Consider the following 40,949-nt stretch of genomic DNA (forward strand, 5'->3'; position numbering starts at 1 on the left):
GTCCTTGCCGCGGGTGCCGTCCTTGCCGGCCAGCAGGTCGCTGACATAGGACTGCATGGCCGGTTCCCAGTGGCGCTGGTTGGACATGTTGATGGCGTATTCGGCGGTGTCCTCGGGCACGCGCATGTTGGCCTGGGTCAGCAGGAAGCTGCCTTCCTCGCGCTCCAGGGTGAAGGCGTGGGTGCCGTGGCCGAGCGTGAGCACCAGCATCGTGCTGGGGCCGTAGATGCAGTAGCCGGCGGCGACCTGCTGGGTGCCCGGCTGCAGGAAGTGCTCGTCGCCCGGCTTTTCGGTGCCCTTGGGGGCGCGCAGCACCGAGAAGATGGTGCCCACCGAGACGTTGACGTCGATGTTGGAGCTGCCGTCCAGCGGATCGAACAGCAGCAGGAAATCGCCGCTGGGGTACTGGTCGGGCACCGGCTGGCTGTGATCCATTTCTTCCGACGCGCACGCAGCCAGGTGGCCGCCCCAGGCGTTGGCTTCGAGCAGGATGTCGTTGCTGAGCACGTCGAGCTTCTTCTGCGCCTCGCCCTGCACGTTGCCGGTGCCGGCATCGCCGAGTACGCCGCCCAGGGCGCCCTTGCTCACGGCGATGGAAATGCGCTTGCAGGCGCGCGAGACGATGGTGATCAGCTGGCGCAATTCCGGGTCGATACGGCCGGCGTGTTGCTCTTCGATCAGGAAGCGGGTCAGCGAGGGACGCGACATGGGAGCGGGCAGCCTGTGTAGGAAGTGGTCCGCCATTGTCGCCATTGCGCCGTTAGATTTCGATCACTGCATGCGCGTTTTGCAGCAAACCTGGTCGAACGTGCGCGAATGTGTTGGCAAAGACAGGGCTGACGGCAGGTGCCGCTTGCCCCTGACGCAGCTATGCACACCGGCAAGGGTGGCGAAGGGCCACAAAAAAACCGGGAGGCTGGCGCGCTCCCGGTCTGCAGGCGTCGGCCGCGCTGGCCGATCGCGATGCGCTCGCTTACATGCGGCTGACAGTGGCCACGGCCTGCGCCACGTAGTCCAGGTTGCGCTGGCTCAGCGCGGCCACGCAGATACGGCCGGTGCCGACGGCGTAGATCGCGAACTCGTCGCGCAGGCGGTCCACCTGGGTTCTGGTCAGGCCCGAGTACGAGAACATGCCGGCCTGGCGCTGGATGAAGTCGAACTCCGGTGCGCCCAATGTGGCCAGCTTGGCCACCAGGCCCGCGCGCAGGGCGTGGATGCGCTCGCGCATCTCGGTCAGTTCCTGCTCCCACAGGTCGCGTAGTTCCGGGCTGGTCAGCACGCCGGCCACCAATGCTGCGCCATGCGTGGACGGGCTGGAGTAGATCGTGCGGATGATGCGCTTGACCTGCGACTGCACCGCCTTGGCTTCGGCCGCAGTGGCCGAGACCACCGACAGCGCGCCCACGCGCTCGCCATACAGCGAGAACGACTTGGAGTACGAGCTGGCGACCACGTAGCTGTCGATGCCTTCGGCAGCGAGCAGACGCACCGCGTACGCATCGGCCTCGATGCCCTTGTCGAAGCCCTGGTAGGCGATGTCGACGAACGGAAACAGGTTGCGTTCCTTCAACAGCCCGGCGACCTGCTTCCACTGTTCCCTGCTCAGGTCCGCACCGGTCGGGTTGTGGCAGCAGGCGTGCAGCAACACCACCGTGCCCGGCTCCAGCCTGGCCAGATCGGCGAGCATGCCGTCGAAGTTCAGCCCATGGCTGGCGGCATCGAAATAGGTGTAGTCAACGACCTCGAAGCCGGCCGCGCCGAACACTGCGCGATGGTTTTCCCAACTCGGGTTGCTGATGGCGATGGTGGAGGTGGGCAGCAGCTTCTTGAGCAGGTCCGCGCCCACGCGCAAGGCGCCGCTGCCGCCGACGGTCTGCGAGGTCGCCACGCGGCCGGAGGCCACCAGCGCCGACTCGGCGCCGAACAGCAGCTCCTGGGTGGCCTTGCCATAGGCGGCCAGGCCGTCGATGGGCAGGTAGCCGCGCGGTTTGGCGTCCAGCGCGAGCTGCTGCTCGATCTTGTGCACGGCGCGCAACAGCGGGATGCGCCCGTTTTCGTCGTAATAGATGCCCACGCCCAGGTTGACCTTGTTGGGGCGGCTGTCGGCGTTGTAGGCCTCGGTCAGGCCCAGGATGGGGTCGCCTGGAACCTGTTCCACGTTTGCAAAGAAGGACACGGCATGACTCGCTGAAGGACGAAAGAGTGAGGGACTTCCGGGTGCTCGGCCGCGGCTGGGCCAAACCACTTCATCGTAGCAGCCCATGGCCGGCGTAGCATGCTTCGTTCCGTACGCAACGATGCGGCCACAGTACGGATGAGGGACACTACACCGATGCCCAGACTGACCTTGTTGGCCGCCGCCTGCGGCCTGTTCGCCACGAGCGCCGCGCCGCCCGTCCTGGCCGCCGATCCGGCGCCGCCTGCCTCCGCACCGATCCAGCGCTTGCCCACTGTGCAGGTGGACGCCGCACGCGTGCGCGGGGTGGACGACTTCGACCTGCCGGCCTCGTTCACCGTGGTGGCGGCCGATGCCGACAACCGCCGCGGCGCGCAGGTGTCCGAGTTGCTGGACGGCATTCCCGGCCTGGTGGCGCGCGATCGCCAGAACTACGCGCAGGACACCCAGCTGTCGATCCGCGGCTTCGGTGCGCGTTCCGCCTTCGGCGTGCGCGGCGTGCGCCTGCTGGTCGACGGCATCCCGGCCAGCATGCCCGATGGCCAGGGCCAGCTCTCGCATTTCAATGTACTGGGCGCCGAGCGGGTGGAAGTGCTGCGCGGGCCATTCTCGGCGCTGTACGGCAACTCCTCCGGCGGCGTGCTGCAGCTGTGGAGCGCCGACGGCAAGCCGGGCGACCCGTGGCGGCTGCGCGCCACCTATGGCAGCAACGCCACCGTCAACACGGGCGCGCAACTGCTCGGCCAGCAGGGCGCGGTGCACTACAACCTGGCCGCCAATCATTTCGAAACCGACGGTTTCCGCGCCCATAGCCGCGCAAAGCGCGACTCGGTCAACGCCAAGCTCGGCTTCGATCTAGCCGAGGGCCGCCGGCTGGACCTGGTGCTCAATTATCTGGACGCACCCGACGCACAGGACCCGCTCGGCCTGACCCGCGCCCAGTTCAATGCCGACCCGGCGCAGGCCACGGCGGTGGCCACCCAGTTCAATACCCGCAAATCGGTGCGCCAGTCGCAGGCCGGCGCCATCTTCACCCAGCAGTTCGAGGGCCAGACGCTGCGGCTGATGGCCTATGGCGGGCAGCGTAGCGTGGAGCAGTTCCTGGCGATCCCGGTGGCGGTGCAGCGCAACCCGCTGCATTCGGGCGGGGTGATCGATCTGGACAGCAATTACGAAGGCGCCGATGCGCGTTGGGCCTGGCAAGGCGAGGCGCTGGGCCGGCCGTTGCAGCTGACCGTCGGCGCAAACGTCGATCGCCAGCGCCAGCACCGTACCGGTTATGAAAACTTTGTCGGCGACACGCTGGGCGTCAAGGGCGCGCTGCGCCGTGACCAGCGCGATCAGGTCGAGAACGTGGACCAGTTCGCGCAGGCTTGGTGGCAGTGGAGCGCGCGCTGGTCGGCCCTGCTGGGCGTGCGGCATAGCCAGGTGCGCTTCGACTCGGACGACCGCTACATTGTCGGGCGCAATCCCGACGACAGCGGCCAGCGCGATTATTCGGCAACCACGCCGGTGGCCGGCATCGTGTTCCGTGCCGCCGAGGACCTGCGTTTCTACGCCTCGGTCGGGCGCGGTTTCGAAACGCCCACCTTCAACGAGCTGGGGTATCGCAGCGATGGCGGCGCCGGCCTGGCGCTGGATCTGGGCGCGGCGACCAGCCGCAATTATGAGATCGGCAGCAAGTGGCGCGCGCAGAGCGGCGCAGCGGTGGAGGTGGCGCTGTTCCGCGCCGACACCGACGACGAACTGGCCGTGGCCAGCAACACCAATGGCCGCAGCACCTATCGCAACATCGGCGCCACCCGCCGCCAGGGCGCGGAGCTGAGCTGGAATCAGCCGGTGGGCACCACCCAGCAGCTGCAGCTGGCCTACACCTTCGTCGATGCCAGCGTGCGTGATGGCTACCTCACCTGCGCCAGCAGCGGCTGCGCCACGCCCACCGCGCCGGTGGCCAGCGGCGCGCGCCTGCCGGGCGTGCCGCGTCAGCAGCTGTTCGCGCGCTGGCAGTGGCAGCCGCTGCAATGGCAGTTCGCCGCCGAAACGGTGGCCTCCGACGCCACCGTGGCCAACGACCTGGCCAGCGAGCGCGCGCCCGGCTATGCGCTGGTCAATCTGGAAGCCTCCCGGCGCTGGACCACCACGCTGGGTGGGCTGCGCACCTTCGCCCGCATCGACAATGCGCTGGACCTGCACTACATCGGCTCGGTGATCGTCAACGACGGCAACGGGCGCTATTACGAACCGGGTCCGGACCGGACCTACACGGTCGGCCTGCAATGGGATTTCGGCGGCTGAGCTACCCGCAGGCGGTGCGCGTTCAACAACACGCACCGCCCGTAGGAGCGCACCCGGACGCGACAAAGCCATCCCGCCAACGCACGGTCTGCCATCGACCCACCACCCCAGGCCCCCCACATGATCGTCATCGATCACGCCCCCGCAGACTGGTTTCTGCTGCGCGCGGACAACCGCTACTGGCTGGACATCAACTGCTCGATCTCGGCCACCGGCCTCTCGCTCCTGCTGGCGTTGAATGCAACCGAGCAGGCCGATGTGCTGGCAGACGGGCATGCCGCCTGCGCACGGCTGGCCGCGCAGGTGCAATGGCGGCCGCACGCCTTTGCCGCGCGTGATGTCAGTGCCAGTCATGGTGCGCAGGTCACCGCAGCGGTGCAGGCCTGGCGCGCGGCAGGCACCAGCAACGCTCGCGCATGAGCCCATCGCGCCGGGCAAACCGCTCGCGCTGTTCGCCGTGCGTCGCTGCAATGCGCCGCGTTGATGCAGCGGTGACTGCCGGCGATGCGATGCACTAAGCTTGCCAGCGCATTCCCCGCACAAGGATGTTTCCGTTGAACACGCGCTACGCCCCGATCGATTTCAGCGACAAGCTCGCCCTGCTGTCTCAGCACTGGTCCCCACGTGTCGTCGCGGAAATGAACGACTACCAGTTCAAACTGGTCAAGCTGCAAGGTGCATTCGTGTGGCACCAGCATGCGGACACGGACGAGGTGTTCATCGTGCTGGACGGCAACATGACCATCGAATTTCGCGACGGCGTGGTGGCGCTGTCGGCCGGGCAGATGCACGTGGTGCCCAAGGGTGTCGAGCACCGCCCGGCGGCGGAGCGCGAATGCAGCGTGCTGCTGGTCGAGCCGCGCGGTGTGGTCAATACCGGCGATGCGGGCGGCGCATATACCGCAGACAACGACGTCTGGATCTGATCGCCGCGCTGTGCGCGCGGGTGCTGGCGTCATCGGATTGCATGCCCGCAGCCACTTCTGACATGGCACGTTATTGCAATCGCTGAGCTGCGTAAGGCGCACTTGGCCGGGCACAGCGTCGCTGCAACGCCTGATCTCAGCCGGTCGTGCGGTGCGTGCTACGCTCGATTTTCCGCACACGATGCATGGAGCATGGAATGGCATTCCTGGGAGTGGTGTGGGTTGCGGTGCTCGCCGCGACCAGTCTGTTGAGCGGCACCATCGCCAGTGCCGCTGCATCTTCGGAAGCAGGCACGCTACGAGTCACGCGGACCTATCCTGCCAATAGCCCGGCCGTGGCGCAGGTGCATCGCTGGTTGCTGGCGCAGCCGTCCAGGCAACAGTCACCGGCAAGCGCCGCCGAGCTAGGCCAGCTGCGCACCAGTTACCTCACGCACGCACCAGGTGCCGGCGGGCGTGCAGACCTGACCAGTGCCGAGGTGGCGTTTCCGGAGCATGGTCAGCCTGGGGATGCGGTCGCCATCGACGCATGTGGCGCGGGGATGCGCCATCACTGGACGTATCGATGGACGGCGGCATCGGCCACGGCAGGCTGGCAGTTGCAGTCCTATCATCTGAGAAACGTGCAGGACTGCACTGCTGCCATGGCCGATCCCGAGGTCTTCTAGCCGACTGCACCGCGCGGCTAGGGTGCGTGCGTACGGCGTGCAAGTCGCCCGCCGCGATCCACGGCGGCACTGCGGTCGCGGCCTGCAGCGATCGCGATGGCGGGCGAAAGTCCAGGCACTTTGAGTGGAATGGCGGAGTAACGTTCTGTACCCGCACAATCCCGACTTGATGCGCAGCGTGAGATGGCGTTGGTCAGCGGGGGTAATGCGCCGAGCTGGCTCGCGTCGTCGTTTCCCGTTGCCCACACGCCACCGTTTGCGTCCAGGAATACGCATGACGCACGCCGGCACTGATGGCGGCCGCGAGGGGTTCTTGGCGTTGGGCAAGCGTATCCGCGCTCTGCTGGGCCGCGTCGGCGGGCGATGCGTTTGCGCGCCCAGTGTCAGGCCCGTTGCGGGCCGAGCCGGCGATACAGGGTGCTGCGGCTGATGCCGAGCCGGCGTGCCGCCTGCGCGACGTTGCCGCCGCTGGCGTCCAGCGCCTGCCGCATCGCCGCCTGCGCCAGCTGCTCCAGGCTATCGGCAGGTGCTGGTGCTGGTGCTGGTGCGGCAGCGGCTACCGCCGACACTGCGGTCCGGGTGGCAAGGTAGCCCGGCAGCGCGTCGCGGTCTATTTGCTCGCCGGGTTCGCTCAGCGCCACCAGCGTGCGCAGGCAGGCCGAGAGCTGGCGCAGGTTGCCCGGCCAGTCGTAGTCGGCCAGCGCCCGCAGCGCGTCGCCGGTGAGCCGGCGGCCCTGGCCCAGGCGCTGCCACAGCTCCTGCACCAGCCGCGGGCGGTCGGCGTGCGTGCGCAGCGCCGGCATCGCCACCGCGTGGTGGGCGATGCGGTAGTACAGGTCGGCGCGGAAGCGGCCATCGGCGATCGCCGCTTCCAGGTCCTGGTGGGTGGCGCAGATCAGCGCGAAGTCCAGCCGCACCGGCTTGCCGCCGCCCAGCGGCGACAGCTCGCGCTCCTGCAGCACGCGCAGCAGGCGCGGCTGCAGCGCCAGCGGCATGTCGCCGATCTCGTCGAGGAACAGCACCCCGCCCTCGGCCTGGCGCAGCAGGCCCGGGCTGCCGTGCTTGCGCGCCCCGGTGAAGGCACCGTCCTCGTAGCCGAACAGCTCGGCCTCGATCAGGCCCTCGGGTAGCGCGGCGCAGTTCACCGCCACGAACGGGCGGCCGGCGCGCGCGCAGCGGCGGTGCAGCTCGCGCGCGAACACTTCCTTGCCGGTGCCGGTCTCGCCCTGCACCAGCACCGGGAGCTCGGCATCCAGCACCCGGCGGGCGCGCCCGAGCAGGCGCTCGCTCTCGGCCTCGAACAGCGGCGCGTCGCGGTCGCCGTCCTGGCGGGCGGCCGAGACCGTGATCGGCGGCTGCGTGGCGCGCCGGCGCGGCCGCGCGTCGCCATGCGCGTCCACGCGGCCGTAGAGGGCGCGGCCCTGGCGGTCGAACAGGGCGCCGTCATGGCGCAGCCGGGTCAGCGGTTCCTCGAACAGCGCGTCGTAGCGCGCGCGCCCCAGCTCGTGGCGCTCCAGCCCGAACAGCTGCAGGCCGGCGCGGTTGGCCGCCACCAGGCGCCCGCCGCGGAACGCCAGCAGGCCCTCGCGCGCGGTGCCGAGCAGGGCCGGGTCGTGGTGGACCCGCAGCAGTTCGCAATCGGCGATGCCGTCGTCGAAGTAGCGGTGCTCGATGCTGGTCACCGCGCGCCGCGCCAGTCCCAGCGCGTGCATGTGCTGCATGCGTGCGTCGCCGGAGATGTCGAGCACGCCCACCAGCTGCCCGTAGGGGTCGAAGATCGGCGCCGCGGCACAGCTGAGGATGCCGTGCGGGGCGAGGTAGTGCTCGCCGCCGCGCACCTCGATCGAGCGGCTCTCCACGATCGCGGTGCCGATGGCATTGGTGCCGACCACGCTCTCGCTCCAGCAGGCGCCGGGCATCAACGCCACCCGCCCGGCGCGGTCGAGGAAGCCGGTGCTGCCCTCGGCGTCGAGGATCCAGCCGGCCTCGTCAGTGAGCAGCACGATGCTGCCGGTGGCCGCGGCGTCGGCCGACAGCCCTTCCAGCTCGGCGCGCGCGCATCGCCACAGGGTCTCGTGGCGTGCGCGCATCTCGCGCAGGCGTGCGGCACTGACCGGTTCGATCGCCGGCGCCGCCTCGGCGGCCAGGCCCTGGCGCTGGCAGCGCCGCCACGACTGCAGGATCGCGTCCGGTACCTGCCCGGCCGGCATCGCGCCGCGCTCGAAGAACGAGCGCCGCGCGCGGCCCAACTGCTGCTCCGTCAACATCGTCATTGCCCACCTCGTGTCGCAATCTGCGACAGTCCAGAAGATCACTGTCCCGATAAACACCACGTTTGCGGACAGAGCGCAATCGCCGCGCGTGACGCACCGCAGCGAAGACCGCGCCCATCGGTCGCACCCGCGCCGCGCTCAGGCGTGACGCAGTGCAGCAGGCCAAACCTGGCATCCCTTTTGCGTGACATCACGGGCGCCCCGTAACGGGCCTTCCTCCCATGTACCGCAGGAGACACCGATGAATGCCGTCACGTCCGCCAAGCCGCTGAACACCGATCCGCAGTCCATCTTCAAGCCACGCTACGGCAACTTCATCGGTGGGCGCTGGGTCGAGCCCAGGAGCGGGCAGTACTTCGACAACACCACGCCGATCAGCGGCAAGGTGTTCACCTCGGTGGCGCGCTCCAACGCCGAGGACATCGAGGCCGCGCTGGATGCCGCGCACGCGGCCAAGGACGCCTGGGGCAAGACCTCCACCACCGACCGCGCCAACGTGCTGCTGAAGATCGCCGACCGCATCGAGCAGAACCTGGAGCTGCTGGCCTATGCCGAGACCTGGGACAACGGCAAGCCGGTGCGCGAGACCCTCAACGCCGACGTGCCGCTGTGCGCCGACCACTTCCGCTACTTCGCCGGCGCGGTGCGCGCGCAGGAAGGCGGCATCTCCGAGATCGACAGCGACACCATCGCCTACCACTTTCACGAGCCGCTGGGCGTGGTCGGCCAGATCATCCCGTGGAACTTCCCGCTGCTGATGGCGTGCTGGAAGCTGGCCCCGGCGCTGGCGGCCGGCAACTGCGTGGTGATGAAGCCGGCCGAGCAGACCCCGGCCTCGATCCTGGTGCTGATGGAGGTGATCGGCGACCTGCTGCCGGACGGCGTGCTCAACGTGGTCAACGGCTTCGGCCTGGAGGCGGGCAAGCCGCTGGCCTCCAACCCGCGCATCGCCAAGATCGCCTTCACCGGCGAGACCACCACCGGCCGGCTGATCATGCAGTACGCCAGCCAGAACCTGATCCCGGTGACGCTGGAGCTGGGCGGCAAGTCGCCGAACATCTTCTTCGCCGACGTGATGGCCGAGGACGACGACTTCCTCGACAAGGCCGTCGAGGGCTTCGTGCTGTTCGCCTTCAACCAGGGCGAGGTGTGCACCTGCCCGTCGCGCGCGCTGATCCAGGAATCGATCTACGAGCGCTTCATGGAGAAGGCGCTCAAGCGGGTGGCGGCGATCAAGCAGGGCAACCCGCTCGACCCCAACACCATGGTCGGCGCGCAGGCCTCCGGCGAGCAGCTGGAGAAGATCCTGTCCTACTTCGACATCGGCCGCCAGGAAGGCGCCGAGGTGCTGATCGGCGGCGAGCGCAACACCCTCGACGGCGACCTGGCCGGCGGCTTCTACGTCAAGCCCACGGTGTTCAAGGGCCACAACAAGATGCGCGTGTTCCAGGAGGAGATCTTCGGGCCGGTGGTGTCGGTGACCACGTTCAAGGACGAGGCCGAGGCGCTGGCGATCGCCAACGACACGCTGTACGGGCTCGGTGCCGGCGTGTGGAGCCGCGACGCGTCGCGGCTGTACCGCATGGGCCGCGCGATCCAGGCCGGGCGGGTGTGGACCAACTGCTACCACAGCTACCCGGCGCACGCGGCGTTCGGCGGCTACAAGCAGTCCGGCATCGGCCGCGAGAACCACAAGATGATGCTCGACCACTACCAGCAGACCAAGAACCTGCTGGTCAGCTACTCGCCCAAGGCGCTGGGCTTCTTCTGAGCCACGGCCCGCCGCGGCGACGGCCTTGATCACGATCAAGGCCGCCCTCGCGCCACGGGACTACGGTTCGATACAACAACTGCAACCGCAACAGGAGCGCAATGTGGACAAGACGATGAAGGCCGCGGTAGTCCGCGAGTTCGGCAAGCCGCTGGTGATCGAGGAAGTGCAGGTGCCGCGCCCGGCCGCCGGCGACATCCTGGTCAAGATCGAAGCCTGTGGCGTCTGCCACACCGACCTGCACGCCGCCGAGGGCGACTGGCCGGTCAAGCCGAACCCGCCTTTCATTCCCGGGCACGAGGGCGTGGGCCATGTGGTGGCGGTCGGCGAGGGCGTCAAGCACATCAAGGAAGGCGACCGCGTCGGCATCCCGTGGCTGTACTCGGCCTGCGGCCACTGCGAGCACTGCCTGGGCGGCTGGGAAACGCTGTGCGAGGCGCAGCAGAACAGCGGCTACTCGGTCAACGGCGGCTTCGCGCAGTACGCGCTGGCCAATGCCGACTATGTCGGCCACCTGCCCAAGGGCATCGGCTTCGTCGAGGTCGCGCCGATCCTGTGCGCCGGCGTCACCGTCTACAAGGGCCTGAAGGTCACCGACACGCGTCCCGGCGAGTGGGTGGTGATCTCCGGCATCGGCGGGCTTGGCCACATGGCGGTGCAGTACGCCAAGGCGATGGGGCTGAACGTGGCCGCGGTGGACGTGGACGACGGCAAGCTGGCCCTGGCCCAGCGCCTCGGCGCCACGGTCACGGTCAACGCGCTCACCACCGACCCGGTGGCCTACCTCAAGAAGGAGATCGGCGGCGCCCACGGCGCCCTGGTCACCGCGGTCTCGCCCAAGGCGTTCGAGCAGGCGCTGGGCATGGTCCGCCGCGGCGGCACGGTGGCGCTCAACGGCCTGCCGCCGGGCGAGTTCCCGCTCGACATCTTCGGCATGGTGCTCAACGGCATCACCGTGCGCGGCTCGATCGTCGGCACGCGCCTGGACCTGCAGGAGTCGCTGGAGTTCGCCGAGCAGGGCAAGGTCGCCGCCACGGTGGCCACCGACACGCTGGAGAACATCAACGACGTGTTCGCGCGCATGCATGCCGGCAAGATCGAAGGCCGCGTCGTGCTCGACCTGGCGGCCTGAGCCCGCAGCGCCCGCCCGTGACCGCGCCCTCGCCCGCTCCTTCGCTGCCGCTGCAGGTAATGGCCACGCTGGCGGCGTTGCAGTTGATCGACACACTGCGCGCACGCCACGGCGATGTGCTGTTCCACCAGTCCGGCGGCTGCTGCGATGGCTCCTCGCCGATGTGTTTTCCGGTGGGCGACTTCATCGTCGGCGACCGCGACGTGCTGCTGGGCGAGATCGGCGGTGCGCCGTTCTACATCAGCCCCTCGCAGTTCGAATACTGGAAGCACACCCAGCTGATCATCGATGTGGTGCCGGGCCGCGGTGGCATGTTCTCGCTGGAAAACGGCGAGGGCGTGCGCTTTCTGGTGCGCTCGCGCCTGTTTGCCGATGAGGAATTTGCCCGCCTGCAGCAGGCGGGTCGGGCGTAACCCAGACCCGCCTGGCTGTGCTGCCGGGCGGGGAATCAGCCGGCTGGTTTCAGCGGTCTGCCACGGTCGACGGCGCGGTGCCCGGCGTCTTGGCCGGAGTGTCGCCATCGGCAGGAATCAGCTTCTCTGGCGCATCGCCGGCACCGCGGTCTTCGTAGTGTTCGGCATCGCGCTTGCCGTGCTGTTCGCCCGGCTGGGTGGGTTGGTCGCGCAGTGGGTCACGGGACATGCGGTGCTCCTGGTCATCGGGATGGATGCGCAGTTCACCGCGCGCCGGGTGAAGGGGGCGCAGCGGCAGCCGCAGACGCACGGCTCACGCATGGATCACGGCGGCCGCGCTACAGCTATGGGCTATTCGAACAGCACCCGGAGTCACACACCCGATGGCACGACCAATCTGGACCGGAACCCTCTCGTTCGGCTTGCTCAATGTGCCGGTGTCGTTGATGTCGGGCGAGCGCAAGGTGGATCTGCATTTCCGCATGCTCGACTCGCGCGACAAGAAGCCGATCCGCTTCGAGCGCGTCAACGCCGACACCGGCGACGAGGTGCCGTGGAAGGAGATCGTCAAGGCGTTCGAGTACGACAAGGGCAGCTATGTCATCGTCGAGGAGCAGGACATCCGCTCGGCCTCGCCGGAAAGCCACGAAACGGTGGAGGTGGAGACCTTTGTCGACGCCGCCGACATCGACCCGCGTTATTTCGAAAAGCCCTACATCCTAGTGCCGGGCAAGAAGGCCGAAAAAGGCTATGTGCTGCTGCGTGAGACGCTGCGCGACACCGGCAAGGTGGGCATTGCCAAGGTGGTCATCCGCACGCGCGAATATCTGGCCGCGGTGATGCCGCAGGGCGATGCGTTGATCCTGCTGCTGCTGCGCTACCAGCAGGAGGTGGTGGACCCGCAGGATTTCAAGCTGCCGTCCGGTGCGGTGGGCGAGTACCGCATCACGCCCAAGGAACAGGAGATGGCAAAGCAGCTGATCGAGTCGATGTCCGGCACCTGGCAGCCGGAGGATTATCACGACGAATTCCGCGGCAAGCTCGAGCAGATCCTGCGCAAGCGCATCCAGGCCAAGGGCGGCACCACCACCGTGGATGTCGAGCCGCCGCAGCACGAAGACGCCACCACCAACGTGGTCGACTTCATGTCGCTGCTGCAGAAGAGCCTGCAGGCCAATACGCGCACGCCGGCCAAGAAGAGCAGCGCACCGACGGCTGGGTCGGCCAAAAAGACCGCCGCCAAGAAAGTGGCCAAGAAGGCCACCAAGAAAACCGCAGCCAAGACCACCAAGACCACCGCCAGCAAGGCGGCGCCGCGCCGCAAGGCCGGATAGGCGTAGCCCATGTCGTTGCACGACTACAACGCCAAGCGCCGCTTCGACCAGACCCCGGAACCGGCCGGCGACGCGCCTGCGCGTGCCAGCAAGCAGCCGGTCTTCGTCGTGCAATTGCATCACGCCAGCTCGCGCCATTACGACTTCCGTCTGGAGGTCGACGGCGTGCTCAAGAGTTGGGCGGTGCCAAAGGGCCCTTCGTTGCGCGTGGGCGAAAAGCGCCTGGCGGTGCAGGTGGAGGATCACCCGCTGTCGTATGCCAGCTTTGAGGGCGACATTCCGCAAGGCCATTACGGCGCCGGGCATGTAGATGTGTTCGACCACGGACACTGGCACTGCGAAGGCGATGCGCTGGCGGCGCTGGACGCGGGCAAGCTGGAATTCGAACTGCAGGGCACGCTGTTGCGCGGCGGCTTTGCATTGGTGCGCACGCAGATGCGCGGCGGCAAACCGCAGTGGCTGCTGTTCAAGCGCACCGATGCGTACGCGGCGGATCTGGATGCCGATGCGCTGGTGGTGCAGCAGGCGGCCGGCGTTGCGGCTGCGGCGGCGCCGGCAACGCGTGCCAAGACCAGCCGGGCGCGGCGCGCGCCGACGACAACGGCGAGCGCCGGGACGGCTGCGGCCAGCAAACGCGCACGCACAGGGCGTGCGGATTCCAGCCACTGGCGCACCCGCGCCCTGGCGCTGGACGGTGCGCGCGATGCGCCATGCCCAACCGAGCTACGCGCGCAACTGACCTTGCTGCGCGAGCAGGCGCCGGATGGCGAGCGCTGGTTGCACGAGATCAAGTGGGACGGCTATCGCCTGCTGGCCGATATGGTCGATGGCGAGGTGCAGCTGCGCTCGCGCAACGACCAGGCCTGGACGCAGCGCTTCCCGGCGGTGATGCGCGCAGTGCAGGCCTTGCCGGTGCGCGATGCGCGCCTGGATGGCGAGCTGGTGGTGCTGGATGCGCAAGGGCGCAGCGATTTCTCTGCGCTGCAACGCGCGCTCGATGGCAGCGTCACGCAGCCGCTGCGCTATATCGTGTTCGACCTGCTCGGCGTCGCCGGGGTGGATCTGCGCGACACCCCGTTGCTGCAACGCAAGCAGTTGCTGCATGCGTTGCTGGGCGAGGTGCCGGGCACGCTGGCGTTTAGCGACCATGTGGTCGGCCACGGCCCGGAGGTCTTCGCGGCCAGCGCCGGCACCGGCTGGGAAGGCATCGTCAGCAAGCTTGCCGATGCGCGGTATCGCGAAGGGCGCAGTGCCGATTGGGTCAAGACCAAGCACGAAGACAGCGACGAGTTCGTGGTGGTGGGCTACACCGATCCCAAGGGCGCGCGCAGCGGCTTCGGTGCCTTGCTGATGGCGCAACGCGACGGCAAGACGCTGCGCTATGTCGGGCGTGTGGGCACCGGCTTCGACGATGCCTTGCTGGGCAAGATCACCGCGCTGTTGCAGGCGCTGCATAGCGACACCGCCACGCTGGAGTTGCCGACGCACATCCCGGGGCGGCCACGCGATGTGCATTGGGTACGGCCGGTCTTGATCGCCGAGGTCGCCTTCCGCGGCTGGGCGAAGGAAGGCCTACTGCGGCAGGCCGCGTTCAAGCGTCTACGCGAGGACAAACCCATGAGCGAGTTGGGCGGTGACCGCGCCGCGCCAGGCAAGGCGCGTGCTGCAGGTAAAAGCAGTGCTGCGACAGCGACCGCCGCGCCTGCGCGCAGGGTGGCAACGAAGAAAACCTCGAGAACGACGGTCGAAGCGTCCACCAGGACCGCCAGCAAACGCGTGCGGTCGACGGCATCGAAGACGACCGCGACCGCCAAGGCTGCGGCATCCACATCCACTGCGTCGAAGTCCACGGCATCGAGGTCCGCCGCGTCCAAGTCCATCGCATCCACATCCACATCTACGTCGACGGACGGCGTCGCCATCACCCATCCCGAGCGTGTGGTGTTTCCCGCAGCGGGCATCAGCAAGGGCGATATAGCCGATTACTACCGGGCGGTGGCGCCGCTCGTACTGGCGGAGATCGCACACCGCCCGTTGTCGCTGCTGCGCTGCCCCGATGGCGCCGGTGGCGACTGCTTCTTCCAGAAGCACGAAGGCCGCCACCTGGGCACGCATATCAAGGCGATTGCGCTGCAGCAGAAGAGCGGCACCGAGGACTACATCTACGTCGAAGATGCCGCCGGCCTGCTCGAACTGGTGCAGATGAATACGCTGGAGCTGCATCCCTGGGGCGCGCGGATCGACGATGCGGAGCATCCGGATCGGCTGGTGTTCGACCTGGACCCCGGCGACGGGGTGTCCTGGGCCGACGTGGTGGCTGCCGCGCGCGACATCCGCGCAAAGCTGCGCAGCGCAGGCCTGGAGAGCGCGGTGCGGCTGTCCGGCGGCAAGGGCCTGCACGTGGTGGTGCCGATCGTGCCGGAAGCGGACTGGGAGCAGGCGCGCGATTTCTGCGAGGCCTTCGCCCAGGCGCTGGCCACGCACGCCCCGGACCGCTACGTGGCCACCATGAGCAAGGCCAAGCGCCACGGCGTGATCTTCGTCGACTGGCTGCGCAACGGGCGCGGCAACACCAGCGTGTGTTCGTGGTCGCTGCGTGCGCGCGAAAAGGCCACCGTCGCCGTCCCGCTGCGCTGGGAAGAACTCGGCAAGATCAGCGGCCCGGACGCCTTCCCGATGGACAAAGCGCTGGAACGCGCCAAGCGTCAGCGCGCAGATCCATGGGCGTCGGTGCTGGCGTTGCGGCAATACTTGCCCACCGGCGGCGACAACCACTAAGAGCAGCCAACAAGGTGACTGCGCCGCCACCAGGCAGGCGCAGCCGATGCTTGGAATTGGCATGTATCCCGCGTGCGCCGATGCTTATCCACGCGGCCCGCACCCACCCGACGACTGCTCGCTTATGCGATCAGATACGCATCACGCACACAGCCTGACCATGCGCACCGACCATCCCGACAGGTCCTTGCCCGTTCACCGGCGCGGGACCTTACGCGGCATGGATGCCGCGTAAGAGCCTACACGGACGTACTTGCGGCGTGTCCCGCGCCGGTAGGCGGGCAAGGGCCCTGCAGCAAAACCGCAGATCATCCGCCCTGCTACCAACGCATCCGCATCCCGAATCCCGAATCCCGAATCCCCTCAAGGCGCCACCGCGTTCTCCCGCGTCACCCGGCTCAACGCACCGCTGCTGATCTCGGCAATCGAATGGGTACCGGTCAGGGTCATCGCCACGCGCATCTCGCGCTCGATCAGGGTCAGCAGATTCTCCACCCCGGCCTGGCCGCCGGCCGCCAGCGCGTAGACGAACGCACGCCCCAGCAGCACTGCATCGGCGCCCAGCGCCAGCATGCGCACCACGTCCAGGCCGCTGCGGATGCCCGAGTCGGCCAGGATCTTCAGCTGCCCCTTCACCGCATCGGCAATGGCCGGCAACGCGCGCGCGCTGGACAGCACGCCGTCGAGCTGGCGGCCGCCATGGTTGGATACCACGATGCCATCGGCGCCAAAGCGCACCGCATCGCGCGCATCGTCCGGGTCCAGGATGCCCTTGATCACCATCGGCCCGGTCCAGAACTCGCGGATCCATTCCAGATCCTTCCAGGCGATGGAGGGGTCGAAGTTAGCCCCCAACCAGCCGATGTAATCCTGCAGGCCGGTCGGGCTGCCGCGGTAGGTGGAGATATTGCCCAGGTCGTGCGGGCGACCCAGCAGGCCCACGTCCCAGGCCCAGCGCGGATGCGTGACCGCCTGCAGCATGCGCCGCAGCGCTGCGTTGGGCCCGCTCATGCCCGAGTGCGCATCGCGGTAACGCGCGCCCGGCGTGGGCATGTCCACGGTGAACACTAGCGTGGTCACCCCGGCCGCCTTGGCGCGCTCCAGTGCGTTGCGCATGAAGCCGCGGTCCTTGAGCACGTACAGCTGGAACCACATCGGCCGCGCGATCGCCGGCGCCACTTCCTCGATCGGGCACACCGACACGGTGGACAACGTAAACGGGATCCCGCGCGCGGCCGCCGCGCGCGCGGCCTGCACTTCGCCACGGCGCGCGTACATGCCGGTCAGCCCGACCGGCGCCAACGCCACCGGCATCGCCAGCGTCTCGCCGAACAGCTCGGTGCCCAGGCTCAGGTCCGACATGTTGCGCAGCACCCGCTGGCGCAATGCGATATCGGCAAGATCCGAGACATTGCGCCGCAAGGTGTGCTCGGCGTACGCGCCGCCATCGATGTAGTGGAACAGGAACGGCGGCAGCCGCGCCTGCGCAGCGGCGCGGTAGTCGGAAGCGGCGGAAATGATCATCGAAGATGCACGGCAGCGGCGGGTAGCCGCTGAGTGTAAGACCATCGGTGTGGCCGGTGGACTGCTGCGCGATCTGCGGGACGCAAGCCCGGCGAGGCCCCGCGCGGCTGTGCTGCCCCGCTGCCTTCTCAACCCTCACCACACCAGCGGCAGCAAGCGCCGGCTCTGCGCTGCATAAGCCGGGTAGGCCAGCGGAAAGGCACGCTGCAATGCGGCCTCTTCGATACGGATGCGATGCAGGAAGACCCAGGTCACCGGCACCACGATCGCCGCCACCGACAACCCATTGCCCATGCCCAGCGCCAGCCCGTAAAAGGCCATCAGCGCGCCGGTATAGGAGGGATGGCGCAGCCAGCGATATGGGCCGCTGCGCACCAGTTGGTGATCGGGCTGGATGGTCACATCCACCGTGAACCAACGTGCCAGCACCTGGATGGCCCACACGCGCAACGCCAGCCCGCTGCCGATCAAGGCGCAGCCGGCCCATTGCAGCGGCGCGCCCCAACCCTGTGGCCAGTGGGCCAGGCCGCTGTAGGCCAGTGCCACCGCAACGGCCACCGCCGCAGACAACACGCGCCACAGGTGTTGCAGGGTGCCTTGATCGTGCGCGCCACCGTCGCCGGCACGGCGGCGGCGACTGAGCAGCAGTTCGTAGCCGCCCCACAGCAGATTGAGCGCAAGAAACAGACTGGAAGCGGACATGGCGTGACTCCGTGGCGATGGGTGGGCTGGTGATGCCAGTGTGCGGACGCGCCGCAGCGACGGCAGGGGCCGCAGGTCATCGATCGCACCTGCCGGAAGTCACTTTGTGCATGCGCACCATTGCCGAGTGGCCGCGCGGCCGTCAGCATCGCCGCATGAATTCTTCCCTGCCTCATCTTCTGCATCCCCTGCGTCTGGCCGGTGCGTTCACCATTGCCGCGGTGGCGTTGTCGTTCGTGCCGGACGCATCACCCCAGGGCGCCTGGCGCTGGGGCGTGCTGGCCGGCTTCACCGCGTTGTTTCTGCTGCACACCGTGTTGCCGCCATTACATGCGTTGCGCACTGTCGCAACGCTGCTGCAAGCGGTCATGGCCTTGCTGATGGTCTGGATGGAGCCGCGTGCCGGCACCGCCCCGGTGCTGCTGGTCATGCTGGTGGCGCAGGCGGGCATGACCTGGCCGCCGGTGCGCGTGTTGTTGCTGGCGCTGGCATTGAACGCGGGCATGTATGCGCTGCTGGTGCAGGCCGGGTTCGAGCGTCCGTGGTTGATCGTCGGCATCTACGCCGGTTTCCAGGCCTTCGCCGCGCTGACCGCCCATTACGCACGCAGCGCCGAGCGCGCGCGCGATGCCCTGGCCTACGTCAATGCCGATCTGCTGGCCACCCGCGCCCTGCTGGCCGATAGCGCGCGCGATGCCGAGCGCCTGCGCCTGGCGCGCGAGTTGCACGACGTGGCCGGGCATAAGCTCACCGCCATGCGCATCAATCTGCGCTTGCTCGGCGCCTACCCGGCGCTGGCGCGGCGCGACGAGATCGCGGTGGTGGAGCAGCTGTCGGCCGAACTGCTGTCGGACATCCGCAACGTGGTGCAGTCGCTGCGCGACGATCAGGGCCTGGACCTGCAGACCGCCTTGCGCGCGCTGGCCGCACCGTTCCCGCGCCCGGCGCTGCGCCTGCAGATCGACCCGGACGTGCGCATCACCGATGCCCGCGTGGCCGAGCTGCTGTTGCGGCTGGTGCAGGAGGCGCTGACCAACGCGGTGCGGTATGCCGACGCCAACGAGGTTGCAGTGCACCTGCATCACGCCGGTAGGCAGCTGCACGTGGACATCTGCGACGATGGCCGCTGCGCCGAGCGTATCCGCGAAGGCAACGGCATCACCGGCATGCGCGAACGCCTGGCTGCCCTGCACGGGCAGCTTGAACTTGGCCGCACACCCACTGGCGGCATGCATCTGATGGCGAGACTACCGACATGAGTTCACATCGCATTGCGCTGGCCGACGACCAGATCCTGGTCCGCGCCGGCCTGCGCGCGCTGTTGCAGCAGCAGGGCGTGGAAGTGGTCTGCGAGGCCGACGACGGCCAGGGCCTGCTGGACGCGCTCGCCAGCACCACGGTCGACGTGGTGCTCAGCGACATCCGCATGCCCGGCGTGGACGGCATCCAGGCGCTGCAGCAACTGCGTGCCCGCGGCGACCGCACCCCGGTGCTGTTGCTGACCACCTTCGACGACAGCGACCTGCTGCTGCGCGCCACCGAAGCCGGCGCGCAGGGCTTCCTGCTCAAGGACGCGGCCCCGGAGGACCTGCGCGAGGCAATCGAGCGGGTCGCCCACGGCGAGACCCTGCTGCAGCCGGTCAGCACCGACCCGGTGCGGGCGCGCTACCAGTTCCGCGACCAGCAGCCCCCGCGCGAGACCTTCAGCGAACGCGAGGTGGCGATCCTGCGCCTGCTCGCCGGCGGCTATTCCAACAAGGAGATCGCCCGCACCCTGTTCCTGGCCGAAGGCACGGTGAAGAACTACGTCTCCACCATCCTGGAAAAGCTCGGCACCCGCGACCGTACGCGCGCGGTGTTGAAGGCGATCACGTTGCGGGTGATTTGAGGGCGGGGATTGGGGAGTCGGGATTGGGGATTCGTAAGGGCGGGGAATCGGGAATCGGGAATCGCAGGAGCGTAAGTTGGCAGGTGGGATGCTTGATGCAAAAAGGTCCCTCTGCCTCAAAGCCTGCTCTTCTCCAAAGCAACTCTGGCCTTCATGCGGGCCGGGAGCAGAGATCTGTGCGTTGCCGCCACCATGCGCCACTGCCACTGCCACTGCCACTGCCAGTGCGATGCGCATGACGCACGCTGATCGTCGCCGACAACGCTGTTTCCGTCAGGTTCCATCTGGTTGTTTTTAAATGGAATTTCCCGGCTTCGGCTGGATCGGGCAACAACCGTAAGGTTGCCGTCAGGTCGCGTGGGCGGCCTGGCACCAAGGTCGTCCGGCGGCCACCGAGGTCGCTCGGGGACGCGCCGCGCTCCGGTCCGCTGCGGAGTCCGTCATGCGCCTGGTCCGGTATCTGTTCGTGCTGATCGTCGTGCTGTCCACCAGCGCCTGGGCGGCGCCGACCCAGGCCGACTTGCCGATCGCCTGGGTCCAGGCCGCACTGCATACCCAGCCGCCAACCGAGCGCGACCTGCGTGTCGGCGTAGCGCCCTGCGACCTGACCGCGCAGGGCGCGGTGGCCCGAACCTGCGACAGCTTGTCCGCCCATACCGACCAGGGTGGTTGCAGCCCGGGCCCGGCCTGTCGGCCATGGGCAGGGCGCGGCGTTGGCAGCACCCATCGCATCGCCGCCGGCACGCCTGTGGTGTGGTCGACCCGCGGCCAGTTCAAGGTGGCTTTCAGCAACGGCTCCGAGCGCGATGACCGGCTGCACCCGGTGGCGCCGCACTGCACTGCCGGCCTGGTGGACGCGCCGGCCGGCATCCAGCCGCGCGCGCGGGACTGCATGGGGTAGGAACGTCGCCAGGTGCCGTTGGCGAGACCGCGGCAGGCCTGCCTGCCGCTATCTACGGTGGGCCGGAGCACCTAGCAAGGTGCACGTCAGCCAGCTCGCAGCGAGATGCATCGTGACCACCAGGAGTGTCATCCGGTGGCAGCTGGTCCGGTGCGCAGGTCGACCGTAGGTGCCAACGGCAGTGGCTTGGCCATTGCTGGCCCAAGTCCCGCGCATGCGCACGCTGTGCCGCGTTAACACACCGCAGCAACACACCGCCTGGCGGCGAGCCGCCAGGCAGGTGTCGACGCAGGGCTTACGGCCGGGGTGGGGTTTCCTGCGGGTTGATCTGCGGATCGTTGCCGACCTGGGGGTCACAGCTGAACCAGGTTTTCTTGTCCTTCCGGCTTTCGTCCTCGACGATGATGGTCAGAAAGATCAGGGTCGGGACGCTATTGGCATTGGCGACATGCACGCTGCGGCCGTCGGGACTGATCGTGGGTTCTCCGATCTGTTTCAAGGCATCGGAACTCAGCAGACTCTTGATCTTGAAATGCCGGGGGACCACGTCTTCATCGAAGTGATAGAGCAGCGTCGATGCCTTGTCGTGCTTATCCACGATCAGCAGGTCCGGGGCGAAGCTGTAGAAATATTCGCCAGCGCCGGTGTTGCCGCCGAATCCCACCCGTGCCACCGTGAGTTTGATCTTGAAATCCGTCATGAGCTGTCCTGTTCCTTGAGAAGCGGGGCATAGAGGGAGACGAACCCCGGGTGGCGGTAGCCCGCGTGATACAGCCATCCGAGCTGTTGCGTAACGGCGCTGCGCTGGCCCAGGTGCACCTGTGCGCGAATCCAGGGGTCCAGCAGGTTCTTGTCGCGGCTGTTGCCGATGTCCTTGCCCAACACCGCCACCGCGCGCTGCCACGCCGCGCGTGCACCGGCTGCGTCGCCGGCGGCGGCCTGCTGTTCGCCGTGCCAGACCAGCGCCTGGGCCAGGGCGGACAGGCCGAGCAGATCGTCGGGCCTGGCGCGGTGCAAGGCATCCAGCTGCGCAACGATCGGCGCAAGGCCGTCGGTATCGTTGCCGGCGCGCGCGCGCTGCACCCGCTGCAGGCGTAGCGCGATGATGGCGTCCAGCCATTGCCACTCCGGCAGCGGTTGCGCCTGTTTCAGCAACGCGGCCATGGTCTGGCGGGCGCGATCGAGGTGCCGCACGGCCAGTTCGGGTTGCCCGTCCAGCGCGGCCATCCAGCCGACCTGTGCGTCGGCATGCGCCAGATCGCGGCGCCAGGCGACATTGTCCGGCTGCAAGGCCACCAACGCCTGCAGCATGCGCAGGCTGTCCTGCGCATCGGTCTGCGCCTGGCGCAGCTGGCCACGCGCCAGTGCCAGGTTGGAGACGCGGATCAGTGAGCCGGCCAGACGCCTGCGCCAGGCATGCGCGTCGGGATCGTGGTCGACCAGCACGCGCAGCATGGCGATCTGCTCGCGATAGCCCTGCTCGGCGGGGGCCAGCAGGCCCTGCATTTCCTGCGTCAGACTCAGCCAGGACAGGCTGTCGACCAGTTCGTAGCGCAGCGCTGCGTTGTCCGGCGTGTGTGCCAGCAACTGGCGCTTGAGGGCGATCGAGCGTGCAAACAGGCCGATCGCCGCGCCGGTCCGGCCTTGCTCCTTGGCCAGCGTGCCGAGGTTGTTGAGGGCGTAGGACAGTTCCAGTTGCCAGTGCGGGTCCTGCGGCGCGGCGCGCACCAGCTGCTCGCAGGCGGCCAGGTACTGCGACCAGTACCGCTGTGCCACAGGCAACTGCTTGCTCCTGTAGGCAAGATCCCCCAGCCAATACGCGGTTTGCCCGGTTTCGGCGTGCGCCTCCAGGGACGCCGGTGCACGCGCACGCGCCTGCTCGGCAGTGGCGGCGGCACGCGTGAATGCCGCCTGCGCCTCGTCCAGCTTGCCCTGGTTCATCAGCACCTCGCCGGTGGTGCGCAGCGCGCGGGCGTGGTTGATCAGATCGCCCGGCTGCATGCTCGCGCTGGGCAGGTCTTCCAGATAGCGCAGCGCGCGGCTGCCCACGCTGTCGAGCAGCTTGAGGTTGCCCACCGTGCGCAACTGCTCGGCCAGGTCGCCCAGCATGTAGCTCACCAGTTGCTGGGCCTGGTCGCGCCGTTGTTCGGCCACCTGCTGCGCTTGCCGCGCCTGCCAGCCCAGCAGCATCGAGGCGCTTGCCAGTACAACCAGCAAGGTCGCCGCCGCTGCATACAGGCCGCGGCGGCGCCGTTGCGAGCGCTCGCAGGCATGCAGGAACGCGTGGTCCAGCGCATCCAGATCCTGCGGCATGCGCCGCGCCGCCTCACGCGCTTCGCTCAACGGGCGGCCGCTGTTGAGCAGGTGATCGCTGCGCCGGCCTTCGGCGGCCCAGCGCTGTGCGGCTAGCTGCAGCCGCTTGCGCGCCTGCAGCAGGCGGCGGTTTTCATGGATCCACTCGGCTGCGCGCGGCCATTGCCGCAGCAAGGCCTCGTGCGCGACCGCAAACCCCGGCTCGCCGGCCACCAGCTCGCTGACGAACAGGCGCGCCTGCACGAAGGCATCCACCAGCACGCGCGCTGCGCCGTGCGCCGGCAGGGCCGACCACAGCGCACGCCGCGCGGTCACCGCATCGCTGTCGGGATGGATCACGCTCAGCAAGCTCAGCACCTGGCCCAATGCCGCCTGTGCAGCAGCGGGCAGCGCACGGAAGGTGTGTTCGGCATGGTGCGCCAATGCGCCTTCCAGCCCGCCCAATGCGCGGTAGGCGGCAAAGGTCAGCAGCCCGTCGTCGCTGCGTTGCGCGTGCAAGGCATGCAGCAGATGCTGCAGCAACGGCAGCGCATCGGGCTGGCGCGCGGTGGCATCGCGCAGCACATCGTCCAGCCGGCTGGCGCTGTCGCGGTCCTCTTCGAAACGCAGCCCGGCCATGGCCGCAGGCACGCGGATGATCTGGCCGATCTCGCCATCGCGCGGCGCCAGCAGATCCACATGCCCGTCGCCGCGTTTGAGTTCGACGATCTGCGGCAACGCATCGATCAGGCGTGGGTAGAAATCGCTACGGGTGAGCATCAGCACCGCCACCTGCGCGCTGCTGCACAGTGCCTGCAAGGCGGCGGCCAGTGCGGCGCGGTCGGCATCGGTGATCCCGGGCGTGGCCACCAGCGCTTCTGCGTGATCGATCACCAGCAACAGATGGCGCTGGGTCTGCGCGCTGTCGCGCGCTGGTGGGCGTTGACGCATCGCTTCGCCAATGGCCGCATGCAGCGGGGCAGGGCGCTGCAGCCACTCGGGCAACGCCGCCATCTGCGCCGGCGAAAACACCGCGCGCCCGCCGGGGGCCCAGTCGCCCAGTGCGCGCGCCAGCGTGGCGAGCACATCGCCGCCACGGCATTGCGCCAGGTTGCAGTACGCCACCGCAATGGCTTCCAGCCCATCCAGCCCGCCGGGCTGCGCCAGCAGCGGCACCACGCCGGCGCGCAGCAACGAGGTCTTGCCGCACCCGCTGGCGCCACTCACCAGCACCAGCCCGCGCTGGCTGTGCAACTGCGCGCGCATCGCGCCCAGCACCTGCGCAATCGCATGGCTGCGGCCGAAGAAGACCTCGGCGTGTGCGGGATCGAACGCCTGCAGCCCCACATACGGGCTGCCGTGTCCCCACACCTGCGCGCCCATCACCGCACCGCGATAATCGTCGGGAAACACCACCTTGGGCAGCAGCCGGTACCCGCGTTTGCGGATGGTCTCGATGTAGCGCGGTTGGCGGCTGTCGTCGCCCAGCTTGCGGCGCAGTTGGGCGATGGTCTTGTGCACCGGGTTGTCGCCGTAAAAACTGCCGTGCCACACCTCGATCAGCAACTGCTCGGCGCTGACCACCTCGCCAGCACGCTCGGCCAGTGCGATCAGCACTTCCATCATGCGCGGTTCCAGTGCGATGGTCCGGCCGTCGTCGATCAGTGCCAGCCGTTCCGGCTCGACCAGCAAGGGCCCAAGCCGAAACCGCGGCACAGAGCCCAGCTGCGTGACGCGCTCGCTTCGAAGAGACATTCGCTCGGATACCGGTCGCACGGTGGGAGGGGCCCCGACGATCGCCATCAGGCGCGGCCGGGCACGGCACGGCAGGCGCAAAAGTAGCACAGGCGCTGGCGCAGGCAATCGATGGTGATCGCCGTTCGTTCGCGCCCGTGCGCGGAAGATGCAGGCCCGGCCACGCGGCATGCCAGGCGCTGCAAGCGGGCTTCACGCAACGCCATACAGCGGCGTGTGGTGCGCCTCAGGCTGTTTCGCCAGCAGGCCAGCGATTAAGATGCCGCCAGCATCTTGCTGACCAGGAGTTCACGTTGATCATCCATCCCAAAGTGCGCGGCTTCATCTGCACCACCACGCATCCGCTTGGCTGCGAGCGCAATGTGCTCGAGCAGATCGCGGCCACGCGCGCGCGCGGCGTGCGCAATGACGGCCCGAAGAAGGTGCTGGTGATCGGCGCATCCAGCGGCTACGGCCTGGCCTCGCGCATCACTGCCGCGTTCGGCTTCGGTGCCGACACGCTGGGCGTGTTCTTCGAAAAACCCGGCAGCCCCAGCAAGGCCGGCACCGCCGGCTGGTACAACTCGGCCGCGTTCGACAAGCACGCCAAGGCCGCGGGCCTGTACAGCAAGTCGATCAATGGCGATGCGTTTTCCGATGCCGCGCGTGCCCAGGTCATCGAGCTGATCAAGACCGAGATGGGCGGCCAGGTCGACCTGGTGGTGTATTCGCTGGCCTCGCCGGTGCGCAAGCTGCCGGCCACCGGCGAAGTGAAACGCTCGGCGCTCAAACCGATCGGCAACACCTATACCGCCACCGCCATCGACACCAACAAGGACACCATCATCCAGGCCTCGATCGAGCCGGCCAGCGCGCAGGAGATCGAAGACACCGTCACTGTGATGGGCGGGCAGGACTGGGAGCTGTGGATCGACGCGCTGGAAGGCGCCGGCGTGCTCGCCGACGGCGCGCGCTCGGTGGCCTTCAGCTATATCGGTACCGAGATCACCTGGCCGATCTACTGGCATGGTGCGCTGGGCAAGGCCAAGGTCGATCTGGACCACACCGCGCAGCGGTTGCACGCGCGCCTGGCCAAGCGCGGCGGCAGCGCCAACGTGGCGGTGCTCAAGTCGGTGGTCACCCAGGCCAGCGCGGCGATTCCGGTGATGCCGCTGTACATCTCCATGGTCTACAAGATCATGAAGGAAAAGGGCCTGCACGAAGGCACCATCGAGCAGCTCGACCGCCTGTTCCGCGAGCGCCTGTATCGCGAAGACGGCCAGCCCGCCGAGGTGGACGCCGAAAACCGCCTGCGCCTGGACGACTGGGAACTGCGCGACGACGTGCAGGACGCCTGCAAGGCGCTCTGGCCGCAGGTCACCACCGAGAACCTGTTCCAGCTCACCGACTACGCCGGCTACAAGCACGAGTTCCTCAAGCTGTTCGGCTTCGAGCGCGACGATGTGGACTACGACGCCGATGTGGAGACGGACGTGACGTTCGACTGCATCGAGTTGGGGTGAATCGGGAATCGGGAATGGAGAATCGCAAGAGCGGTTTCTCCGCGCTTGGAGTTCCCAGCCCGATGAGTTTGAAAACGGCCGGCAGATCATGCCGGCCGTCTTAATAGGGGCCGTGGTGGTGTTGCGTGGCCCTGCAGCGGGGCACGCGTTGAGACGGCGCGCTGCTGCATTGTTGCGTCGTGGCTCCCGGTGACTGGTTCGACGAGCTCGGTAACGCCTTCATTGCCAATGTGGTGGATGGCGCGACGTGGAGGCGCCGTACCCTCATCCGCCCTTCGTGCACCTTCTCCCGAGGGGAGAAGGGATCAGTCCACGTGTCGCTCACCGCCCCCGGAGACACGTACCTTTGCTTCAACGACACCGCCACCAATCCCGAACGATCACCCCTGATGCCGGCACCCGATGGACAAACTGATCGCTCATTTCTTACTGGCATTTCTCGTCAGCGCCGTGTGCGCCGTGCTGTTGCGCTTTATGCGAGTGCACTTTGCGCTGAAAGCCACCGCCAATTTTGCGATCACAACCGCGGTCGTTTGCGCTGCAGTGATGCAGGACGGCTCGGCGCCTCTTTGGCAGGATGCGCTGCTGATTGCCTCGTTTTTCAGCGTCCCGGCCTCGGTGTGCGTGGTGTTGATGAGCGCCGTCATGGCATGGGTCGCGAACAAGCGCCGCGCACGCGGTAGGCGTAAGGCGGCGATCTGAAGTGGAGCGGGGTAACAGATACAGCGGGCGGCCTGATGGCCCACCCAGTAGTTTTATTGGCCGCTGCTGGTCAGTTCGCGCCGCAGCGCGCTTCATACGCTGCAGCGTCTCAACCAGATAGGCCACCAGAAGACTGAAGCGCCAGCGCTTTCAGCTCTTACGATTCCCGATTCCCCACTCCCGATTTACCGCCTCACATCGAACCGCGCATCCCCCACGCAGGCCTGCACATCGGCCACCGACAGCGGATTGAAATCGCCGGGAATCGAGTGCTTCAGGCAGCCTGCCGCCAGGCCGAAGCGCACCGTGTCCTCCAGCGGCCAGCCTTCGATCAGGCCGTGCAGCACGCCGGCGGCGAACGCGTCGCCGCCGCCGATGCGGTCGACGATCGGGCTCAGTTCCTCGCTGGGCGCGCGCGCCACCGCGCCACTGCGCGGCACCAGCAGCGCGCCCAGGCTGTGGTGGTCCACGTTGTGCGCCACGCGCTGCGTGCAGGCCATCAACTGCAGCTGCGGGAATGCGGCAAAGGCCTGCTGCGCGGCCGCTTCCACACGCGCTTCCAGCGTGTCCTGCGGGAACTCGCCGCCCAGCACCACGCCGATGTCGCGGTAGTCGGCAAACACCACGTCCGCACAGGCGAACAGCTGGTGCAGGATGCCGCGCGCATCGCCCTGCCAGCGTTGCCATAGCTTGGGCCGGTAATTGCCGTCGAACGAGACCTTGACCCCGGCCGCACGCGCCGCGCGTGCCGCCGCCAGCGTGGCCTGCGCCACGTCCGCACCCAGTGCCGGGCTGACCCCGGACAGATGCAGCCACTGCACCCCGTCCAGCAGGGCCGGCCAGTCGTAGGCGTCGGCCGGAGCCAGCGCAAACGCCGAGTCGGCGCGGTCGTAGACCACCTCGCTGGGGCGGTGGAGCGCGCCGGTGGTCAGGAAGTACAGCCCCATGCGCCCGTCCACCCGCCGCACATGCCGTGTGTCCACGTCATGGCGGCGCAACTCGCCCAGCACCGCCGCTCCCAGCGGGTTGTCGGCCACCGTGCTGACCATGGCCACGGCATGGCCGAAATGCGCCAGCGACACGCCGACATTGGCCTCGGCCCCGCCGCAATGCACGTCCAGCCGCGGCTGCTGCAGCAGCAGCTCATGACCAGGCGCCCCCAGGCGCAGCAACAACTCTCCAAAGCACAGGATACGGGCACGACTCATGCGGCAATTACCTCGGCTGTGTGGTGCGTCACGGTGTGGGGGAACCGCTGCGCGTCAGGATGACCATCGGTGTCATTCTAGCCGGCGCCTAACGCGCCGGGCGAGGCCCATGATGCGACGCGCAGTGACCGCTTGCACCCCTTTTGGGCAAATTTGGTGGCGTTTTCTGCTGCGCTGCAAGATGTTACGGGAGGATTCAGCTGGTAACGTCTTTTTGACTAGCGGTGTCATTACCGCTCACAACCAGACTTTCATGTTGTTCATGGACCCTTGGGAGGGGAGTACATGCAATTTCGGACCACCCGCCGGAAGACACCGGTTACCTTGCTGGCGTTGTCGATCGGCCTTGCGCTGAGCGGCCATCTGGCAGCACAAGAAACCACCCAAGCGCCCGCAGAACCGGCCGTCGACCTGGACACCGTCACGGTGACCGGCTATCGCGCCTCGGTGGAAAAGGCCCTGGACATCAAGCGCGGCGAAGCCGGCGTGGTCGATGCGATTGTCGCCGAGGACATCGGCAAGTTCCCCGACCTCAACCTGGCCGAGTCGCTGCAGCGCATTCCCGGCGTGGTGATCACCCGTGAGGCCGGTGAAGGCCGCGCCATCTCGGTGCGTGGCCTGGGCCCGGAGTTCACCCGCGTGCGCATCAACGGCATGGAAGCGCTCACCACCGTGGGCGCCGGCGACCAGAGCGGCGGCACCAACCGCGGCCGCGGCTTCGACTTCAACGTGTTCGCCTCGGACCTGTTCTCGCAGCTGATCGCGCGCAAGACCGCCTCGGCCGATGTGGAAGAAGGCTCGCTCGGCGCCACCGTCGACCTGCGCACCGCGCGTCCGTTCGACTACAACGGCTTCACCTTCGCCGCCAGCGGCCAGGCCGCCTACAACGCCATGGCCGAGAAGGCCAACCCGCGCGTGGCCGCGCTGATCGCCAACACCTGGGCCGACAACACCTTCGGCGCCCTGCTGTCGGTGGCCTACACCGAGCGCGAGGTGCTGGAAGAAGGCGCCAACACCGGCCGCTGGGCCAACGGCCCCAGCAACGGCAACTTCAGCGCCGCCTCGCCGTACGCCGCGGCGCGCTCGGCCGATGTCTACCACCCGCGCTTCCCGCGCTACACCCAGCAGATCCACGACCAGCAGCGCCTGGGCGTCACCGGCTCGCTGCAGTGGAAGCCCACCGACCGCACCACGCTGTCGCTGGACGCGCTGTATTCCAAGATCGACGCCAAGCGCGACGAGCACTACATCGAAGCGATCTCCTTCAGCCGCAACCGCGACGGGCTCACCCCGCGCCGGCCGGAGCGCGACGGCAAGCCGGGCACCATCGTGCGCAACGGCGAGATCCGCAACAACGCGCTGGTCTATGGCGAGTTCGACAATGTCGATATCCGCTCGGAAAACCGCCACGATGAGTGGAACACCAAGTTCACCCAGGTCAGCCTGGACCTGGAGCACCGCTTCAACGACGACTTCAGCATCAACGCCCGGGTCGGCACCTCGCGCTCTGCGCACGAGAACCCGGTGCAGACCACCATCATCATGGACAAGTACGACGTCGACGGCTACAGCTACGACTACCGCGGCAACAGCCGCGCGCCGGTGCTGAACTACGGCATCGACCCGACCAACCCCGCCGGTTGGGAACTGGCCGAAATCCGCCTGCGTCCGCAGTCGGTGGACAACGACTTCGACACCGGCCAGATCGACTTCAACTGGAACATCAGCCCCGGTTTCCGCCTCAAGGGCGGCGTGCTGGCCAAGAACTACAGCTTCAGCACCGTCGAGCTGCGCCGCGCCAACGAACTGGCCGTGCCCACCTTCGCCAACGGCAGCACCATCGTGCCGACCGACCTGACCGAACAGGCCGGGCTCAAGGGCATCAACGGCAGCCCGTCCAGCTGGGTGGTGCCCAACCTGGATGCGGTGGCCGACCTGTTCGGCATCTACAGCAACAGCGGCACCTTCGCCGTGGCGCCGCGCGTCAACAACAGCCGCAGCGTCGAGGAAAAGGACCGCGGCGTCTGGTTGATGGGCGAGTTCTCCACCGACCTGGGTTCCATCCCGCTGTCGGGCAACTTCGGCGTGCGCTACGTGGAGACCGAGCAGGAATCCACCGGCTATGCGCTGATCAACAACGCACCGGCGCTGACCACGGTGGGCCGCAAGTACGACAACACGCTGCCCTCGTTCAACCTGGTCGCCGAGCTGGCACCGGACCTGCTGCTGCGCCTCGGTGCGGCCAAGGTGATGAGCCGCCCGGGCCTGGGCAGCCTCACCCCCGGCGTGACCGTGGCGGTGGCCGGCGGCGCGCGCACCGTGGCCGGCGGCAACCCGGATCTGAATCCGATCGAAGCCACCAATGTCGACCTCGGCCTGGAGTGGTACTTCGACGAAGGCGCCATGCTCGGTGTCGGCCTGTTCTACAAGGACATCGAGAGCTTCATCCAGACCGCGCGCGAAGTGCGCCCGTATTCCAGCAGCGGCCTGCCGGCTTCGTTGCTGGACGGCACCGGCGCCACCGTCAACGACGACTTCGCCTTCAGCATCCCGCTCAATACCCCAGGCGGCGAATTGAAGGGCGTGGAAGCCAACTACACCCAGCCCTTCACCTTCCTGCCGGGCAAGTGGGCCAACCTGGGCGTGCAGCTCAACTACACCTGGGTCGATTCGCAGATCCAGTACCTGGCCAGCAGCGGCGCACCGGTGATGAAGAACGACCTGCTCGGTCTATCGCGCTCGTCGTGGAATGCCACGCTGTTCTACGAAGGCGACTCCTTCGCCGGGCGCGTGTCGGCCACCAACCGCGACGACTACCTCACCCAGGCACCGGGTGCGGAAACCGGCTTCAACGTCGACGGCGTGCACGGCATGACCGGCACCACCATCCTCGACGCCTCGCTGCGTTACAAGATCAGCAAGCAGCTGGAGCTGAGCCTGGAAGGCATCAACCTCACCAATGAAGCCTCCGACGAATGGGTGTCCTCGCCGCGTACCGGCCAGCTGCCGCTGCAGTACGCCGAAACCGGCCGCCAGTACCTGCTGGGCCTGCGCTACAAGTTCTGACCCGCTGTCTGCCCGCTGCGCACACGCGCAGCGGGCCCCGATCCGACGCCTGATCGCTGCGCATGCGTTGCCGTTGCTGCACGCATGCAACGCGGTGGGCGTGATGTTGGAAGCGTCAGGCACCACGCAGCAAATAGTCGCCCGACGACTGCGCAGCGGTGCTGTCGGTCGCTCATCTCGACGCCGGTGGCCCGTGGGGAGGCTGAGCGCGTTATTGCAGCCAGTGCCATTGGAGCGAGTGCATCATGCAAGCCCGTTTGCGTCGTCCCGCCGCCGAGGCAGGCGCCCGCCTGTCCGCCGCGCGTTTGTCGGTGGCCATCGTCCTGGCCTTGCACGGTGTGGGTGCTGCCGCGCAAACCGTCGGCCCGCCGGCCACGCCCACCGATGCGGTCGACCTGGACCGCGTGCAGGTCAAGGCCACCTACCGCGAAAGCCTGCAGCAATCGCTGGACGCCAAGCGCTACAGCGTGGAGCAGGTGGATGCCATCTATGCCGAAGACATCGGCAAGTTTCCCGATCTGAACCTGGCCGAATCGATGCAGCGCATCGCCGGCGTCTCCATCGACCGCGAGGGCGGCGAGGGCAAGCAGATCTCCGTGCGCGGCCTGGGCTCGGACTTCACCCGCGTGCGCATCAACGGGCTGGAAGCGCTGGCCACCGCCGGCAGCGGCAGCGATGGCGTCAACCGCAGCCGCGGTTTCGACTTCAATACCTTTGCCTCCGAACTCTTCAGCCGCGTCACCATCAGCAAGACCCAGTCGGCGCAGATGGACGAAGGCTCATTGGGTGCCACGGTCGACCTGCGCGGCTCGCGCCCGTTCGACTTCGACGGCTTCGAAGCGGCCGCGTCCACCCAATACGGCTACAACGACCTCTCGCGCGAAAAGGACCCGCGCTTTTCCGGCCTGATCAGCAACATCTGGGCCGATGGCCGCGTCGGCGCGCTGATGTCGGTGTCCTACAGCGAGCGCCACCTGCGCGAGGAAGGCTACAACCCGGTGCGCTGGGAACACGGCAACTACCGCAACTCCAACCAGAGCACCGCCACCAACAACGGTAACTACGGTTTCTGTTCGCCGGTGGGCTACAACCCGCAGACCCCGCGCAACCCGCTAGCCAACGAAACCCCTGCCGGGGTCGGCTCGCAGGCCAATCAGGACCGCAACAACGGCTGGGGCAGCTACGGCATCAGCGCCACCAACTGCGGCACCGGCATCGCGCGCCCGGCCAACACGCCGGAGAACATCCAGGCCTACGAAACCGCCACCAACGCCTGGATTCCGCGCTACCCGCGCTATATCCGCACCGACCACGAGATCAAACGCCTGGGCGTCACCGGCGCGCTGCAATTCAAGGTCAGCGACGACACCCTGCTGAACTTCGACATGCTGTATTCCAAACTGGACAAGGACCAGCGCGAAGACTCGGTCGGCGCCAACCTGCACCGCACCGCCAACGTCGGCGGCAAGACCCAGATCGCCGTGCGCGAGGCGCAGGTGGACGACCAGAACCGCCTCACCTACGGCGTGTTCGACAACGTCGACTTCCGCACTGAATCCAGCAACATCGAAGAATCCACCGAGTTCAAGCAGTTCAGCCTGGACCTGCAGCACCGCTTCAACGACCAGGTGCGCGTCAATGCATTGGTCGGCCACTCGACCTCGGACTACGAACGCCCCGAGTTTTCGATGGTGAGCTTCGACAACACCAACCTGGACGGCTTCGTGCTGGACCGGCGCGGTGGCGGCGATTACCCCAGCATGAGTTTCCCGTTCGACGCGGGTAACCCCAACAACTGGCAGTGGCTGGGCTACGGCGCAGTGCCGGTCAACAGCAACGGCACCGCGCGCGGCACCAACATCAGCGAGGTGCGGCTCAACCCGCAGTCGGTGAACAACACCTTCGACACCGCCAAGGTGGATCTGGAATTCAACATAAGCCCCACCTTCACCTTCCGCACCGGGCTGGCCTACAAGAACTACGACATGGACACGTCGGAGTCGCGCAACATCTCCTACGGGCGACTGGCGCAGGCACTGCCGGCCGGTGTGGGTGTGAATGAGCTGAGCACTAATTTGGCCGGCTTCGGCCGCAGCTTGAACGGCAGCTTCCCCACCACCTGGGTGATCCCGGATTTCCAAAAAGTCGCCGACCTGCTCAACATCAATTGCGATTGCGACACCGGCGTGCCCGGCGGCGACTACCGGCTGGCCGATGTCGGCCACTTCGGCTCGTCCAACAACAATTTCGCCGTCAACGAAAAGAGCCTGGGCACCTACCTGCAGCTGGATTTCAACACCGACCTGTGGGGCCGCGCGCTGCGCGGCAACCTGGGCGTGCGCTATGTGCAGACGCAGATCGCCGCCAGCGGCTATGCGCCGTGCACGGCCACCGCGGCCGGTGCGATTTCGCCCAACTGCCAGTCGTTCTTCGGCGTGGCCAGCGCCACCGCCGCGGCCGGCGAGCGCCTGCTGGTGCCCACCACCGTCAACCACAACTACCGCGACATCCTGCCCTCGTTGAACCTGTCCTGGGATGTCAGCGACGAGGTGGTGCTGCGCTTCGGCGCGGCCAAGACCATGGCGCGCCCCACGCTGGCGTACCTGTCGCCCAGCGTCAGCGGCGGCCCCACCCAGTATTTCGACGACGGGCGCTTTTTCTCGATCAACCTGGGCAACCCCAAGCTCGACCCGTTCCGCTCCACCAACTACGACCTCAGCGCCGAGTGGTATTTCCGCGAAGGCTCGCTGCTGTCGGCGGCGGTGTTCTACAAGGACATCGACAGCTACGTGCAGCGCACCCGCGTGCTCAGCACCTGGGAAGCGATGGGCTACTCGCTGGACCTGCTGCCGGCCGGCTTCACGCCGGACACCATCTTCAACGTGCAGAGCTACTTCAACACGCCCGGCGGCCCGCTCAAGGGCTTCGAGCTGACCTACCAGCAGGCCTTCGACTTCTTGCCCGGCTTCTGGCGCAACTTTGGTGTGCAGCTCAACTACACCCAGGTCGATTCCAAGATCAATTACCTGTTCAGTACCGCCGGCAGCGGCAACACCAGCATCACCACCACCGCCACCGAGCGCGACCTGCTCAATCTCTCGCCGCAGTCCTACAACGCCACCGTCTATTACGACGACGGCCGCTTCAGTGCGCGCGTGTCCACCAGTTATCGCGATGGCTACATCAACAACATCCTCGCCCAGGAAGACGTCTACGACCTGGATGGCAAGCGCCTGGTCACGGCCGACGTGACCGGCAAATACAGCGTGGAAAACGTCGATTTCAACATGTCCTACAAGCTCAACGACCAGCTGTCGCTGACCTTCGAGGCCATCAACCTGCTCGACACCCCCGACCGCCGCTACGTCGATTCCACGCTGGAATTGCCCGACAAGTACACCGTCACCGGGCGCCAGTACTACATCGGCGCGCGCTACAAGTTCTGACCAGGAGAGCGACATGCAACCGCATCGCAGAACCGTATTACGTCAGTTGGCCGCCACCGCGTTGGTGGCCGTGGCAGGCCTGTGCAGCAACGCCGCCATTGCCGCCGACCCGGTCTACACCGTGGCCAAGCAGGGCAGCGCCGGCTACCGCACCGTGCAGGCCGCCATCGATGCCGCCGTGCAGGGCGGCAAACGCGCGCAGATCAACATCGGCGCCGGCACGTATCAGGAACTGATCGTGGTGCCGTCCAACGCACCGGCGCTCAAGCTCACCGGTGCCGGCGCCACCCAGACCATCATCACCTACGACAACTACGCCTCGCGCATCAATCCGGCCACCGGTACCGAGTACGGCACCTCCGGCTCGTCCAGCGTCATCATCGCCGGCAACGACTTCACTGCCGAGCAACTGAGCTTCGGCAATCACGCCGGACCGGTCGGGCAGGCGGTGGCGGTGCGTGTGGATGGCGACCGTGCCGCGTTCCGCAACGTGCGTTTCCTCGGCTACCAGGACACGCTGTACCTGCGCGGCGCCAAGCTGTCCTACTTTCTCGACTGCTATGTCGAAGGCACCGTGGACTTCGTGTTCGGCGCCGGCACCGCGCTGTTCGAGAACGTGCAACTGCACTCGCTGGGCGACGGCTATCTCACCGCCGCCTCCACCCCACAGGAGAGCGCACGCGGCTTCGTGTTCCGCAATGCGCGCGTCACCGCCGCCAGCGGCGTGACCCGCGTGTTCCTGGGCCGGCCGTGGCGCCCGTATGCGAGCGTCAGCTTCATCGGCAGCCAGCTCGGCGCGCACATCCTGCCCGAGGGCTGGAACAACTGGGGCAACGCCGCCAACGAGGCCACCGCCCGCTACAGCGAATACCAGAGCAGCGGCGCCGGCGCCAACCCGTCGCGCCGCGTGAAGTGGTCGCGCCAGCTCACTGCTGCGCAAGCCGCCGCGCTGGATCGCAACACTATCCTCGGCACCTGGAGGCCGTTCTGATGCGCAAGCTCACCACCTTCGCCCTTGCCACCGCGTTGCTGCTGGCACCGCTGTCTGCACTGGCCGACAAGATCGCCGACAACATGCTGTTGCTGCAGACCGCCTCCGGCGGTTGGTCCAAGCAATACAAGGGCGTCGCCGTCGACTACAACCGCACCTTCACCGCTGCGGAAATCGCCGAGCTGCAGCAACCCGGGCGCAAGGACGACGCCACCATCGACAACAAGGCCACCACCTACGAGATCGGCTACCTCTCCACGCTCTACAAGACCGAGAAGAACGCCAAGTACGTGGCCGCCGCCAAGCGCGGTGTGGACTATCTGCTCACCGCGCAATACGCCAACGGCGGCTGGCCGCAGTTCTACCCGGACCTGTCGTCCTACCATCACCAGATCACCTACAACGACGATGCGATGGTGCGCGTGCTCAACCTGCTGCAGGACATCAGCGAGGGCAAGGGCGACACCGGTGCGCTGCTGCGTGCCAGCCACGGTGCACGCGCCCGCCAGGCGGTGACCAAGGGGCTGGAATGCGTGCTCGCCACCCAGGTCAAGATCGGCGGCACGCTCACCATCTGGGGCGCGCAGTACGACGAGGTCACGCTCAAGCCGGCCAAGGCGCGTGCGTATGAGCTGGCGTCGCTGGCCTCCAGCGAGTCGGTCAGCATCGTGCGCTTTCTGATGCGCCAGCCCACCCCGTCCGCACAGATCAAGGCATCGGTCGAGGCCGCTGCGCGCTGGTTCGACACCCACCGCATGCGCGATCTGGCCACCAAGAAGATCGACGACCCCACCCAGGAAACCGGCCAGGACGTGATCCTCATCGCGCAACCGGGTGCGTCACTATGGGCACGCTTCTACGACCTGCAGAATCAACGCCCGCTCTATGCCAACCGCGACGGCAAGGCCTTGACCGAGTACATGCAGGTGCCCAACGAGCGCCGCGTCGGTTATGCCTGGCACGGCACCTGGCCGGACAAGCTGTTGAAGGACGACATTCCCAAATGGCGCACCGCCAACGGTCTGTAAGTGCGTCGTCGCCATCGCGTGCAAGCGCGCGGTGGCTGTTTTACGTTTTGGAATTGACGAGGTGAGCGTGTCGAAGTTCTTGTTGGGAATGCTGTGCCTGATCGCGCTGCCGGTGCGCGCGGCCACCACCACCGCGCCGGAGCTGTTGTTCCGGGTGTCGGCCGACCGCGACCTGCAGGCCGATGTGGCCCGCGGCGACGGCGTGCCCAATTTCCGCGACAAGATCACGTTGGTGCCCACCGGCAAACGCGGCAACGCCATCGAATGGGCCGACGACGGCGTGCTGTCGTGGAACGCACCCGGCAACCTCTACACTCAGCGCGGCACGCTCGGCTTCTTCTGGCGCGCGCGTTATCCGGTCGGTGAAGCGCCGTTCGTGATCTTCCGCGTCGGCTACGCCGACCACACCAGCTGGGACATGGCCTGGCTGCGCATCGACTGGAACGGCCACGGCTTCGATGCCTTCGTCACCGACGCCAACCTCGCGCGCACCCGCGTCTCCTTCACCCTCGACAAGAATCCCGCCGCAAGCGACTGGACCCACATTGCGTTTGCCTGGGACGAAACCCGCGGCGTGCGCCTGTACGTGGACGGTAAGGAATCCGCACGCGCGGACTGCGGTGCGCCTTGCGCCAACGGCGGCGCGCTCGACTTCGACGCCGCGCTGGACCAGTTCGGCCTGGCCGGCCGCGTGATGTCGCCGCACCAGGTGCAGAGCCGCTACAACTTCCTGCGCGGCAGCGACGTCGACGAGATCCGCATCTACGACCGCATGCTCGACGCCAGCGGCGCCGCCGCGCTGGCACGCCTGCAGGAGCCCGCCACCGCTGAAGCACCCACCGGCAACGCGCAACACGCCGCCTTCCTGCACCGCTACGGTTGGGACAACGGCCACGCACCGCCGCTGCTGAGCGAACCGGTCACCCGCATCCGCAAGGTGGAGTTCGCCGATACCCGCGACCTCAAGCAATGGATGTGGAAGGCCACCGACGGCATTGCCGAGACCACCTGGCCCGGCGTCTACAACCGCTCGCGCCTGCCCGGGCGTAACGACTACTTCCAGCTGCCGGACTGGAACACCTATGTCGAAGGCGGCAAGGCGCTCGACCTCACCCTGCCGGACGAGCCGGTCAACCGCATCGAGCTGCGCGGCGCCGCCTATGGCCAGGCCACTTACGCCGCGCCCAACGCACAGGCGCAGCCGCTGTTCGCACGTAAGCAAGGCGTGGTGCGCAGCGTGGACCAGTTCGCCCAGCGCCGCGGCGGCACCCTGCGCTTTGCCAACACCGCGCAGGAAACCCCCATCCAGGAAATCTGGGCCTACAACGTGCAGCCGGGCGCCGTGCCCAAGGGCAGCGCGCAACTCAGCTACACCGTGCGCAGCGACATCCAGCCCGACTACGACAACCTCGCCCCATTGCGCGATGTCATCGCCGGCCGCTACCCGCCAGGCGAGCGCCAGACCGTGATCGCGCTGCCTACCAAGGCGCCCGCGCGCAAGCGCCCCAGCGACAAGGCCGCAGCAAGCACGCAGCAACCCATCGTGCACATCCTGGTGCCCTCCAGCCTGGGCAACCCGCCACCGGACCAGGCGCTGATGCGCAGCTGGTCCTACGGCTGGGAGAACATGCACGACGGCCTGGACGGCATCGCCATCACCCTGCCGGCGCTCAACCTGCCGGCCACCCACAACGGCAGCATCCCGCTCAACATCCGCATCAAGGACCCCATCTGGCCCGCGCGCGACATGATCGATGTCTCGGTCGCGGTTACCCCCGGCCAGGCCCGCACGCTGTGGCTTGACCTGCGCGACAGAATCCTCAGCAATGACAGCCTGATGCTCAGCATCGCCGCCGCCGCGCCCGGCTTTGATGCCAACGCGCTCGACGGCACCCAGCTGCAGCTGGTGTTCAAGCCGCGCGCCGATGCCATCAAAGAGCACGTCGCCGACCGCTTCAACCAGGTCAAGGACAACTGGGGCTTTCTGGTCGAAGAACACACCACCTCCAAGCGCCAGCTGCTCTACAAGCGCCTGGACGCGGACATCACCGACCTGCTGCGCGTCGACCCGGACCACGCCCTCGGCCGCCAGTACTGGAACGACATCAGCTACGCCAACCAGGGCGCGTTGCCTGTCGAACTGCCCAGCGTGCCCAAAGGCGTGCCCGCCTGGGCGTTCTGGCAGCTGCAAGACCTCAGCGCCACCCGCCGCTACATCCGCTGGTGGATCGAGCAGCGCCAGGTGGCCTACGGCGATTTCGGCGGCGGCATCTCCGACGACTCGGACCTGGTGCAGCAATGGCCCGGCGTCGCGCTGATGGGCGTGGACCCGGACATGCTCAACGCCTCCATGCTGGCGCTGTCCGATGCCAACTACCGCAACGGCATGTTCACCAACGGCCTGTCCACCATCGAAACCGACGAGCTGCATTCCTACGAAGAGGGCATCAACCTCAACAGCGCCCTGCTGTACCTCAACTGGGGTGACCCACGCACCGTCGAGCGCCTGATGCAAACAGTGAAAGTCTTCGACACCATCATCCAGCTCAACCCGCAAGGCCACCTGCTGTTCGCCAGCAACTGGTTCGGCGGCCGCAAGGTCTACCGCGAGCCCAACTGGCAATGGCAAAAACCGTACTCCTTCCCCATCGTGCACCCGGCCATCCTGCTGGGCGGCTATAACGCCGACCCCAACAGCCGCCGCATCGTCACCGGCCTGGCCGACGGCTATCTCGCCCACGCCTACACCAACGCCAAGGGCAACTGGGCGCTGCCCAACGAGATCAACTGGCAAACCGGCAAAACCCGCGGCGGCGAACTGTTCGAAGGCAGCGGCGGCGCCGACACCTTGCACACCTTCTGGGCCGCCTACCGCTTCACCGGCAAAGATCGCTATCTCAAGCCGATTAATCACCGCGTCGCCAACAGCGGCCCCAACGGCCTCTCCCTGCTCAACGAAAACTTTCTCGATGTCATGGGCAAGCGCAATGACTGGAGCGGCAAGCTCCTCGACGCCGCAAACAAGGACGACGGCAGCGCCCCGGACTTCCCGCACCATGTGGCCTGGGAGCAGACCGGCAACCTCGAGTATCTCGCCGCCATTTACCGCAGCGAGGCACGGGAGAAACTGCAGAACTTCTACATGAACACCGAAGGCCACTGGTGGAGCGACCGCGTGGAATCCCCCACAGTCAATCTGCAGCGCGCACGCTTAGGGGGAGTGGCTCTCAAGCGCAATCAGACCTACCCCGGCCATACCGTGAGCTGGCGCTTCGCCGATCCAGAGGCCGCCACCCAAGTGGCCATCGCCATCCCCGCACCCCAGCAAGACCGCTTCACCGTCATTGCCTACAACACATCGGATAAAAACCAGCGCGCCAGCATGACCGGCTGGAACGTCGCCCCGGGCCAATGGCGTATCACCCAGGGCGTGAGCAAAGGCAACGACGGCAAGCTCGACAGCACCGCCAAGACGCAAGAGGTCGCTTTCGAAAAAAGCGCAGCCATCGACATCGACTTCCCCGCAGGCCGCACCACCGTCCTGCAGCTCGAACGCATCGCAGCCGCCACCCCGGTCGAACTACGCCCGGACCTGGGCATCGGCCACGGCGATGTGCGCGTGACTGCCGATGCCATCGAGGTCACCGTGCACAGCCTCGGCCACACCGATGCACCGGCTGGGTTTGTGGTGCTGGAGGATGCGCGTGGGAAGGAACTGGCAAGAGCCGCGTTCCCAGCGTTGGAGGCTCCGCGGGATTTGGTACCGAAGAGAGCGGTGGTGCGGTTTGCGGTGCCGTCCGGGACTAGCGGAAAGGGCGTGCGGTTGCGTCTAGTGACGGAAGGCGAGGTTGCCGAGGTGACTCAACGCAACAACATGTCGGCGGTTCCTGGAAAGCAGTCAACGAGCTCGAGTAACGGATTTCCTAGATCTCGGCGTTAGGACGCAAATAACTCGGCGTAACAGGATTAGCCCGCAAGGACGCGGCCCAACACCTGGCGTCAAAGGCACGGACACAGCTAAAAAGCGATGAGCTTCAAAAGCTCGTAGCGATTGACCGCAGTCCGGCAGTCGGCGAGGATCGTGTTATGCCGCGCTTAGCAGGCTGCTGAAATACCAGTCGCGACGAAGCAATCATCGGCCAACGTGTGAGCCAGCAACTGCGATGCTGATCGCTTCG

The 40,949-nt window shown here is 67.3% G+C and carries 28 protein-coding genes (1 of these 28 only partly in view); 19 read left to right on the plus strand and 9 right to left on the minus strand.

Features of this window, described 5'->3' with window-relative positions; all coding sequences use genetic code 11:
• A protein-coding gene (locus XarjCFBP7645_RS06725) for a class 1 fructose-bisphosphatase (protein ID WP_104536658.1) crosses the window boundary here: on the minus strand, window positions 1-708 show its 5' portion. It extends 309 nt beyond the left edge of the window; only the first 708 of its 1,017 coding nucleotides appear in the window; it begins with the start codon at window positions 706-708; its stop codon lies off the left edge, out of view.
• Window positions 709-973: 265 nt separating this feature from the next.
• Window positions 974-2,176 (minus strand): aromatic amino acid transaminase, encoded by a 1,203-nt coding sequence (locus XarjCFBP7645_RS06730; RefSeq protein ID WP_104536659.1) that lies wholly within the window; start codon window positions 2,174-2,176, stop codon window positions 974-976.
• A gap of 156 nt (window positions 2,177-2,332) precedes the next feature.
• On the opposite strand from XarjCFBP7645_RS06730, the gene XarjCFBP7645_RS06735 reads away from it, so the two are divergent.
• From XarjCFBP7645_RS06735 to XarjCFBP7645_RS06750, 4 genes are all read left to right on the plus strand, one after another.
• The gene (locus tag XarjCFBP7645_RS06735; RefSeq protein ID WP_181126200.1) at window positions 2,333-4,471 is read left to right on the plus strand and encodes a TonB-dependent receptor family protein; all 2,139 of its coding nucleotides are present in this window, start codon (window positions 2,333-2,335) and stop codon (window positions 4,469-4,471) included.
• A 120-nt stretch (window positions 4,472-4,591) separates the two neighbouring features.
• A complete protein-coding gene (locus tag XarjCFBP7645_RS06740; RefSeq protein ID WP_104536661.1) occupies window positions 4,592-4,891 on the plus strand; it encodes a hypothetical protein in 300 nt (99 codons plus the stop codon).
• 125 nt (window positions 4,892-5,016) lie between these two features.
• Complete coding sequence (locus XarjCFBP7645_RS06745; protein WP_104535720.1) at window positions 5,017-5,397, plus strand: cupin domain-containing protein; 381 nt, start codon at window positions 5,017-5,019, stop codon at window positions 5,395-5,397.
• A gap of 197 nt (window positions 5,398-5,594) precedes the next feature.
• Window positions 5,595-6,065: a hypothetical protein gene (locus XarjCFBP7645_RS06750; protein WP_258079511.1), complete on the plus strand. Its 471-nt coding sequence runs from the start codon at window positions 5,595-5,597 to the stop codon at window positions 6,063-6,065.
• A gap of 383 nt (window positions 6,066-6,448) precedes the next feature.
• Here XarjCFBP7645_RS06750 and XarjCFBP7645_RS06760 read toward each other — a convergent pair whose 3' ends face one another.
• Complete coding sequence (locus XarjCFBP7645_RS06760) at window positions 6,449-8,338, minus strand: sigma-54-dependent Fis family transcriptional regulator (protein ID WP_104536664.1); 1,890 nt, start codon at window positions 8,336-8,338, stop codon at window positions 6,449-6,451.
• Window positions 8,339-8,579: 241 nt separating this feature from the next.
• Here XarjCFBP7645_RS06760 and adh point away from each other — a divergent pair, with 241 nt between their 5' ends.
• The 3 genes from adh (at window position 8,580) to XarjCFBP7645_RS06775 (ending at window position 11,654) form a co-directional block, all read left to right on the plus strand.
• Window positions 8,580-10,109: an aldehyde dehydrogenase gene (adh, locus tag XarjCFBP7645_RS06765; protein ID WP_104536665.1), complete on the plus strand. Its 1,530-nt coding sequence runs from the start codon at window positions 8,580-8,582 to the stop codon at window positions 10,107-10,109.
• 103 nt (window positions 10,110-10,212) lie between these two features.
• On the plus strand, window positions 10,213-11,241 hold the full coding sequence (gene adhP, locus XarjCFBP7645_RS06770) for an alcohol dehydrogenase AdhP (protein WP_104536783.1): 1,029 nt from the start codon (window positions 10,213-10,215) through the stop codon (window positions 11,239-11,241).
• Window positions 11,242-11,300: 59 nt separating this feature from the next.
• Window positions 11,301-11,654 carry a DUF779 domain-containing protein gene (locus XarjCFBP7645_RS06775; RefSeq protein ID WP_104536666.1) on the plus strand — a complete coding sequence of 118 codons (354 nt, stop codon included), beginning with the start codon at window positions 11,301-11,303 and terminating at the stop codon, window positions 11,652-11,654.
• 49 nt (window positions 11,655-11,703) lie between these two features.
• Here XarjCFBP7645_RS06775 and XarjCFBP7645_RS06780 read toward each other — a convergent pair whose 3' ends face one another.
• Window positions 11,704-11,883, minus strand: a complete 180-nt coding sequence (locus XarjCFBP7645_RS06780; RefSeq protein ID WP_104536784.1) for a hypothetical protein — start codon at window positions 11,881-11,883, stop codon at window positions 11,704-11,706.
• A gap of 154 nt (window positions 11,884-12,037) precedes the next feature.
• Here XarjCFBP7645_RS06780 and XarjCFBP7645_RS06785 point away from each other — a divergent pair, with 154 nt between their 5' ends.
• A complete protein-coding gene (locus tag XarjCFBP7645_RS06785) occupies window positions 12,038-12,988 on the plus strand; it encodes a Ku protein (protein ID WP_104536667.1) in 951 nt (316 codons plus the stop codon).
• A gap of 9 nt (window positions 12,989-12,997) precedes the next feature.
• Window positions 12,998-15,766: a DNA ligase D gene (gene ligD / locus XarjCFBP7645_RS06790; RefSeq protein WP_104536668.1), complete on the plus strand. Its 2,769-nt coding sequence runs from the start codon at window positions 12,998-13,000 to the stop codon at window positions 15,764-15,766.
• A gap of 363 nt (window positions 15,767-16,129) precedes the next feature.
• Here the strand turns inward: ligD and lldD are convergent, their stop codons facing one another.
• Both lldD and XarjCFBP7645_RS06810 read right to left on the minus strand, forming a co-directional pair.
• Window positions 16,130-17,290, minus strand: coding sequence for an FMN-dependent L-lactate dehydrogenase LldD (gene lldD, locus XarjCFBP7645_RS06805; RefSeq protein WP_104536671.1), 1,161 nt, complete (start codon window positions 17,288-17,290; stop codon window positions 16,130-16,132).
• Between the two features lie 135 nt (window positions 17,291-17,425).
• Complete coding sequence (locus XarjCFBP7645_RS06810; RefSeq protein ID WP_046345258.1) at window positions 17,426-17,992, minus strand: methyltransferase family protein; 567 nt, start codon at window positions 17,990-17,992, stop codon at window positions 17,426-17,428.
• Window positions 17,993-18,024: 32 nt separating this feature from the next.
• On the opposite strand from XarjCFBP7645_RS06810, the gene XarjCFBP7645_RS06815 reads away from it, so the two are divergent.
• The 3 genes from XarjCFBP7645_RS06815 (at window position 18,025) to XarjCFBP7645_RS06825 (ending at window position 20,781) form a co-directional block, all read left to right on the plus strand.
• Window positions 18,025-19,251, plus strand: a complete 1,227-nt coding sequence (locus tag XarjCFBP7645_RS06815) for a sensor histidine kinase (RefSeq protein WP_104536785.1) — start codon at window positions 18,025-18,027, stop codon at window positions 19,249-19,251.
• The gene (locus XarjCFBP7645_RS06820; RefSeq protein WP_104536672.1) at window positions 19,248-19,880 is read left to right on the plus strand and encodes a response regulator transcription factor; all 633 of its coding nucleotides are present in this window, start codon (window positions 19,248-19,250) and stop codon (window positions 19,878-19,880) included. Before XarjCFBP7645_RS06815 ends, XarjCFBP7645_RS06820 begins: the two co-directional genes overlap by 4 nt.
• Window positions 19,881-20,322: 442 nt before the next feature.
• Window positions 20,323-20,781, plus strand: a complete 459-nt coding sequence (locus XarjCFBP7645_RS06825; RefSeq protein WP_104536673.1) for a hypothetical protein — start codon at window positions 20,323-20,325, stop codon at window positions 20,779-20,781.
• A 295-nt stretch (window positions 20,782-21,076) separates the two neighbouring features.
• On the opposite strand, the gene XarjCFBP7645_RS06830 is transcribed toward XarjCFBP7645_RS06825, so the two are convergent.
• Window positions 21,077-21,481 (minus strand): hypothetical protein, encoded by a 405-nt coding sequence (locus XarjCFBP7645_RS06830; RefSeq protein ID WP_104536674.1) that lies wholly within the window; start codon window positions 21,479-21,481, stop codon window positions 21,077-21,079.
• The gene (locus tag XarjCFBP7645_RS06835) at window positions 21,478-24,828 is read right to left on the minus strand and encodes a winged helix-turn-helix domain-containing protein (RefSeq protein WP_104536675.1); all 3,351 of its coding nucleotides are present in this window, start codon (window positions 24,826-24,828) and stop codon (window positions 21,478-21,480) included. Before XarjCFBP7645_RS06835 ends, XarjCFBP7645_RS06830 begins: the two co-directional genes overlap by 4 nt.
• 293 nt (window positions 24,829-25,121) lie before the next feature.
• Between XarjCFBP7645_RS06835 and fabV the strand changes: the two genes are divergently transcribed.
• Both fabV and XarjCFBP7645_RS06845 read left to right on the plus strand, forming a co-directional pair.
• On the plus strand, window positions 25,122-26,330 hold the full coding sequence (gene fabV / locus XarjCFBP7645_RS06840; RefSeq protein ID WP_104536676.1) for an enoyl-ACP reductase FabV: 1,209 nt from the start codon (window positions 25,122-25,124) through the stop codon (window positions 26,328-26,330).
• Between the two features lie 402 nt (window positions 26,331-26,732).
• On the plus strand, window positions 26,733-27,032 hold the full coding sequence (locus XarjCFBP7645_RS06845; protein WP_047126437.1) for a hypothetical protein: 300 nt from the start codon (window positions 26,733-26,735) through the stop codon (window positions 27,030-27,032).
• Window positions 27,033-27,217: 185 nt separating this feature from the next.
• Here XarjCFBP7645_RS06845 and XarjCFBP7645_RS06850 read toward each other — a convergent pair whose 3' ends face one another.
• Window positions 27,218-28,240 carry a sugar kinase gene (locus tag XarjCFBP7645_RS06850; protein ID WP_104536677.1) on the minus strand — a complete coding sequence of 341 codons (1,023 nt, stop codon included), beginning with the start codon at window positions 28,238-28,240 and terminating at the stop codon, window positions 27,218-27,220.
• A 285-nt stretch (window positions 28,241-28,525) separates the two neighbouring features.
• Here XarjCFBP7645_RS06850 and XarjCFBP7645_RS06855 point away from each other — a divergent pair, with 285 nt between their 5' ends.
• From XarjCFBP7645_RS06855 to XarjCFBP7645_RS06875, 5 genes are all read left to right on the plus strand, one after another.
• On the plus strand, window positions 28,526-31,306 hold the full coding sequence (locus XarjCFBP7645_RS06855; protein ID WP_104536678.1) for a TonB-dependent receptor: 2,781 nt from the start codon (window positions 28,526-28,528) through the stop codon (window positions 31,304-31,306).
• Window positions 31,307-31,551: 245 nt separating this feature from the next.
• On the plus strand, window positions 31,552-34,752 hold the full coding sequence (locus XarjCFBP7645_RS06860; RefSeq protein ID WP_104536679.1) for a TonB-dependent receptor: 3,201 nt from the start codon (window positions 31,552-31,554) through the stop codon (window positions 34,750-34,752).
• A 13-nt stretch (window positions 34,753-34,765) separates the two neighbouring features.
• Window positions 34,766-35,743 (plus strand): pectinesterase family protein, encoded by a 978-nt coding sequence (locus XarjCFBP7645_RS06865; protein WP_104536680.1) that lies wholly within the window; start codon window positions 34,766-34,768, stop codon window positions 35,741-35,743.
• The gene (gene pelA, locus XarjCFBP7645_RS06870) at window positions 35,743-36,771 is read left to right on the plus strand and encodes a pectate lyase (protein ID WP_102583074.1); all 1,029 of its coding nucleotides are present in this window, start codon (window positions 35,743-35,745) and stop codon (window positions 36,769-36,771) included. Before XarjCFBP7645_RS06865 ends, pelA begins: the two co-directional genes overlap by 1 nt.
• 88 nt (window positions 36,772-36,859) lie before the next feature.
• Window positions 36,860-40,711, plus strand: coding sequence for a LamG-like jellyroll fold domain-containing protein (locus XarjCFBP7645_RS06875; RefSeq protein WP_429001459.1), 3,852 nt, complete (start codon window positions 36,860-36,862; stop codon window positions 40,709-40,711).
• Window positions 40,712-40,949 lie beyond the last annotated feature (238 nt).

Source organism: Xanthomonas arboricola, from assembly GCF_002940665.1.
Taxonomy (GTDB): domain Bacteria; phylum Pseudomonadota; class Gammaproteobacteria; order Xanthomonadales; family Xanthomonadaceae; genus Xanthomonas; species Xanthomonas arboricola_B.

Coding starts and splice junctions, on each gene's coding strand:
- XarjCFBP7645_RS06860 (WP_104536679.1), top strand. CDS start 31,552: ATGCAAGCCCGTTTGCGTCGTCCCGCCGCCGAGGCAGGCGCCCGCCTG.
- XarjCFBP7645_RS06780 (WP_104536784.1), bottom strand. CDS start 11,883: ATGTCCCGTGACCCACTGCGCGACCAACCCACCCAGCCGGGCGAACAG.
- XarjCFBP7645_RS06850 (WP_104536677.1), bottom strand. CDS start 28,240: ATGAGTCGTGCCCGTATCCTGTGCTTTGGAGAGTTGTTGCTGCGCCTG.
- XarjCFBP7645_RS06825 (WP_104536673.1), top strand. CDS start 20,323: ATGCGCCTGGTCCGGTATCTGTTCGTGCTGATCGTCGTGCTGTCCACC.
- XarjCFBP7645_RS06775 (WP_104536666.1), top strand. CDS start 11,301: ATGGCCACGCTGGCGGCGTTGCAGTTGATCGACACACTGCGCGCACGC.
- XarjCFBP7645_RS06855 (WP_104536678.1), top strand. CDS start 28,526: ATGCAATTTCGGACCACCCGCCGGAAGACACCGGTTACCTTGCTGGCG.
- XarjCFBP7645_RS06740 (WP_104536661.1), top strand. CDS start 4,592: ATGATCGTCATCGATCACGCCCCCGCAGACTGGTTTCTGCTGCGCGCG.
- XarjCFBP7645_RS06830 (WP_104536674.1), bottom strand. CDS start 21,481: ATGACGGATTTCAAGATCAAACTCACGGTGGCACGGGTGGGATTCGGC.
- XarjCFBP7645_RS06785 (WP_104536667.1), top strand. CDS start 12,038: ATGGCACGACCAATCTGGACCGGAACCCTCTCGTTCGGCTTGCTCAAT.
- XarjCFBP7645_RS06735 (WP_181126200.1), top strand. CDS start 2,333: ATGCCCAGACTGACCTTGTTGGCCGCCGCCTGCGGCCTGTTCGCCACG.
- XarjCFBP7645_RS06875 (WP_429001459.1), top strand. CDS start 36,860: ATGCTGTGCCTGATCGCGCTGCCGGTGCGCGCGGCCACCACCACCGCG.
- ligD (WP_104536668.1), top strand. CDS start 12,998: ATGTCGTTGCACGACTACAACGCCAAGCGCCGCTTCGACCAGACCCCG.
- pelA (WP_102583074.1), top strand. CDS start 35,743: ATGCGCAAGCTCACCACCTTCGCCCTTGCCACCGCGTTGCTGCTGGCA.
- XarjCFBP7645_RS06815 (WP_104536785.1), top strand. CDS start 18,025: ATGCCAGTGTGCGGACGCGCCGCAGCGACGGCAGGGGCCGCAGGTCAT.
- adh (WP_104536665.1), top strand. CDS start 8,580: ATGAATGCCGTCACGTCCGCCAAGCCGCTGAACACCGATCCGCAGTCC.
- XarjCFBP7645_RS06810 (WP_046345258.1), bottom strand. CDS start 17,992: ATGTCCGCTTCCAGTCTGTTTCTTGCGCTCAATCTGCTGTGGGGCGGC.
- XarjCFBP7645_RS06760 (WP_104536664.1), bottom strand. CDS start 8,338: ATGACGATGTTGACGGAGCAGCAGTTGGGCCGCGCGCGGCGCTCGTTC.
- lldD (WP_104536671.1), bottom strand. CDS start 17,290: ATGATCATTTCCGCCGCTTCCGACTACCGCGCCGCTGCGCAGGCGCGG.
- XarjCFBP7645_RS06865 (WP_104536680.1), top strand. CDS start 34,766: ATGCAACCGCATCGCAGAACCGTATTACGTCAGTTGGCCGCCACCGCG.
- XarjCFBP7645_RS06820 (WP_104536672.1), top strand. CDS start 19,248: ATGAGTTCACATCGCATTGCGCTGGCCGACGACCAGATCCTGGTCCGC.
- XarjCFBP7645_RS06835 (WP_104536675.1), bottom strand. CDS start 24,828: ATGTCTCTTCGAAGCGAGCGCGTCACGCAGCTGGGCTCTGTGCCGCGG.
- XarjCFBP7645_RS06845 (WP_047126437.1), top strand. CDS start 26,733: ATGGACAAACTGATCGCTCATTTCTTACTGGCATTTCTCGTCAGCGCC.
- XarjCFBP7645_RS06750 (WP_258079511.1), top strand. CDS start 5,595: ATGGCATTCCTGGGAGTGGTGTGGGTTGCGGTGCTCGCCGCGACCAGT.
- XarjCFBP7645_RS06745 (WP_104535720.1), top strand. CDS start 5,017: ATGTTTCCGTTGAACACGCGCTACGCCCCGATCGATTTCAGCGACAAG.